Origin of the sequence: Pseudomonas sp. MF6751, from assembly GCF_016613265.1 — a bacterium.
GTDB lineage: Bacteria > Pseudomonadota > Gammaproteobacteria > Pseudomonadales > Pseudomonadaceae > Aquipseudomonas > Aquipseudomonas fluorescens_BV.
The window spans coordinates 57,167-114,837 of record NZ_JAENSV010000005.1 but is presented as its reverse complement, the minus strand read 5'-3'; the positions used below and the strand labels follow the sequence as shown (position 1 = coordinate 114,837).

46 protein-coding genes, 1 tRNA gene and 2 pseudogenes (2 of these 49 running past the window's edge) are annotated in these 57,671 nt (G+C 58.8%); 25 read left to right on the top strand and 24 right to left on the bottom strand.

The window, feature by feature from the left end:
• The 11 genes from JJD66_RS06580 to JJD66_RS06530 form a co-directional block, all read left to right on the top strand.
• Positions 1–155, top strand: the 3' portion of a protein-coding gene (locus JJD66_RS06580; RefSeq protein ID WP_003191319.1) for a DUF1883 domain-containing protein. It extends 148 nt beyond the left edge of the window; 155 of the gene's 303 nt are visible here — the last part of the coding sequence; its start codon lies off the left edge, out of view; its stop codon occupies positions 153–155.
• Positions 156–181: 26 nt separating this feature from the next.
• Positions 182–349 carry a hypothetical protein gene (locus JJD66_RS06575; RefSeq protein ID WP_087149541.1) on the top strand — a complete coding sequence of 56 codons (168 nt, stop codon included), beginning with the start codon at positions 182–184 and terminating at the stop codon, positions 347–349.
• A gap of 3 nt (positions 350–352) precedes the next feature.
• Positions 353–1,018 (top strand): DNA oxidative demethylase AlkB, encoded by a 666-nt coding sequence (gene alkB / locus JJD66_RS06570; protein WP_200647816.1) that lies wholly within the window; start codon positions 353–355, stop codon positions 1,016–1,018.
• A gap of 75 nt (positions 1,019–1,093) precedes the next feature.
• On the top strand, positions 1,094–2,167 hold the full coding sequence (gene ada / locus JJD66_RS06565) for a bifunctional DNA-binding transcriptional regulator/O6-methylguanine-DNA methyltransferase Ada (RefSeq protein WP_200647815.1): 1,074 nt from the start codon (positions 1,094–1,096) through the stop codon (positions 2,165–2,167).
• 71 nt (positions 2,168–2,238) lie between these two features.
• Entirely contained in the window at positions 2,239–3,303 is a 1,065-nt protein-coding gene (locus JJD66_RS06560; RefSeq protein ID WP_200647814.1) for an NAD(P)H-dependent flavin oxidoreductase, read from the top strand.
• Between the two features lie 112 nt (positions 3,304–3,415).
• The gene (modA, locus tag JJD66_RS06555) at positions 3,416–4,168 is read left to right on the top strand and encodes a molybdate ABC transporter substrate-binding protein (protein WP_197880545.1); all 753 of its coding nucleotides are present in this window, start codon (positions 3,416–3,418) and stop codon (positions 4,166–4,168) included.
• A complete protein-coding gene (modB, locus tag JJD66_RS06550) occupies positions 4,169–4,849 on the top strand; it encodes a molybdate ABC transporter permease subunit (RefSeq protein ID WP_200647813.1) in 681 nt (226 codons plus the stop codon).
• Positions 4,850–4,854: 5 nt separating this feature from the next.
• Complete coding sequence (gene modC, locus JJD66_RS06545; RefSeq protein WP_200647812.1) at positions 4,855–5,934, top strand: molybdenum ABC transporter ATP-binding protein; 1,080 nt, start codon at positions 4,855–4,857, stop codon at positions 5,932–5,934.
• A 74-nt stretch (positions 5,935–6,008) separates the two neighbouring features.
• Entirely contained in the window at positions 6,009–7,058 is a 1,050-nt protein-coding gene (locus tag JJD66_RS06540) for a DNA topoisomerase IB (protein WP_200647811.1), read from the top strand.
• A gap of 124 nt (positions 7,059–7,182) precedes the next feature.
• Entirely contained in the window at positions 7,183–8,817 is a 1,635-nt protein-coding gene (locus JJD66_RS06535; protein ID WP_200647810.1) for an ATP-binding cassette domain-containing protein, read from the top strand.
• A 69-nt stretch (positions 8,818–8,886) separates the two neighbouring features.
• Complete coding sequence (locus tag JJD66_RS06530) at positions 8,887–9,591, top strand: YoaK family protein (RefSeq protein ID WP_200647809.1); 705 nt, start codon at positions 8,887–8,889, stop codon at positions 9,589–9,591.
• Between the two features lie 148 nt (positions 9,592–9,739).
• On the opposite strand, the gene JJD66_RS06525 is transcribed toward JJD66_RS06530, so the two are convergent.
• The 4 genes from JJD66_RS06525 to JJD66_RS06510 all read right to left on the bottom strand — a co-directional run bounded on the left by JJD66_RS06525 (position 9,740) and on the right by JJD66_RS06510 (position 11,556).
• Positions 9,740–10,093: a hypothetical protein gene (locus tag JJD66_RS06525; RefSeq protein WP_200647808.1), complete on the bottom strand. Its 354-nt coding sequence runs from the start codon at positions 10,091–10,093 to the stop codon at positions 9,740–9,742.
• Between the two features lie 172 nt (positions 10,094–10,265).
• The gene (locus JJD66_RS06520; protein WP_014718527.1) at positions 10,266–10,577 is read right to left on the bottom strand and encodes an AzlD domain-containing protein; all 312 of its coding nucleotides are present in this window, start codon (positions 10,575–10,577) and stop codon (positions 10,266–10,268) included.
• Positions 10,574–11,269 carry an AzlC family ABC transporter permease gene (locus JJD66_RS06515; protein ID WP_200647807.1) on the bottom strand — a complete coding sequence of 232 codons (696 nt, stop codon included), beginning with the start codon at positions 11,267–11,269 and terminating at the stop codon, positions 10,574–10,576. The genes JJD66_RS06520 and JJD66_RS06515 overlap by 4 nt, the downstream gene beginning before the upstream one ends.
• Positions 11,270–11,340: 71 nt before the next feature.
• On the bottom strand, positions 11,341–11,556 hold the full coding sequence (locus tag JJD66_RS06510; protein ID WP_003191339.1) for a hypothetical protein: 216 nt from the start codon (positions 11,554–11,556) through the stop codon (positions 11,341–11,343).
• 175 nt (positions 11,557–11,731) lie between these two features.
• Between JJD66_RS06510 and JJD66_RS06505 the strand changes: the two genes are divergently transcribed.
• The 8 genes from JJD66_RS06505 (at position 11,732) to JJD66_RS06470 (ending at position 19,512) form a co-directional block, all read left to right on the top strand.
• Positions 11,732–12,088, top strand: coding sequence for a metalloregulator ArsR/SmtB family transcription factor (locus JJD66_RS06505; RefSeq protein WP_105226909.1), 357 nt, complete (start codon positions 11,732–11,734; stop codon positions 12,086–12,088).
• Between the two features lie 19 nt (positions 12,089–12,107).
• Positions 12,108–13,391, top strand: a complete 1,284-nt coding sequence (locus JJD66_RS06500) for an arsenic transporter (protein ID WP_200647806.1) — start codon at positions 12,108–12,110, stop codon at positions 13,389–13,391.
• 11 nt (positions 13,392–13,402) lie between these two features.
• The gene (locus tag JJD66_RS06495; RefSeq protein ID WP_200647805.1) at positions 13,403–13,885 is read left to right on the top strand and encodes an arsenate reductase ArsC; all 483 of its coding nucleotides are present in this window, start codon (positions 13,403–13,405) and stop codon (positions 13,883–13,885) included.
• A gap of 210 nt (positions 13,886–14,095) precedes the next feature.
• Positions 14,096–14,707, top strand: coding sequence for a LysE family transporter (locus JJD66_RS06490; protein ID WP_054919097.1), 612 nt, complete (start codon positions 14,096–14,098; stop codon positions 14,705–14,707).
• 318 nt (positions 14,708–15,025) lie between these two features.
• Positions 15,026–15,319 (top strand): hypothetical protein, encoded by a 294-nt coding sequence (locus JJD66_RS06485; protein WP_200647804.1) that lies wholly within the window; start codon positions 15,026–15,028, stop codon positions 15,317–15,319.
• Positions 15,320–15,554: 235 nt separating this feature from the next.
• Positions 15,555–18,269: a magnesium-translocating P-type ATPase gene (mgtA, locus tag JJD66_RS06480; protein ID WP_198716157.1), complete on the top strand. Its 2,715-nt coding sequence runs from the start codon at positions 15,555–15,557 to the stop codon at positions 18,267–18,269.
• 64 nt (positions 18,270–18,333) lie between these two features.
• Positions 18,334–18,681 (top strand): DUF2493 domain-containing protein, encoded by a 348-nt coding sequence (locus JJD66_RS06475; protein WP_003191350.1) that lies wholly within the window; start codon positions 18,334–18,336, stop codon positions 18,679–18,681.
• 18 nt (positions 18,682–18,699) lie between these two features.
• On the top strand, positions 18,700–19,512 hold the full coding sequence (locus JJD66_RS06470; RefSeq protein ID WP_200647803.1) for a hypothetical protein: 813 nt from the start codon (positions 18,700–18,702) through the stop codon (positions 19,510–19,512).
• On the opposite strand, the gene JJD66_RS06465 is transcribed toward JJD66_RS06470, so the two are convergent.
• On the bottom strand, positions 19,509–20,207 hold the full coding sequence (locus JJD66_RS06465) for a tellurite resistance TerB family protein (protein WP_200647802.1): 699 nt from the start codon (positions 20,205–20,207) through the stop codon (positions 19,509–19,511). The two genes, JJD66_RS06470 and JJD66_RS06465, sit on opposite strands and share 4 nt — an antisense overlap.
• A 125-nt stretch (positions 20,208–20,332) precedes the next feature.
• Here JJD66_RS06465 and JJD66_RS06460 point away from each other — a divergent pair, with 125 nt between their 5' ends.
• Positions 20,333–20,860, top strand: a complete 528-nt coding sequence (locus JJD66_RS06460) for a DinB family protein (protein WP_200647801.1) — start codon at positions 20,333–20,335, stop codon at positions 20,858–20,860.
• A gap of 130 nt (positions 20,861–20,990) precedes the next feature.
• On the opposite strand, the gene JJD66_RS06455 is transcribed toward JJD66_RS06460, so the two are convergent.
• Positions 20,991–21,467: a hypothetical protein gene (locus tag JJD66_RS06455; RefSeq protein ID WP_198861593.1), complete on the bottom strand. Its 477-nt coding sequence runs from the start codon at positions 21,465–21,467 to the stop codon at positions 20,991–20,993.
• A 223-nt stretch (positions 21,468–21,690) separates the two neighbouring features.
• Between JJD66_RS06455 and JJD66_RS06450 the strand changes: the two genes are divergently transcribed.
• From JJD66_RS06450 to JJD66_RS28425, 3 genes are all read left to right on the top strand, one after another.
• A tRNA-Leu gene (locus JJD66_RS06450) sits at positions 21,691–21,777 on the top strand.
• Between the two features lie 316 nt (positions 21,778–22,093).
• The gene (locus tag JJD66_RS06445) at positions 22,094–22,762 is read left to right on the top strand and encodes a hypothetical protein (RefSeq protein ID WP_200647800.1); all 669 of its coding nucleotides are present in this window, start codon (positions 22,094–22,096) and stop codon (positions 22,760–22,762) included.
• Between the two features lie 336 nt (positions 22,763–23,098).
• On the top strand, positions 23,099–23,296 hold the full coding sequence (locus JJD66_RS28425) for a carbon storage regulator (RefSeq protein WP_200647799.1): 198 nt from the start codon (positions 23,099–23,101) through the stop codon (positions 23,294–23,296).
• Between the two features lie 636 nt (positions 23,297–23,932).
• Here JJD66_RS28425 and JJD66_RS06435 read toward each other — a convergent pair.
• The 15 genes and pseudogenes from JJD66_RS06435 to JJD66_RS06365 form a co-directional block, all read right to left on the bottom strand.
• A complete protein-coding gene (locus tag JJD66_RS06435) occupies positions 23,933–24,205 on the bottom strand; it encodes a colicin immunity domain-containing protein (protein ID WP_200647798.1) in 273 nt (90 codons plus the stop codon).
• Complete coding sequence (locus JJD66_RS06430) at positions 24,202–24,591, bottom strand: colicin D domain-containing protein (RefSeq protein ID WP_325167092.1); 390 nt, start codon at positions 24,589–24,591, stop codon at positions 24,202–24,204. Before JJD66_RS06430 ends, JJD66_RS06435 begins: the two co-directional genes overlap by 4 nt.
• Positions 24,592–24,635: 44 nt before the next feature.
• Positions 24,636–25,082 (bottom strand): annotated as a pseudogene (locus tag JJD66_RS06425) (hemagglutinin repeat-containing protein); the annotation flags it as partial.
• A 71-nt stretch (positions 25,083–25,153) separates the two neighbouring features.
• Positions 25,154–25,483 (bottom strand): Imm40 family immunity protein, encoded by a 330-nt coding sequence (imm40, locus tag JJD66_RS06420; RefSeq protein ID WP_200647796.1) that lies wholly within the window; start codon positions 25,481–25,483, stop codon positions 25,154–25,156.
• Between the two features lie 11 nt (positions 25,484–25,494).
• On the bottom strand, positions 25,495–42,300 hold the full coding sequence (locus JJD66_RS06415) for a hemagglutinin repeat-containing protein (protein WP_234452169.1): 16,806 nt from the start codon (positions 42,298–42,300) through the stop codon (positions 25,495–25,497).
• Positions 42,301–42,333: 33 nt separating this feature from the next.
• Complete coding sequence (locus JJD66_RS06410) at positions 42,334–44,055, bottom strand: ShlB/FhaC/HecB family hemolysin secretion/activation protein (protein ID WP_200647795.1); 1,722 nt, start codon at positions 44,053–44,055, stop codon at positions 42,334–42,336.
• Positions 44,056–44,326: 271 nt separating this feature from the next.
• Entirely contained in the window at positions 44,327–46,186 is a 1,860-nt protein-coding gene (locus tag JJD66_RS06405; RefSeq protein WP_200647794.1) for a calcium-binding protein, read from the bottom strand.
• A gap of 369 nt (positions 46,187–46,555) precedes the next feature.
• The gene (locus JJD66_RS06400) at positions 46,556–47,173 is read right to left on the bottom strand and encodes a hypothetical protein (RefSeq protein ID WP_034127519.1); all 618 of its coding nucleotides are present in this window, start codon (positions 47,171–47,173) and stop codon (positions 46,556–46,558) included.
• Positions 47,173–47,871: a hypothetical protein gene (locus JJD66_RS06395; RefSeq protein WP_200647793.1), complete on the bottom strand. Its 699-nt coding sequence runs from the start codon at positions 47,869–47,871 to the stop codon at positions 47,173–47,175. Before JJD66_RS06395 ends, JJD66_RS06400 begins: the two co-directional genes overlap by 1 nt.
• 56 nt (positions 47,872–47,927) lie before the next feature.
• Positions 47,928–48,689 (bottom strand): phosphate ABC transporter ATP-binding protein PstB, encoded by a 762-nt coding sequence (gene pstB, locus JJD66_RS06390; protein ID WP_019817112.1) that lies wholly within the window; start codon positions 48,687–48,689, stop codon positions 47,928–47,930.
• 76 nt (positions 48,690–48,765) lie between these two features.
• Positions 48,766–49,659, bottom strand: coding sequence for a phosphate ABC transporter permease PstA (gene pstA / locus JJD66_RS06385; RefSeq protein ID WP_014718563.1), 894 nt, complete (start codon positions 49,657–49,659; stop codon positions 48,766–48,768).
• Positions 49,659–50,624 (bottom strand): phosphate ABC transporter permease subunit PstC, encoded by a 966-nt coding sequence (gene pstC, locus JJD66_RS06380; protein ID WP_116667460.1) that lies wholly within the window; start codon positions 50,622–50,624, stop codon positions 49,659–49,661. Before pstC ends, pstA begins: the two co-directional genes overlap by 1 nt.
• A gap of 74 nt (positions 50,625–50,698) precedes the next feature.
• The gene (gene pstS, locus JJD66_RS06375) at positions 50,699–51,730 is read right to left on the bottom strand and encodes a phosphate ABC transporter substrate-binding protein PstS (protein ID WP_054919120.1); all 1,032 of its coding nucleotides are present in this window, start codon (positions 51,728–51,730) and stop codon (positions 50,699–50,701) included.
• Between the two features lie 423 nt (positions 51,731–52,153).
• On the bottom strand, positions 52,154–52,780 hold the full coding sequence (gene ycaC / locus JJD66_RS06370; RefSeq protein ID WP_003191542.1) for an isochorismate family cysteine hydrolase YcaC: 627 nt from the start codon (positions 52,778–52,780) through the stop codon (positions 52,154–52,156).
• A gap of 63 nt (positions 52,781–52,843) precedes the next feature.
• On the bottom strand, positions 52,844–53,533 hold the full coding sequence (locus JJD66_RS06365) for an isochorismatase family protein (RefSeq protein ID WP_003191543.1): 690 nt from the start codon (positions 53,531–53,533) through the stop codon (positions 52,844–52,846).
• 224 nt (positions 53,534–53,757) lie between these two features.
• On the opposite strand from JJD66_RS06365, the pseudogene JJD66_RS27980 reads away from it, so the two are divergent.
• Positions 53,758–53,859, top strand: a pseudogene (locus tag JJD66_RS27980) (LysR family transcriptional regulator); the annotation flags it as partial.
• A gap of 66 nt (positions 53,860–53,925) precedes the next feature.
• Here JJD66_RS27980 and JJD66_RS06360 read toward each other — a convergent pair.
• Positions 53,926–54,384 (bottom strand): Hsp20 family protein, encoded by a 459-nt coding sequence (locus JJD66_RS06360; protein WP_003191546.1) that lies wholly within the window; start codon positions 54,382–54,384, stop codon positions 53,926–53,928.
• A 226-nt stretch (positions 54,385–54,610) separates the two neighbouring features.
• On the opposite strand from JJD66_RS06360, the gene JJD66_RS06355 reads away from it, so the two are divergent.
• Positions 54,611–55,039 carry a glycine zipper domain-containing protein gene (locus JJD66_RS06355; protein ID WP_186607559.1) on the top strand — a complete coding sequence of 143 codons (429 nt, stop codon included), beginning with the start codon at positions 54,611–54,613 and terminating at the stop codon, positions 55,037–55,039.
• Positions 55,040–55,202: 163 nt separating this feature from the next.
• Here JJD66_RS06355 and treS read toward each other — a convergent pair whose 3' ends face one another.
• Both treS and JJD66_RS06345 read right to left on the bottom strand, forming a co-directional pair.
• Positions 55,203–57,266, bottom strand: a complete 2,064-nt coding sequence (gene treS, locus JJD66_RS06350; RefSeq protein WP_200647792.1) for a maltose alpha-D-glucosyltransferase — start codon at positions 57,264–57,266, stop codon at positions 55,203–55,205.
• Between the two features lie 153 nt (positions 57,267–57,419).
• A protein-coding gene (locus JJD66_RS06345; protein ID WP_198715545.1) for an AraC family transcriptional regulator crosses the window boundary here: on the bottom strand, positions 57,420–57,671 show its final stretch. 558 nt of this gene lie beyond the right edge of the window; the window shows 252 of its 810 coding nt (coding positions 559–810); its start codon lies off the right edge, out of view — the gene reads right to left on this strand; it ends in the stop codon at positions 57,420–57,422.

Genomic DNA, 57,671 nt, shown 5'->3' with positions numbered 1-57,671 from the left:
TTGATAAATTCCCGGCCAAGATCACCGCGCCCAGCACCGGGTTCTGGAACATCACCCTGGATGTGGTGACCCGTCGCGCCATCAGCGTGACCCGCAAGCCTGCGTTGTCCCACAAGATTCGTATCGTTCGTCGTACCAGCAGCAAGCTGAGCTGACCCGAACACCTGACAGGAAAAAAGCTGTGACCACCACAACCAAATACGTCATCAAGTACAAGCTCAACGGCGAACGCCGCTTTGAATTTGCCCAGTTGCAAAACAACAGCATCGAAGAAGCCAAGCAAGCCTTGGCAAAAATTCATGATGCCAGCGACGAAATCACCGACATCAACGTGAGCAAGGCGCTGTAAGCCATGCCTGGCCCTACCGCCGATTTGTTTGCCGACGAGGCCCTGCAACAGCCTGCCGGGCGCGAGCAAATTGGCGAAGAATCCTACGTACTGAGGGGCTATGCCCTGCCCTGGATCGAGCGGTTATTGCCTGAACTGCGGCGTGTCCTGGTTCAATCACCGTTTCGGCAGATGGTCACCGCCGGCGGCTTTACCATGTCGGCGGCGCTGAGCAGTTGCGGCGAGCTGGGCTGGACCACTGACGCCCATGGCTATCGCTACAGCCCACTCGACCCGCGCAGCCAGCAACCTTGGCCCGTCATGCCCGACACATTGCGCCAACTGGCGGTGGCTGCGGCTACCGAGGCCGGCTTTGGCGGTTTTCAACCCGATGCCTGCTTGATCAACCGTTACGTACCGGGGGCGAAGATGTCCCTGCATCAGGATAAGAACGAGCGCAGCTACAGCGCGCCCGTGGTCTCGGTGTCCCTGGGGCTGCCGGGGATTTTCCTGTTCGGTGGCCATGCGCGCAGCGACAAAACCCAAAAGGTCTCGCTGTTTCATGGTGATGTGGTGGTGTGGGGCGGCGTTGATCGCCTGCGCTTTCATGGCGTGATGCCGATCAAGGACGGCGTGCATCCGGTCATGGGCCCGCAGCGCATCAACCTGACCTTTCGCACCGCCGGTTAATTTGACCGCAAGCTTCGGAGTGTCGATTGCGAGCGGCAGGCTTAATCTGCTCCTGAACCGTCAAGAGTGCAGGCCATGAACAACGAACACGATCCGCGCTGGGCTGCCATTATGGCCCGTGATGCCAAGGCCGACGCCTTGTTTGTCTACGGCGTGAAAACCACCGGCGTGTATTGCCGCCCCAGCAGCGCTTCGCGTTTGCCGCGCCCGGAGAATGTCGAGTTTTTCGACACGCCGGCGCAGGCCGAAGCCGCCGGTTATCGTCCCAGTAAACGCGCTGCCGGCGACCAGACCCAGTTGGCCGCTCACCATGGGCAATTGGTGGCCGAGGCCTGCCGGCAAATCGAACAGGCCGAAACCCCGCCTAACCTGGACATGCTCGCCCGATGCGCCGGGCTGAGTCCCTTTCACTTCCACCGCGTATTCAAAGCCAGCACCGGGTTGACCCCCAAGGGTTACGCCAGCGCCCTGCGTTCACGCAGAGTGCGCGACGGCCTCAAGGGCCAGCATTCGGTGACAGATACCCTGTACGACGCGGGCTTTAATTCCAATAGCCGCTTTTATGAAGCCGCCGACCAAGTGCTCGGCATGAAACCGCGAGATTACAAAAGCGGCGGCGCCAATAACACCATCCGCTTTGCCGTTGGCCAGTGCTCGCTGGGGGCGATTCTGGTGGCGCAAAGCCAACGTGGCGTGTGTGCGATTTTATTGGGTGATGATCCGGACAAACTGGTGCGCGACCTGCAAGACCAGTTTCCCAAGGCTGAGTTGATCGGCGCGGATCAGGGTTTCGAACAACTGGTGGCCCACGTCGTCGGCTTTGTCGAGGCCCCTGCCGTGGGCCTGGATTTGCCCTTGGACCTGCGCGGCACGGCCTTTCAGGAGCGGGTGTGGCAGGCGTTGCGTGAAATCCCTGCGGGCAGCACCGCCAGCTATGCGCAGATCGCCGAGCGTATCGGTGCCCCCTCCTCCTTTCGCGCCGTGGCCCAGGCTTGCGGTGCCAACCACTTGGCGGTGGCGATTCCCTGTCATCGCGTGGTGCGCAGCAATGGCGAGCTGTCGGGCTACCGCTGGGGCGTAGAGCGCAAGCGCCAGTTACTTGAGCGCGAAACCCAGCTCCACAAAACGCCGCTTCCGTCCAGTGAATAAAACAGACTGGCCGGGTGCTGATTGCCCTGCTAAAACAGCGAAAAGCCCTACTAACGCTGGAGAAGCACCCCATGAGCACCTGGCCAGACACCCGCATTCTTGACCTGTTGGGCATTGAGGTGCCGATTATCCAGGCGCCGATGGCTGGCGCGACGACCACCGCCATGGTCATCGCCGCTCAGCAAGCCGGTGCCCTGGGCTCCATGCCTGCGGCGGCGCTGAGCCTGGAGCAACTGCGCGAGGCCTTGGCCCTCATTCGCCAGGCCAATCATGCGCCGCTGAACGTCAACTTCTTCTGCCATCAACCGCCCGATGTCGATGACGCTCGGGACCAGGCTTGGAAGGCCTTGCTGCAACCTTACTACCATGAGCTGGGCGCCGACTTTGATGCGCCAACCCCGGTGTCCAACCGTGCGCCGTTCAATGACGCAGCCTGCCAGGTGGTGGAAGCGTTTCGGCCAGAAGTGGTGAGCTTTCATTTTGGCCTGCCAGAGAAGTCTTTGCTGGACCGGGTAAAAGCCACCGGTGCCAAGGTGCTGTCATCGGCAACCACCGTCGAGGAAGCCGTGTGGCTGGAACAGCACGGCTGCGACGCGATCATCGCCATGGGCATCGAAGCGGGTGGGCACCGTGGCCTGTTTCTCAGCGATGACCTCAACAGCCAGATCGGCTTGATGGCGCTGTTGCCACAGATTGTCGACGCGGTCGGCGTGCCGGTGATTGCTGCGGGCGGAATCGCCGATGCACGCGGCATCGTTGCGGCCTTTGCCCTCGGCGCTTCGGCCGTGCAGATCGGCACGGCGTACCTGTTCACTCCCGAAGCCACTGTAAGCGCCTCCCATCACCACGCGCTGCGCCATGCCCAGGCCAGCGAAACCGCGCTGACCAACCTGTTTACCGGCCGCCCGGCGCGGGGCATCGTCAACCGGGTGATGCGTGAACTCGGCGCAATCAACCCAGCGGCGCCGGCGTTCCCCAAAGCGGGAGGCGCATTAATGCCACTCAAGGCCAAGGATGAAGCCGGTTTCAGTAACCTGTGGGCAGGCCAGGCCCTGAGGCTGGGCAAAGACCTGTCCACCTATGACCTGACCCGCGAATTGGCCGAGCACGCGATAGCCAGATTCACCCGCGACTGACCTGCGCAGCAACTTGGTGCTGTACCGGCAACAGCCTACCGCTATATATTCCCATACATAGCGGTAAGCCTTTTTACCTACAACCTGCCGTACACCTTCAAGGAGTTGCTTCATGATGACCCGCGTTTCGCGTCTGGCCCCCCTGCTTGCCGCCTTTGCCTTGGGTACGGCCCATGCCGATGAAGTGCAGGTGGCTGTGGCCGCCAACTTCACCGCCCCGATCCAGAAGATTGCCGCCGACTTCGAGAAAGACACCGGCCATAAACTGGTCGCGGCTTACGGTGCCACCGGGCAGTTCTACACCCAGATCAAGAACGGCGCGCCATTTGAGGTGTTCCTCAGCGCCGATGACACCACCCCGCAAAAACTCGAAAGCGAAGGCGCTACCGTCAAGGGTTCACGCTTCACCTACGCGGTCGGCACCCTGGCGCTGTGGTCGGCCAAAGAGGGCTATGTGGACGCCAAGGGTGATGTGCTGAAGAAAAACCAATTCAAGCACTTGTCCATCGCCAACCCCAAAACAGCGCCCTACGGCCTGGCCGCCACCCAATTGCTGGCCAGGGAAGGCTTGAGCGACAAGGTCAAGGACAAGCTCGTCGAGGGCCAGAACATCACCCAGGCTTATCAGTTTGTGTCTACCGGCAACGCCGAGCTGGGTTTTGTCGCCTTGTCGCAGATCTACAAAGACGGCAAAGTCACCGGCGGTTCGGCGTGGATCGTTCCGGCGTCCCTGCATGACCCGATCAAACAGGACGCCGTAATCCTCAATAAGGGCAAGGACAGCGCCGCCGCCAAGGCCCTGGTGGACTACCTCAAAGGCCCGAAAGCGGCTGCCGTTATCAAATCCTACGGTTACGAGCTGTAAATGCCCCTGACGAGTGCTGATTTTTCTGCGATCTGGTTGACCCTCAAACTGGCCTCACTGACCACCCTGATCCTGTTGATCATCGGCACACCGATCGCCCTGTGGCTGTCGCGCACCCGTTCCAAGTGGCGCGGCCCCATCGGCGCAGTGGTCGCACTGCCGTTGGTGTTGCCGCCAACGGTCATCGGCTTTTACTTGCTGTTGGCCATGGGGCCCAACGGGTACGTCGGCCAGTTCACCCAGTGGCTGGGCCTGGGCACCCTCACCTTCAGTTTCGCCGGGCTGGTGATTGGCTCGGTGATCTACTCCATGCCCTTCGTGGTGCAGCCGTTGCAGAATGCGTTTTCTGCCATCGGCACGCGCCCGCTGGAAGTGGCCGCGACCTTGCGCGCCAACCCGTGGGATACGTTTTTCACGGTGATCCTGCCGCTGGCACGCCCTGGGTTTATCACCGCCTCGATCCTGGGCTTCGCCCATACCGTTGGTGAGTTCGGCGTGGTGCTGATGATCGGCGGCAATATCCCGGACCAGACCCGTGTCGTCTCGGTGCAAATTTACGACCACGTCGAAGCCATGGAATATGCCCAGGCCCATTGGCTGGCCGGGGCCATGGTGGTATTCGCCTTCCTCGTGTTGCTGGCGCTCTATTCCAGCCGTAAAACCAAGATGGGCTGGAGCTGATCGCGATGATGGATATACGCCTGCGCCTGAAGTATTGCGCCTTCACACTGGATGTTGACCTGCAATTACCCGGCCGTGGCGTGAGCGCGCTGTACGGGCATTCTGGCTCCGGCAAGACCACGTGCCTGCGCTGCATCGCCGGATTGGAACGCGCCGAACACGGTTTTGTACAGATCAACGACGAGGTCTGGCAAGACAGCCGCAAAGGGCTGTTTGTACCGCCGCATAAACGCGCCCTGGGCTATGTGTTCCAGGAGGCGAGCCTGTTTGCGCACCTGTCGGTGCGCGCCAATCTGGAGTTCGGCCTCAAACGTATCCCTCGTCTGCAACGGCGCGTGGACATGGCCCAGGCCACCGAACTGTTGGGCATCGGGCACTTGCTTGAGCGTCATCCGCAACACTTGTCCGGCGGCGAGCGCCAGCGCATCGGCATCGCCCGCGCCTTGCTCACCAGCCCCAAGTTGTTGTTGATGGATGAACCGCTGGCGGCCCTGGACAGCCAGCGCAAAAGCGAGATATTGCCTTACCTGGAACGCCTGCACGACGAGCTGGATATCCCGGTGCTGTACGTCAGCCATGCCCAGGACGAAGTGGCGCGACTGGCCGACCACATCGTCTTGCTCAGCGGCGGCAAGGCCCTGGCCAGCGGCCCGATCGGCGAGACCCTGGCGCGCCTCGACCTGCCCCTGGCGCTGGGCGACGATGCCGGCGTGGTGATCGCCGGCAGCGTCGTTGCCTACGACGCGCACTATCAGTTGCTCACTCTGCAGTTGCCCGATTGCCCGTTGCAGATGCGCGTGGCCCATGTCCCGCTGGCGGTGGGCAACCCGCTGCGGGTCAAGGTCCAGGCACGGGATGTAAGCCTGAGCCTGCAGGCCCAGGAACACAGCAGCATCCTCAACCGCTTGCCGGTGACCGTCACCCAGACTATTGGCGCGGACAACAGCGCCCACGTGCTGGTGCGCCTCGACGCCGGCGGCACGCCCTTGCTGGCACGCATCACGCGCTTCTCACACGACCAGTTGCAACTGCATCCGGGCCAGACACTGTGGGCGCAAATCAAGGCGGTGGCGGTGCTGGCTTAACCATTTGGCACGACCGCAGGGTGCTGCGGTCAATCAGACATACCGGCCTGATTTGTTGCCAAGGAACCCGCCCCATGCCTGACTCTTCGTTACCCGCCGACCTGCCCCGCGACCTGCATTATGTGGATGACACCCAGCCCGGCATCCGCCGTAAAAAAGTGCGAGGCGAGTTCCAGTATCTGAACGCCAAGGGCGAGCGCATTACCGACGCGAACGAAATCAAACGCCTGAACGCCTTGGCGGTGCCGCCCGCCTACACCGACGTGTGGATCTGCGCCGACCCTCGCGGCCACCTGCAAGCCACCGGCCGCGACGCCCGTGGCCGCAAGCAATATCGTTACCACCCACGCTGGCGCGAGGTGCGCGACAGCGACAAGTACTCGCGCTTGCAGGCTTTTGGCGCCGCGTTGCCCAAATTGCGCAAACAGCTCGAAGCTCAAATCGCCGAGCCGGGGTTTACCCGCGAAAAGGTGTTGGCCACGGTGGTGATGTTGCTGGACGCCACGCTGATCCGCGTCGGCAATACCCAATATGCCCGTGAAAACAAATCCTACGGGCTGACCACCTTGCGCAACCGCCATGTGGACATCAAGGGCAGCGAGATCCAGTTCCAGTTTCGTGGCAAGAGTGGGGTGGAGCACCAAGTCAGCGTCAAGGATCCGCGCCTGGCCCGGGTGGTCAAGCGTTGCATGGAATTGCCAGGGCAAAACCTGTTCCAGTACCTCGACGAAGACGGTGAGCGGCATACCGTCAGCTCCCAGGACGTCAACGACTACCTGCACAGCCTGACCGGCGAAGACTTTACCGCCAAGGACTACCGCACCTGGGCTGGTACAGCAATGGCGCTGGCAGTGTTGCGCGAGTTGGCGTGGCAGCCCGAATCCGACGCCAAGCGGCATGTGGTGGCGATGGTCAAGGATGTCTCCCGGCAGTTGGGCAATACGCCGGCGGTGTGCCGCAAGTGCTATATCCACCCGGCGGTGCTCGAGCATTTCAGCCTCGGCGAATTGTCCAAGTTGCCCAAGCCGCGGGTGCGCAAAGGCTTGAAAGCCGAAGAAGTCGCGCTGGCGATGTTCCTGGAAAAACTGGCCGAAGACTTGCCGCACAAAGTTAAGGTGGGTTAGGCTCCGCCTCCCTTCTGACTCACGGGATGACCGCCGACGTGAACATCTAAGCCTTCCAAAATGTATCTGCAACGAGCCGCCTGGCGCGCTTGTTGGCCTGTTCGACATTTTTTTGGAGGTGCTGATGACTGACGTCAAACGGCTGCCCGCACTTGTTTCCCTGCAACACCTGTCTTTCCAGTTCGCCAATGGCGAAACCTTGCTGGCCGACGTGAACCTGTCCATTGATCAAACGCCTACCGGTATCGTCGGGCGCAATGGACGGGGCAAAAGTATCCTGGCCAAGTTGATGGCCGGCGTGCTGCTGCCCTCCTCCGGCACGTTGAAAAAACCGGCCCATGTTGCCTATGTGCCCCAGGCCATCACGGCTCAACCAGGGCAAACCATCGCCGATATCACCGCAACTGCCGCAGCCTTGGCTGCCCTTGCACGTATGGCCCAGGGCGATGCACGCCTCGGTGACCTGGAACTGATCGACGATCGCTGGGACCTCGCCGAGCGCCTGCGCCAGGCACTGGATGCAGCGGGTTTGCAGACCCTCAGTGCCAGTACCCCGGCCGATCAACTCAGCGGTGGCCAACTCGCCAGGGTCGCGCTGATCGGGGCGTTGTTGGCTGCGCCGCCGTTGCTGATTCTGGATGAGCCCAGTAACCACCTTGATGCTGCCGGGCGCGATTGGCTGTTGCGTGTGTTGCGCGATTGGCGCGGTGGCCTGGTGGTGGTCAGCCATGATCGACAGTTGCTCAACGTCATGGGCCGCATCATAGAGCTTTCGCCCCTTGGCATTCAGGTCTACGGCGGCAACTACGACGCCTATCGCCAGCAACGCGATACTCACCAGCAGGCCGCGATTGCTGCGTGGGAACAGGCGCGTCTGGCCCGCAGCCGTGAGCGTCGGCGTCTGCAAAAAGACCACGACGACCTGCAGCGCCATGCCGCACGCGCACGTAAACAGGCCGAGACCGCCAACGTCGACCGTTTTACCAAGGCGCGCTGGAAAAGCGCAGCAAAGGAGATCGTCAGCAGCGTGCGCAGCGCCCATCATGCGTGCAAAAACCAACTCGACGCCCAGGTGCGCCAGGCTTACGAGCGCGTGGCGGATGAGACGCCCACACTGCTCGCATTATCAGGCTCGACCGTCCCCAATGGCCGCCAGGTACTGGTGCTGGAGCAGGCGCAATTGCCCTGGCTCGATCCCCTGGCGCCCGTCAGCTACCTGACGCTCAACCTGACAGGTCCGGCTCGCGTTGCCGTGCGTGGGCCGAACGGTTGCGGCAAATCGACCTTGCTCAAACTGCTGGCCGGCCACTGGCAGGTGGTCAGTGGCGAGTGCAGCGTAGCGGTGCCCAGTGCGTACATTGATCAGCACCTGGCGCTGCTGGACGACCGGCGCAGCCTTGTCGAGCAACTCAACCTGCTCGACACGCCGCTAGCCGAAGCCGAACTGCGCACACGTCTGGCGTTGTTGCAGTTGGACGCGCTGCGGGTTACGCAGCCGGCAGGGCAACTCAGCGGCGGCGAGCGCTTGAAAGCCGCGATGGCCGTAGCCTTGTGGCGTGATACACCGGCGCAATTGCTGTTGTTGGATGAACCCACCAATCACCTGGACCTGGAGTCAGTGCTTGCGTTTGAGCAGGCATTAAAGGGGTTTACCGGCGCACTGCTGGCCGTATCACACGACGAGGCATTCTTGCAGGCGATCGAGCCGACTCACCATCTGACGTGGCACGCCACCGGCTGGCAACTGGAGCGTGTCTGAGGTCATTGCGCGGACAGGCAAAGCGCCCTACGGTAGTGGCCGGATAATCTCACCGAGGAAACCAGCCCCATGCTGCCTTCGTCCCGCAAGCCTTACACCAATGCCACACTCGCCCGTCGTCAGCGCTGGCGCGGGCGCGTGGGCTTGATGCTGGTGGCCTGCCTGTCGGTGCTGGCGGGCATGACCGATGCGATCGGTTTCATGGCCAGCGGCGATTTCGTCTCGTTCATGAGTGGTAACACCACGCGCCTGGCGGTGGCCATCAGTGCGGGCGACCTGGGGCTCACCGGGCGGCTGGTATTGCTGGTCGCCACCTTCGTGGTCGGCAATGCCTTGGGCGTGCTGGTCAGCCGTTTCAGCAAGCGCCATGCGTTGCCCTTATTGCTGTGCATCGGCGCCTTGCTCTGCGCTGCGGCGTTGTGGCCATCGACCGACACCTTGCCCGCGTTGCTCGCGGCGATCATTGCCATGGGCATGCTCAACGCCGCCGTCGAGGAGGTGAACGGGCTGCCGGTGGGGCTGACCTACGTCACCGGGGCGCTGTCACGCTTTGGTCGCGGGCTGGGCCGTTGGCTATTGGGCGAGCGCCGCAATGGCTGGCGCGTGCAATTGATTCCGTGGGGCGGGATGTTCGTTGGCGCTGTGATCGGTGCACTGCTGGAACAGCAGATGGGCCTGCGCGCATTGTGGGTCAGTGGTGCGTTGGCTGCGGCCTTGGGGGTGGCGACACTGTTGATTCCGCGACGCTGGCACTTGGGTTTCATGCCCCGGTGAGGTTGGGGTGGAGGAGCTCGTTCGACGTTTAAGCCTCGACATCCGTGTACCGGTAAAGAGCCATCACGTCGAACGAGCACGTGAATCATAGGCCAATGCCCAGCGGCTGTCCTGCCAGGCGTTTCGGAATATGACTAAGGCAACCGACTTACAGACAAGTGGCCAGTGCTGCCAGGCGACGTTTGGCCGGCATATTGTCCTGTGCTGCATAGTAGTTGACCGTAGAACCCGCGCCGCTGCTGAGTACATCGACAAAGTAATCGCCACCGGTGGTATACACCGTAAAACCACCGGCCTCGGTCGCTTCCTTGAAGCCGCCAGCATCGACGCCGAACACGCTTTCATCCTGCCAGCCGAACTGGATGCACTGGGCAACGACCAGAGTGGCCTTGTCTGACGCCAGGGTTTTGTAGGGGCTGCCTGCGCGCGCTTCCTTCATCTTCGAACCGGCGCAACCGGTCAGTACCGCCAGTATCAATGCGCCCATTACCACTTTGTGCATGCCATTGCTTCCTTGGAAAAACCGTGACTCTACCACTGTGCGTCTGCCAACTGACGCGCCCATGAACTTTGTTTCACTGTGAAGGGCAAACACGCCGCCTATAGTGGCCAGGCTCATTTTTTAGAAGTCTCCCTTCTGCCCGCCACCCCGCGGGCTTTTTTTTGCCTGGGTATCAAAACCACCAACGGAACAGATAGAACAGCGCCATGCTCAATAGCACGGTGGTCAATACGCTGCGCGTCCAGTACATCAACGCCACGGCGCAGATGCCGGCCAGCAGATAAGGGTTGCTCGGGCTCAGGTTGAGCCGATGGTCAGCCAGGAAAATAATCGGCCCGCAGATCGCGGTGAGCATGCCCGGCACGGCGAAGCCCAGAAATTCACGCGCGCCGCGATTGAGCCGTACCGGCAAGCGTGGCTCGATAAACAGGTAACGGTTGAAGAACACCACCAGGCCCATGGCCACAATCATCAGGTAAATCATCGTTGCCCCACTCCCAGCCGTTTACAGGCAAACCCCGCGCTCATCCCCAGCACGCCCGAGACCACCACCGCAGATTCCCAGTGCAGATAACTCAACCAGACCGAACTCAGCAGTGCCGCGGCAACGCATACCACCGTGGGCACGTCGCGCACCACGGGGGTGATCAAGGCAATAAAGGTCGCGGCAATCGAGAACTCCAGCCCCAATTGATCAAGGCCGGGAATGCTTTTGCCCAGCACAATGCCGGCGAGGGTGAAGAGGTTCCAGATCAGGTAAAACGTCAGGCCGACGCCCAAGGCGTACCAGCGATTGAAGGTCTCGCGGTCGTAGTGGTTGACCAGGGCAAAGAATTCATCGGTCAACAAGAACCCCAGGCTCATGCGCCAACGGGTATTGAGCGAAGACAGCGTAGGACGCATGTGCATGCCATAGAGCAGATGCTGGGATGTGAGCAGCAAGGTGGTCAGCACGATGGAAATCAGGCTGGCACCGCTCTTGACCATGCCGATGGCCACCAGTTGTGCGGCACCGGCAAACACAATGGCAGACAAGCCTTGGGCTTGCAGCGGGGTAAATTGCGCGTCGATGGCCATGGAGCCGGCCAGCAACCCCCAGGGCGCACAAGCCAGGGATAAGGGAATGACGGCGATGGCGCCGCGGGTGAAGGCGTAATGAGGTAATGCAGTGGGCATGGAAGCGGCTCATCGACAGACAGTCGACAAGCATGCCAGCACGAACGGAAGGCTGTCTTGAACGATCTTGCTCAGGCGAGCTTTACCGAAACCTGCTCCACCGAATCTCGGGCTTCGCGCAATTCATACGCATCCTGGTTCAGCCGGTGGATGGTATTGAGCAGGCGCTGGCGCAGCACTTCATCGCCGAGTTTTTCCACGGCGCGCATCAGGTCAAAGGCCGCGGTTTCGTTATTTTCCGCGACGGAATCCAGGGTCTTGCGCAGGTTGCGGGTGGCTCGGGTCACGCGGGGTCTTCCTTCATCAGCAATGGGCAGGCACGTTAGGACATTTGTGTTTCATTTTAATTTCAAACAGTTGTGGCGCTTTTAAAGGGTTTTGATCCATATCAATTGAAACAAGATTTGACCTATATATGAAAATACGTATATTCGAATATATCTACTTGAAAAGCCCTTGACCATGTCAGACCTCTTCTCTCCTCCCACCCTGTTCAAGTGCCTGGCCGATGCCACCCGTGCACGGGTGACCTTACTGATCCTGCGCGAGGGCGAACTTTGCGTGTGTGAGTTGATCCATGCCTTGGACGACAGCCAGCCAAAAATCTCCCGCCATCTCGCGCAATTGCGCAGTTGCGGGCTACTGGTGGACCGACGTCAAGGGCAATGGATCTACTACCGCATCAATCCGGCACTGCCCGCCTGGGTCACCCAGGTGCTGGACACCACCCTACAAGCCAACCAGCCATGGTTGCAGGACGACGCAATGCGTCTGAATGCAATGGGCGACAGACCACAACGGGCCAGCACCTGCTGCTGAGCCATCGGAGCGTTTATTCATGCTTGTCGCAATTGCGCTTTTCCTCGTCACCATCGTGCTGGTCATCTGGCAACCCAAGGGCCTGGGCGTAGGCTGGAGTGCTACCCTGGGCGCGATCCTCGCGCTGGGCTGCGGGGTGATCAGCCTGGCGGACATCCCGGCGGTGTGGCACATCATCTGGAACGCCACCGGCACCTTCGTCGCGCTGATCATCATCAGCCTGTTGCTGGACGAAGCCGGCTTCTTCGCCTGGACGGCGCTGCATGTGGCGCGCTGGGGCCGTGGACGCGGCCGGCGGTTGTTTGCCTATATGGTGTTGCTGGGTGCGCTGGTATCTGCGCTGTTTGCCAACGACGGTGCGGCGTTGATCCTGACGCCTATCGTGATGTCGATGCTGCTGGCCTTGCGCTTTTCCCCGGCGGCGACCCTGGCCTTCGTCATGGGCGCAGGGTTTATCGCCGACACGGCAAGCCTGCCGCTGGTGGTGTCGAACCTGGTGAATATCGTCTCGGCGGACTATTTCAAGATTGGCTTCAACGAATACGCCGCGGTGATGGTGCCGGTGAACCTGGTCAGTGTCGCCGCCACGCTCGCGGTACTGCTGTGGTTTTTCCGCCGGGATATTCCGCAGACCTACAACCCGTCCGACCTGGAAGATCCCGCCAGTGCCATCCATGACCGTGCGACCTTTCGTGCCGGCTGGTGGGTACTCGGTATTTTGCTGGTCGGCTGTTTCGCCCTGGAACCGTTGGGCATTCCCATCAGTGCGATCTCGGCGTTCTGTGCGGTGCTGCTGCTGGTGATTGCTGCCAAAGGTCATCAGATTTCCACGCGCAAAGTCCTCAAGGAAGCCCCGTGGCAGATCGTGATTTTTTCCCTGGGCATGTACCTGGTGGTTTATGGCCTGCGTAACGCCGGCCTGACCGACTACCTGGCCACCTGGCTCGACACCTTCGCCACCTATGGTGTGTGGGGCGCTGCCATGGGCACCGGGGTGCTGACCGCGCTGCTCTCATCAGCCATGAATAACCTGCCAACCGTGCTGATTGGGGCGTTGTCCATCGAGTCCAGCCATGCCGTGGGCGTGGTCAAGGACGCGATGATCTACGCCAATGTGATCGGCAGCGACCTGGGCCCGAAAATCACCCCCATCGGCAGCCTGGCCACCTTGTTGTGGTTGCATATCCTGGCACGCAAAGGCATCACCATCACCTGGGGTTACTACTTCAAGGTCGGGATCGTGCTGACCCTGCCCGTGCTGCTGATCACCCTCGCCGCCCTCGCGTTGCGCCTGAGCATCTAAAGGAGACTGCAATGAAAGTGCTGTTCATGTGTACCGCCAACAGCTGTCGCAGCATCTTGTCCGAAGCGATGTTCAATCACCTGGCGCCGGAGGGATTCGAGGCGATCAGCTCGGGCAGTTTTCCCAAGGGCCAGGTGTTGCCCCGTAGCCTGAGCACGCTGGAGGCAGCGGGCATCAGCATCGAAGGTTTGTACAGCAAGGGCAATGACGCCTTTCAAGACAGTCCGCCTGATGTGGTCATCACCGTGTGCGATAAAGCAGCCGGTGAAGCGTGCCCCGTATATTTCGGCCCAGCGGTGAAGACGCATTGGGGCTTGGAGGACCCTTCCGAAGTGCAGGGTGACGAGGCGCAAGTAGAGGCAGCATTCAAGGCCACCCTCGACATTATCTCCGCACGCTGCGAGGCGTTTTTTGCGCTGCCCTTTGCACGTCTATCGCCGGATGAATTGAAGGCTGAACTCCAGCGCATTGCCTCAACGCCGCAGACTTTGTAGGAGCAAGCCCGCTCCCACAGGGACCTGTGCCGGGCGCTGATTCTGTGGCCAATACACGGCCAGTGTGGGAGCTGGCTTGCCTGCGATAGCGGTGATTCAGTTGAAGATTCAGTGGCTGATACGCAGCCATCGCGAGCGTTCCTGCAGAGGGCGTGGTATCCCTCTCTCGGACTGACGTATGCTCTGGCACTTTCTCGAAAGGAACTGAGCATGCTGTCGATCTTTGTCTATGCGCTGGTATTCGGTTTTGTATTTTGCCTTTCCCCCGGCGCCGTGCTGGCAGAGACTCTGCGCCGCGGCTTGCTCCATGGCTTCACGCCGGCGTTGCTGGTGCAGTTCGGCTCACTGGTGGGCGATGCCGTCTGGGCCGTGATTGGCCTCACCGGTATCGCACTGCTGATCCAGCATGATGCAGTGCGGGTTCCACTCACAATCGTCTGTGCGCTGTACCTGGCCTGGCTGGGCATTCGCAGCCTGATTGATGCCTGGCAGTTACCGGCAATGGACAATGCCCCTGCCAGCTCAGGCAAAAATGCGTTGGCGGTGGGCGCGGCGATTTCCTTGGCTAATCCGAAAAACATCGTCTACTGGGGCGCCTTGGGCAGCGCACTGTCGGGGATTGTCGGCACCACCCCCAGTCACGGACAGACCCTGATGTTTTTTGCCGGCTTCATGCTGGCGTCGGTACTCTCGTGTTTTCTTACCGCCGCCTTGGTGAACCTGCTACGCAAGAACGCATCACCGACTTGGCAGCGTGCGAGTTATGCGGCCTGCGGTTTAGTATTGATCTATCTGGCACTCCTCGCCGCGCAAGGTGTATGAAGTTATTCAACCCACAACTTACGCGCGCCTCTTGTCTGAACAAACTCTGAACACGGGCTAATTTAATTAATCATACGTTGACATTCACTGACGCCCTGAGTAGATTGCCCGTGCCCGCAACTGGGGCCTTTTTTAAACCTCACAAAAGAAGCCAATGGACACAGTATCTAGTCGCTGTCCGAGCACCGCCTTTGCGGGCATCGGGCGCCAAACCCAGAATATGACAGGACTCGCGTTCCAGGTCCGGTAAGCTGCGCTAGAGCTTGATGCTCCACCGTAACTGCCTCACCGGTCGCCCGTCCGGTCCCGAGGTGTGTTATGACCTTCCAACTCCTTGTTTTGCCTGATACGCGCACACTGGTTGCAGCCCTGCGCGCCAAGCTGTGCCGAGCGCCGGCGGGCTTTTCGCCAACCCGCTCGACCTTTGCCACACCCTCCCCTCAAGTGCGCACGGCCCCGCCGCTGGCGCACTGGCGTATCTGCCCTGAAAGCGGCCACCTGGTGCAGCACTGGGATCATGCCGACCCTCAAGACCCGCAGAGACCCCAGGTTTCCTGCCTGGCGCAAGCGCGCTTGATGCTCGGTCTCTACCTGAGCACTTGCGCCGCCTGACCTGGCTGGAAACAGCAACTTTCTTATTGATGTCCCTGGAGTTCTTTATGAACACGTCCAGTAGTAGCCTGCTGCACGCTAGTTAACTAACGTGCTGTTAGCAGGCCCTCATAAGTTATGTGAATACTTTATTTAAACCGATCGCGAAGTCCGCGGCTCGGCATGCTTTCGCTCGCCTGTCTGCAGGTAAGTAGAGGGTATGTTTTGTCGAGAATTGGCGACAGGAGTACAGACAATGAGCGCCGTAAAAAACACGCCTCTGCACAAGAAAAATGGCACCGCCCCCGACACCAGGCTGTCGATGCGTGCCGCCCGCGAAGCCCACAACGGCCTGGCGGCCACCCTCGCCAATGTACGCGCCACCCAGGACGGCCTGACCGAACTGGACGCCTCGGCGCGCCTGCAACGTGAAGGCTATAACGAAGTGGCCCATGACAAGCCGCCACACGCTATCGTCCAGTTCCTGCAGGCACTGAACAACCCATTCATCTACGTGCTGTTGACCCTGGGCGGTATCAGCTTTGTCACCGACTATTGGTTGCCACTTCAGGCAGGTGAAGAAGTCGACCTGACCAAAGTCATCATCATCATGACCATGGTGTTGCTCAGCAGCCTGTTGCGTTTCTGGCAGGAACATCGCTCGGCCAAATCCGCCGAGGCCCTCAAGGCCATGGTACGCACCACTGCCACCGTGCTGCGCCGCGAGCAAGTTGGCGCCCAGCCGGTCTTGCGCGAAGTGCCGATGCGCGACCTGGTGGCCGGCGACATCGTGCAGCTGTCAGCCGGCGACATGATCCCCGCCGATATCCGCCTGATCGAGTCCCGCGACCTGTTTATCAGCCAGGCCGTGCTGACCGGTGAAGCCTTGCCGGTGGAGAAGTACGACACCCTGGGCGATGTCACGCAAAAGTCCGCCTCTACGCTGGCCGCCGACCAGGGCAACCTGCTGGACTTGCCGAACATCTGCTTCATGGGCACCAACGTGGTCAGCGGCCGCGCCAAAGCGGTGGTGGTGGCAACGGGGCCGCGCACTTACTTTGGCTCCCTGGCCAAGGCGATTGTCGGCTCGCGGGTGCAAACCGCCTTCGACCGGGGCGTGAACAGTGTCAGCTGGCTGCTGATCCGCTTCATGCTGGTGATGGTACCCATCGTGTTTTTCCTCAATGGCTTCTCCAAGGGTGATTGGGGCGATGCCTTCCTGTTTGCCCTGGCGGTAGCCGTCGGCCTTACCCCGGAAATGCTGCCGATGATCGTCAGCGCCAACCTGGCCAAGGGCGCAACGGCCATGGCCAAGCGCAAAGTGGTGGTCAAGCGCCTCAATGCGATCCAGAACTTCGGCTCGATGGATGTGCTGTGCACCGACAAGACCGGCACCCTCACCCAGGACAAGATCATCCTCGAGCATCACGTCAATGCCTTTGGCCAGCGCGATGACGCCGTGCTGTCCCTGGCCTGGCTCAACAGCTTTCACCAGAGCGGCATGAAAAACCTGATGGACCAGGCGGTGGTGCAGTTCTCGGAACAGAACCCCAAGTTCCAAGTGCCGTTTGCCTACAGCAAGGTCGATGAATTGCCGTTCGACTTTGTCCGTCGTCGCCTGTCGATAGTGGTCAAGGATGCCGCCGGTGACCAGTTGCTGGTATGCAAGGGCGCGGTGGAAGAGATGCTGAGCATTTCTACCCATGTCATGGAAGCCGGCGAAGCCTTGCCCCTGGATGACCGCCGTCGTGAGGCGCTATTGGCGCTCGCCAATGATTACAACGAAGACGGTTTCCGCGTGCTGGTGGTAGCGACCCGCAATATCCCTAAAGCGCTGGCACGCCAGCAGTACACCACCAGCGACGAACGCAACCTGGTGATCCAGGGTTTCCTGACCTTCCTGGACCCACCGAAGGAAACCGCAGGCCCGGCCATTGCGGCGCTGCAACAGATTGGCGTGGCGATCAAGGTGTTGACCGGCGACAACGCCGTGGTCACCAGCAAGATCTGCCGCCAGGTTGGCCTGGAACCCGGCCAGCCGCTGCTGGGCGTGGAAATCGAAGCCATGGACGACGCCACCCTGCTGCGCCGCGTAGAAGAGCGCACCGTATTCGCCAAGCTCACGCCGCTGCAAAAATCCCGCGTGCTCAAGGCGCTGCAAGCTAACGGGCACACCGTCGGCTTCCTCGGTGACGGTATCAACGATGCACCGGCGCTGCGGGATGCCGATGTGGGTATTTCGGTGGACAGCGGCACCGACATCGCCAAGGAATCGGCCGACATCATCCTGCTGGAAAAGAGCCTGATGGTGCTGGAAGAAGGCGTGCTCAAGGGCCGCGAAACCTTCGGCAATATCATGAAGTACCTGAACATGACTGCCAGCTCCAACTTCGGCAACGTGTTCTCGGTGCTGGTGGCCAGTGCGTTCATCCCGTTCATGCCGATGCTGGCGATCCATCTGCTGCTGCAAAACCTGATGTACGACATCTCCCAACTGGCTCTGCCGTGGGACAAGATGGACAAGGAATACCTGGCCAAGCCACGCAAGTGGGATGCGAAAAACATCGGCCGCTTCATGATCTGGATCGGGCCGACCTCGTCGATCTTCGACATCACCACCTTTGCGCTGATGTGGTACGTGTTCTCGGCCAACAGTGTGGAAATGCAGACGCTGTTCCAGTCCGGCTGGTTTATCGAAGGGCTGCTCTCGCAAACCCTGGTGGTGCATATGCTGCGCACCCGCAAGATTCCGTTCTTCCAGAGCACGGCCGCCTGGCCGGTGTTGATGATGACCTGCATCGTGATCGCCCTGGGCATCTACGTACCGTTCTCGCCACTGGGCACCCTGGTGGGCCTGCAACCGCTGCCGATGGCGTACTTCCCTTGGCTGGTAGGCACCTTGCTGGCTTACTGCTGCGTCGCCCAACTGATGAAGACGATCTACATCCGCCGCTTCAAGCAGTGGTACTGACCCTCCCCGCCGTTCAAACGCTGGCGGCCGCTCGGTCGCCAGCGTGCAATACAAGGATTTGCTCATGCGCGTGTTGATCTGTGCTGGTCGTCATTACGCCGACACCAAAAAGTCCCGCCATGTGCTGGACGCTTACCACCGCCTGCGCCCGGTGCAGGTACTGATCCACGGCGGCAACCAGTTCCTGGGCAGTGAGATCGAGGAATGGGCCCGGGAAATCGGTATCGACGTGGTGCGTTATCCACCCAATTGGCAGCGCCATGGCAAACAGGCGGAACGCCAGCGCAATCACTTCATGCTGGCCGACAGCCGCCCCGATCTGATCATTGCCCTGCCGGGCGGTGACGATACCTCGGAGCTGGTTTGCCAGGCCAAAGCCAGCGGCATTTCGGTGCTGACCGTAGAAAGCTGAACTCAAGCGAGGTGCATCATGCACAAAAAACACACGCCGGCACGCCGCGACGGGTTTGCCAAATATCGCGCTCGCCACTCTCGCCACACCCTGCTGTTACTGCCGCCAGCAAAGCGCCGTGCATTGCAGCGCAATCTGATCTTTATCGGCGTGACCCTGGGCCTTGTCCTGGTGGCCGCGTTGATGTCAAAAGCGCAAGCCGCAGGCGGCGCTTATGTGGTTGACGACGGCACGATCAACGCGCCGGGTGAATGCAATGTCGACGCCTGGTACAGCGCCCAGCGGCACGCGGGCAGTACCCCTAACGGCACCTTGTCGCCCGCCTGCACGTTCAGCGCCATGCCAGCCGTGCAATGGGGCGCCGCGTTGTCACGGGCCGTGGATGCAGGCAAAGGCGAGACGCAGATCAGCCCGCAAGCCAAGGTGCAGGTGCTGTCACGGCAAGACTTGGGCTTGGAACTGGCGGTTGCTGTCGGGGCGCATGTCGCGCTGGACCGCCATCACGGGTTTGACGGCGCAGACCTGAACATCCCCCTGACCTGGCAACCTCTGGATCCCTTGCGCCTGAACCTGAACGCCGGCTGGAGCCACGCCTACAACGACGGTGATCAACAACATCGCCTGACCTGGGGCACGGGGTTCGAATATCAGTTGGCAGAGAAGCTCACGCTGATTGGCGAGCGTTATGGCCAGGAAGGCGGCGAACAGGCCTGGCAGGCCGGGCCGCGTTTGCACATTGGTGAATTTGTTGACGTGGACCTGCTGGTCGGGCGCAGCCTGATTGGCGATCGCGCCCAGTGGCTGACCACTGGGGCGACGCTGAGGTTCTAGGCTTTGGCCTGTTGCTCCAGATGCAGCTGCAACTGCGGATCGATTTGCAACTGACCGGCCAGGTCGTCGAGGTAATTGCGCTCGGCGTCCTGCTGATCATTGACCAGCATCACGCTCGCCAGGTAAATCTCCGCAGCGAGTGCGGGGTCATTGGCATACTCGGCAAAATCGGCGGCATCCAGGGGCTTGGCGACTTCGGCGTCGAGCCACTGCTGCAATTGTGGGTCGTCGGTATGACGGCCGATCTCGGCAGAAATCATCTGCTGCTCTTGCGCATCGATTTTGCCATCGGCCTTGGCCGCCGCGATCAACGCACGCAGTACGCCGTGGCTATGGGCTTCGGCTTCAGGCCCTTCAAGCTGGTCAACGGTCTGGATAGCTTGCTGCGGTGCCGAAGCCTGTTGGCGTTGCCAGGCTTGGTACGCCTGGAAAGCCGCCATTCCCAGGGACGCCAGCGCCGCGTAGTTCATCCCACCGCCGCTACGCGTCTGGGTAGTACCACCTGCCGGAGCACCGCCCAACAAGCCACCCAGGCCACCGAGTAAACCACCCAAACCGCCGCCAGCCGAAGATGCATTGCCGGTGCCGGCGCCCTTCAACAGCCCACCTAGCAACCCGCCCAGGCCGCCGCCCGACGCGCCGCCGCCTTGCTGCCCTGCACGCAACAGTTGTTCCAGTAGATCGCTGGTATTCATGGTGTCGCCCTCCCGGGGCGCAATAGTGGCTTTGATCAAACATAGTCCTCCCGCGATGGAACACCATGACCGTCGGGCGGGCAAGCTTTATGATGGCGCCATCACGCCAAGAAGGGAGAACCGCGGTGAACCGCATCGAGCACATTGCGCTGATGGCCACCTATAACCAATGGATGAACCGCAAGGTCTACGACGCCGCCGCCGCCCTGACGCACGCGCAGTTGACCCTGGACCGCCAAGCGTTTTTCGGTTCGATCTTCGGCACCTTGAACCACCTGATGCTGGGTGACACCGTCTGGCTCAAGCGCTTCGCCGAACACCCGGCCAACTTTGCGGCCTTGGCGCCGCTGAACAGAGTTGCCACGCCCAGCGACCTCAAGCAACTGGCATTCCCCAGCCTTGCAGAACTGGCGGCCCATCGCGCCTGGCTGGATCAACTCATCATCGAGTGGGCCCACAGCCTGCAAGAGCCCCACCTCGACCAACGCCTGCGCTATCACAACATGCGCGGCGTGGCCGCCGAGAAACCCTTCTTCGGTTTGCTGGTGCACTTTTTCAACCACCAGACTCACCACCGCGGCCAGGTGACGACACTGCTGAGCCAGGCGGGTGTGGACGTGGGGGTCACCGACTTGCTGGCACTGATTGACTGAAGGCCGACACGGTCAATGTGTGGCTTGCCTGCAATGGCGGTGTAACAGATTCAAATCTGTGACTGACACATCGCTATCGCAGCAAGCCAGCTCCCACAGTTGCCCTATATTGCCCACAGCATCAGTGCTGTCATTTCACCTTGCTGCTCAAGGTTTCCACACTGCGCTTCAAATCATCCAGGCTGCGCTTGAGACCGTCGATCTCGCTTTTCTGCCGCTCTATCGTGCTCTTCTGCTCATCCACCGTACGCTTGAGACTCGACAGCTGACTGTCACTGCTACTGGCACTCGAACCGTCCTTGCGCTTGAACTCATCAAACGCACGCTCTTGGCCCTCCACTTTGCTTTTCAAGCTTTGCAGTTCGCTTTGACTCTGTTTTTGCCCAGCCTGCAGCGCCTCGACATCACCCACGGAAACACCCGACGGCTTCAACACATAGGCACCGCCCACATCCATCGAGCCGGCCGTCAACTTGTCTGAGGACGACGCACTAAATTCGCCCCACTGCACCGCACTCCCCGCCTGCGCCGAGCTGAACGCGCCAGTGCCCAACAACCCCGCTACACCTGCGGCCATGATCCAAGCCTGCTTACGGATACTGAGCATCAAACGACTCCCTGCGAAATGCCGAAATGGCATATCGCTATGACTGTCATTTATGGGGCTTGTTCCTGGGTTGCAAGCGCTCATCAGGACTTGGCACAAAGGCCATGTAGATCACTGATCTGCCACGTTTTTTTCTGCGCATCTTTATGCGGGAAAACCGGCTGGGAGGTTGCGCTGAAGCGGCTGGATCTATATATTCCCAACCCTGTTACACCGCGCTACCGCCCGAATGGCGAAACTGGTAGACGCATGGGACTTAAAATCCCCCGCTCGTAAGGGCGTCCCGGTTCGATTCCGGGTTCGGGCACCATAGATATCAAGGGCTTGCCAGGGAAACCTGGGCAGGCCCTTATCTTTTCTGCTCCGCAATTTCTTCCCCGATGTCCTGCGGACCGCCCGCCCAAAAAACATCATACAGTTCGTTAGCTCAAGGCGCGTCACGTCCAAGTCTCGAGTACTGTGCGCACATACAATACCAAGGTGAGTCGGCGGAAGTGCTTGATTGGTTAAAGGGCGGCAACGCTGTGGGAAGCGTTAAAAATCAGGATTCTAAAATTACTACTCCGATTAGCTAACCTCACCGTATACTCTTGTACTTCTAACCCACCATTCAAATGGACTTGCATATGAACGACATCTACAAAATACTACTCGCAGCAGCCGTTGGCTTTCTACTTTCACCGCTTACTGAAATATTAAAAAGCAAGCTCTCAGCCCGACAACAAAAATCAAAACTGGAAACAAAACTCAAAACATTCGAAACCATCTTATGCAGAGCCATACCCTCAATAACCGAAACAATCAAAAACCGAGAAATTTTCATTAGGTCTCCTGAAAAATACGTAGGAACGTTATTTATAACTCCAAATTTTATTTTCCCGAAAATAGAGTCAAATATAGATAACGCATACGATATGTTATCGAGCTCCCAGCAGCGCGGACTTTTAGATCTTGAATCACAAGCAGCTCATATAAAAAACATGCTGAAAAAGCTGCGCTCGATTGAAGATGAATGCAAGTCAACAATATACAGTAAAGCAAATATAGAAAAAATAATAACCCAAGAATCCGAAATCCGAGATATTGAAAAAGAACACTACACCCGCGCTATAGCGTGTGAAAAAGCAATTTTATACACCGCTGCGTGCATGCTAGGAACATTGAGAAGGGTAATTAATAATGACCCAAGCCTCCCCAAAGACATTGATACCATAAAAAATGTAAGCGAAGAACTTGACATTAACATTGATCTCAATTGGTGGCACCAGTTTCGCGGCCAACAATCTGACGCATAACATAAAGCCCGACAAGTGTATTGACGTAGGACCGGCACGCCAGAATTCTTCGTCACCCTCACTACAACTGGATTAGGCCTCATCAATTCAAAGATGGGTTGGCGCCAGCGCGGACCAAGGAGGAACTTAACATCACGCCCAGGATTAGTTGACCACAACCATTAAAATCTACCCCCTTTTGCCCCTCTTTTATCCATGCGTTGTTGTGCTCCCGGCGAGGGAGCGAAGCATTCAATAAGATTTATCTGCAGAACAATCAGATAACTCTTATATATTTTTCGCAAAATTCATGCGATTAATCCAGAGGATAAAGGACCTAATGAAAAGGGATATCAATTGCTAGTCATTACGAGAACGCCTAATAAAAGCCTATACATCGGCGGCGAAATCCAATTAAAAGTAATCAAGGTCTTGGGCGAAAGCGTGTCTCTAGGAGTTAGCGCGCCCAAGAACATGCGAATTGTTCGTTCAGAGCAAGAGAGAAAATCCTCTGATAACGGTTCTATCACTTCTGGTACGGAGGTTTTGAAATAGGTCAACCCCCAACCGCACTGTAGCAACGCCGGATCGGCTAGCAGTTTAAAGAACACATGGGCATTGCTGTTTTTGGCATGCCGCTGAATGCGCTGCTGTTGATGGCTGACGATTTGACGTCTACGATTCAGGCGGGCTGTCCTTGTTCGAGTGGTGTGTGCTCGCAACTATCACCGTAGACCAAGGGCGGACTTTTTTCATTTTTTTGTAATCAGATCAGCCGGTTAGCTGTTAAGTAATCGCCATTCGGGACAGTTTCGTCCGCACAGGGACAGATTTATTTTTAAGGATTTTTGAAAACCCCGATTCTAATCATATAAATCTGTCACCTTTTTTCGAAAATCAAAGTCAATTGACGTGTGGTTATCCGGACTTTTCTTGTTACCGGGTTACCAAAGGCGTCTGTTTTTTGACCTGTCGCGCTTTTAAACTCAACATGTGGATCAGCACTTCCTGGTGCCCGCGAACTGCCTTTTTTGATTGTCACACGAGGAATGCCATTCGCGTCAAGATATTTGAGAGGGCCACCGTCAGTCTGAGCAGGCTTCCAACCTTGAGCTTCCGCATATTGCCTCAACTAACTAGCTTTTGGCGTTCGACCGGGTTCAAAAATCTTATTAAGGCCTTTTGCACCAACTAATCAGCGACTACTTTTTGCAGCAAACTTGCGACTTCAATTCTAAGTCTTTCATCGTCAAACTCATACTCTTCCCTTGATTCGTTTGGTTCGTACATATCCGCAGCACAAAAAATACTGGACAAGCACTCGCTCAACGAAGGCTCATCAAGCTGAAGGACATTGCTATCCCGCTCAATTTTCCAAAGCTCAATATACGCTTCAGAAAAAATTTCGGCTTTCAGCCTTCCCGCTACATACGATCTTGCAAATTCCAAGATAGTAAGACTCATCGCAGAACTCCATTTTTAATAAAACTTTCAAACTGCTGTGTTCCCGGCGAGAGCTTAAAGCCCGTCACAAAGTTTCCTGACGCATCGAGCACAACAGCGTTGTTGGTGGTCGAATTAAAGAACACTTTGGAGTCTTTTACAAATCCGTATGTGCCTTGCTGAGTCGTAGATGTGGACCCCATGTGAGTTTTGATTGCAGACTCATACTGAGCAAGAGTTTCAGGATTTTTCTTTGTAGTCACCACACCAAAATCAGAAGCATGCTTGAATTTTTTATCGAGCTGCTTCTGGGTAACGCTAGTTAATGACTCAGCAACGCTATTACCTTTTGCACCGCTACCCTCACTGTACATGTTTCCCGGATCAAGTCGATGCTCCGGCGTCACATACTTGCCATCATCCTGTCGCCCATCCAGCTGCGTCCCACCGGTATGATGTCCCCGCCGGCCTTCAACTGGCTGCCGATCACGGTGACGTCACGCCCGCCGTCGATGCTCATGCCGCCATCGGCGTTCTTGCTGGCGTTAACGGTCAGGTCTTTACCGGCTTCGACGACAGAGGCCACGTTGGTACTGTCGTAACTTTCCCGCTGTTGGCTTTTGCTGCGTCCGAACGAGCCCTTGCTCTTTTTCGAGTAGAACGAAGCGTCTTCGTCCAGTGCCGACAGGATGCTCACATCGCGTTGTGCATCAAGTGCCACGTTGCCGCCCCCGGCAATTCGGCTGGCGGTGAGTTCCAGGTCTTTACCTGCATTGAGCGATACGTCGCCGCCGGCCGTCAGTACGCTGGAAACCTGGCTGATGTGATCCTTGGACTGAGTGACCTTTTTGGACTTGCTGGATGAATGCTGTTCGTCGACGGACGACGAGATACTCAGGGTACAAAGTCAAGTCCAACTTTCCCGTGGTTGGGTCTCAACCCCGCCTGCTCGCAGTCATCTTTGTATCATCAGATCCCCGGGACAATTGCAAATAACGAATCACTATTTGGGTAGCTACAAATATAATTTCTCGCCCTAACTAAACTTCTCCTCAAGAAAACAGAGCCCGGCTCATCGGGCTCTTGGTCGCAATACCAATTATCATAAGTATGCTCAACTGTCCCGTCACCCAGCTGATATACATCCCCGCCTAGGATGGGGACATCTAAAGCTTCGAGTTCGTTAATGACACGTAGAGCGTCATCACGCCTTAAAGCCCAGTTCTGCACCCCCATAGATTCCAGAAGTAGTCCACAATTCAGGATCGCGTCAATCCGCTCAGACCAGATAAAATTCATGCCCATTGCTCCTAATTCGGTTTGAAAAGCCTATGATTTATTGATCCGTCCGGCTCTTTTATGAACTCGAAAACGCCTTGTTTTCCACGATACTCCCCTGGAATTTTCAGCATATCTCTTTCAACGCCATCCCCACCTGTAATTTTCGTTATTTCTCCAGCCCCCTGAAAAACTTTTACACTTTCAGGAAAAGCATGGAGATCACCTGTCTTGATCTGACCTAATACTTTATTCGTGTATTTGGTGCCTGCGAAGAAATCATCTGTAGCGGAATTTCCTTCTGTTCCAGAACCATGATTTTCACTAAACACATTCCCCGGATCAAGTCGATGCTCCGGCGTCACATACTTGCCATCATCCTGTCGCCCATCCAGCTGCGTCCCACCGGTATGAACGGTCGGAGCAACCACACTGCCATCACCAAACCCGCCACTGCTCGGATGCACGGCGATGTCAGTGAGGATCGGATTGACCAGACTGCGATTGCTAGGATCAAGCAGGTGGATCGGGAATGCCGTACCGACAATCACATCCCAGATCAATATGCTGCTTTTCATGCTTTGCGCAGCATTCTCTCCAGTTTTGGCTGTTGCCTCAACCAGGGAATTTGCCGCAATACGCAAGTTTTCCTGAGTGGTTGGGTTAGCTGCAACTAATGCGCCGCCTATGGCTGTGATGCCCGCCATAGCGAGAGGTATGGCCGGTAAGAAGTTACTTTCTCCCGGACTGCTGTTGTTCAAACTCTTCAGTAACGTCAACACCCGCAAGGCTTCTTTCGGATCATCCCCTGCTATCTGAGTGAGCTTATCTGCCAGTGCTTGAGTTTCAGGCGAGTGGGCGTTGTTCGTGATATTGCCAAGCGCCCGGTTGACGATGGCGGACCTTTCCTCTTGGTGACGACTGCCTAGCTGTCGCATGGCCGCCTGTCCTTTCATTTCGAGCCCGACGAAGTCAGGATTTACGCCTTGCGCAATCTCCGAACCAGCGCCGAGCAGGTCCACCATCTGGAAAATCGTCTCTTCGGTTTTGTCACCTAACTTGGCTGCGTCAGTTTTCCATTGTTCTAATGTTGCCTTTGGGGATGTCACCGCCTTCAACGAAGAGTCAGTCACATACAGATCGGTACGTTTTTCCTGGTCCTTGGTAACTTCGTAGGCCTTATCAACATCGCGATTGAGCCCCGTCACTGCAGATGTAACATCGCCCACATCCCGCACAACGATCTCACCCGCGCCCACCGTCGCGCGGACTGATTGCTCGCGTTCCTTATCGTACTTCCATCCCGTAACACTCCACCCCGTCTGCCCCGTCTTGCCTTTACCGACCTGGCTCGGGTCCTGGGTAGTGCTTTCACCGTTTTTATAGGTGCCACCGACGTTCAAGTAATACCCGTGCTCTTTATCTTCTCCAGAGATGTCTCTGAACCCCAGCGTGCCGGTATCCAGTTTCAAGTTGCCATTGTCTGAAGCGATTAAAGCGCCATCCAGTTGTGTGTGCTTCTCCGTACGGATATCCACTTTGTCGCTGGCGGTAATACGCGTCTGATCCTGGACCCAATTGGTTTTTCCAGTGGTCTGACCGTAACTAACCGAACCGCTGACACCGGCGCCCGGACCGATGGTGACGGTGACACTTACATCAAATTCTTTGCCTTTGACTTTGCCGGTGTCTGGGACAGAAGAAACATTCAGGTCACCGCCGACCCGGCCAATGACTTTATCTCCCCGCAAGTCAGCACCTGCAACCTGGGTATCGCGGCCGCTCTCGAAGCCCAAACGATCGGCAGCATAGAGATAAGCATCCTGTTGACGCCGCCCTTCCCGGTCCAGGTTCCCTTTGCCCATGCTGACGCTGGCATAAACGCCGACACCCTCATTGCCAAAGGTAAACCCGACTTCGCCACCACCACTGTTTCTATTACTGTCGCTTGAACTGTCGTTCTGCGCAGCACGAATGCTCAAGTCGTTCCCTGCCTTGAGATCGATGTCGCGACCAGCCTTGGCTTGCGTACCTACCAGGCTCAGGTCATTGCTCGCGTTCAGGTTAATATCGCGCCCGGCCTGCACTGTCGTGACGGTAGAAGTACCGTTACTACCCTTCTCACTAGCAACGCCATGGCTCCCACCTACGCCTAACTTTATGCCACCACTGGTACCGCCATGGATGCCACCCCAGCTCTGACTCTCACTGTCATTTTGGTTAATGCTGCCCTTCGCTACATCAAGCGAAACATCCCGACCTTTGATGTTGATATCACGGCCGGCATTCAACTGGCCGCCGCTGATGGCCACATCATTCCCGGCGACCAAGTTGAGATCTTTACCGGCCTTCAGGGTCGATGAGCGGTTGGTCTCTTCAATCAGCTGCGTGCTGGTGCTGTGCTTGCTATTGCCGAATTTTAGGTCCCCAGTAGGACCAGCAAGGAATTGGCCGACTGCATCAACACCTTTCAGCGTACTGGAGCCCTTGCTGATGTTGTCCTCTCCTTTACCAGCCCCGCTCACTGCATCTTTGGTGTTGCCATAGTTATGGTTGATAGCCACGCTCAACCCATTGCGCTCAGTCTCCCGCTGCTGCTCCATCAGCAAACGCTCACGCGCCGCATCGATGTTGATATCCCGACCGGCCGTCAGCTCAGCATCATTGGCAGCCGATAGGTCAGAGCCGCGCTGGTTGATATCTCGCTTGGCATTGATCGTCAGGTCCTGCCCAGCATTGATCTGGCTGGCGGCTGCTGTTTGCTGCTCAAGTCTATTTTTCTCTGCACTTTTATCAGCGCCCACAAACAAGGTCACACCATTGGCGTCACTCGATACGCCAATACCGGTCTGTTTGCTTTTTTGCCAATCGCGCTCACTGGTACTGCTTTGGGCCGCAAGTACATTGACATCGCGCCCCGCATTGAGACTGACATCACGCCCGGCGCTGACCCCACTGCCCACCAAGTTAATATCTCGTTCGGCGTGCAAGTTCGCATCACGATCCGCGGACACCTGGCTCCCCACGCTGGTGCTGCTTTGGGCTTCCTGACCAGCTTTTTTGGCCGAGGAGATCGCAATAAACCCACCGGAGATCGAGCCGGTTTTCTTCTCGTATTTTTCACTACGGCTATAGGCGGTGTCGTTAGCAGAGACCAGGTTGATATCGCCCGTTTCCTTGACCAGTCCAGACCTCAACTCGACATCATTTTCTGCACTGATCTCACTGGCCCGCACCCGCACGTCATTACCCGCCGCCGCCACAACATCATTGCCCGCCTCCAACTCACTGCCCACTTGGCTCGCAGTGGTCTTCAACTGGCTCTTGCCGCTTTTGGACAGCCCCAGGAACCCGGACTTGGTCTTCTTACTGTAAGAGCCATGCTCCTCGACACCCGACAGCACCGCGATGTCACCGGTGGCACCCAGCAACATGTCGCCACCCGCCTTCAACTGGCTGCCGATCACGGTGACGTCACGCCCGCCGTCGATGCTCATGCCGCCATCGGCGTTCTTGCTGGCGTTAACGGTCAGGTCTTTACCGGCTTCGACGACAGAGGCCACGTTGGTACTGTCGTAACTCTCCCGCTGTTGGCTTTTGCTGCGTCCGAACGAGCCCTTGCTCTTCTTAGAGTAGAACGAAGCGTCTTCGTCCAGTGCCGACAGGATGCTCACATCGCGCTGTGCATCGAGGGCCACGTTACCGCCCCCGGCAATCCGGCTGGCGGTGAGCTCCAGGTCTTTACCGGCATTGAGCGACACGTCGCCGCCGGCCGTCAGCACGCTGGAAACCTGGCTGATGTGGTCCTTGGACTGGGTGACTTTCTTGGATTTGCTCGATGAATGCTGCTCGTCGGCGGCCGACGAAATGCTCAGGTTTTCGGTGGTCGTAATGCTCAAGTCACGCTTGGCGTCGATGCGGCTGGCAATGGCGGTGAAGTCACGCCCTGCCGATACCTTGAGGTCACGACCAGTCTCCACACTGGCGCCGTTTTGCGTCACGGTTTCGGTGCGCAGACGGTTGCCCAGATCCAAACCATTGCGTTGCTCAACGGCTTCGATGCGCACATCGCGGCCAGCGAACAGTGTGGTGTCACGCCCGCTTTTCAGCACGCCACCGGTATTGGCAATGTCCCGACCAGCATTCATCGTCAGGTCATTGGCCGCCTCGATGCGCGACGCACTGTCCAGATAGTCGCGGCGCTCAGCAGTGCCGTTGCCGGTACGGGTTACTGCGCGGTCGTTGATCACATCACCCTTGATCGCGGTGAGCGTCACGTCGCGTCCGGCGATGATGCCACCGGACTTGTTGACGATGTTGTTACCCGCCAGCAGGTCCAGGCGGTTGCCGGCTTCGATCAAGCCGCTGTTGATCAAGTCGTTGCCTGCTTTGGCCGACAGGTTGTTGGTGGCGCGCAGGGTCCCGGCGTTCTCCAGGTTTTCACCGGCAATCAGGTTCAGGTCGTTACCGGCGATCAAGGCACCGTTGGGCGCGAGACGATTGTCGGCCTGGGCCATGTACAGCACAGGCACCAGCACTTTCTCACCGTTCACTTCGTGCTGTTCGAGCCAGACGATGTCGTGGGTCAGGGCCGCGACCTGTTGAAAGGTCAGGGTCACACCCACTGCCAGGTTCAGTTGCTGCTTGCTCTGGATCGCATTGTCCATCAAGTACTTGAACAGTTTTTCGTCGGTGTTCTGACCGTCGATAAACCGCTGCCCTGTGCGTGCCTGCACAGCCTGCTGGATCAACCGTTGTTCATACAGCCCGTCACCCAGGCGCTTGGCACTTTCGTCCGGGTTGTAACCCAGGCCCGCGAGCAAATAGTCGGAGCTCATGAACTGCTTGAGGTCGGTGAGCACCGGGTTGGTTTCGATCAGGTATTTATGCGGCTGCGACTTAGGCGTGGTGGGCGTAAAGCCCTGTACACGGTTGATGGTCTGGCTGGCGACTGTCGTGGTTTGCGCCGCGGCATTCAGCGGCTGGGCAATCACCGCAGCGATCTGGGTTGGGCTGGCGCCTGGACCTTGTGCAGCCGGTGTGCTCACAACTGGCTGCACACCTTGCATTATCGGCGTCACGCCAGGAATGTTCAGCGTCGGTCGAGCAGGCTCGTTCGGCGTAATAACCTCAATGCTTGTATCCCGCTCGATCAGCGCCAGCTCAGGCTGATCGCCCTGCCCGGTGACCATCGGCACTGGTGCAGTTGAGCCGGTAGACGGATTTTGGGCGTTGATGCCCTCGCCCCGCGCGATTTCACCTGTAGTGATCTGGCTGGGCGTCCAGCCACTACCGTTGGCCGCATCGTTGGCACCTGCAACGTTAAGCGTTCTGCTGGTGGAGGTGATGCCACTGACCTGACGTGCGGTCGGATCCAGCTGATGAGTAGACGCCTCCTGTTGAGCGACGCCCTTGAAGTCGAAGGTGCGTGTTTCAATCGCTGGCTGTGCGTCCTGGCGTTGAGCAAGGCCCAGGGTTGCACCGCCCATTGTCCAACTCTGCGGGCCGCTGGGGGCTTGGGTGGCTTGAGTGTCATCAACCGCTTGGCTACTGAGGCGGAACAGACCGTGGGTGCCGGAGGGCAAGGTGAAGCCGCGTAGCGTTAACGGATTGACCTGTTGTTGGGCCAGGTCTGGTGGCAATTGCGGAGCGAGCTGCACTACCACGGTTGTTGGACCGCTGGCGACCCCCGTGTCCTCATTGCGCGGCGCGTGCCCGGCCAAGGCTGTGTTGGACGCCTCAATGCTGTTGATCAAGGTCTTGCTGGCGGTGATGTTCACGGCACCAGTAGCTTGAATGATCGCTGGAGCCAATGAAGCGCCAGCGGTCGATACCAGGGTATCGCCAATCAGCCTGAACGCTGACAACGCACCGACCGGCAAGCTTTTGGGTCCTGACTGAGCGTTGTAGGGGTCCATCACACCCCGTTTGAAGCGCCAGTAAGTACCGTTAGTCGCTTCCAGCCGCCAGGTACGGGTACGCGTTCCGGAGCCAGATGCAGCGCCTTTGTTGGTCAGCGTATCCGCAGTAATGTTCATGTCGGCGCCAGAAGCGATAACACTATATTCATTGAGCAGCGAATTAGCGGCGATATCCATGCGCCCGCCAGACTGGATAGTCGAAGTAGCCGAAGCCTTGAGTAACTCAGTTTGATAGTTTTCCGTGCCGACAAAGTCGACAACAAAGTGATCGCCTCGGCAGTCCCAACAAATATTGGTGAGTGACCCGCCGCTACCGGCGGTGTCTTTGGTGGTGAACTCGTCCCGGCGGTTAGTCAGACTGGAAATCTTAAGGGACATGTCACGAATGGATTCGATGCTGCCGGATACGTTTTCGAGACTGGCTGCCTTGCTCACACCATCTCGACCGGTCACATCCAGTCGGCCCAGGCTATAGATGTCGCCGAACTGGTTGGTGATTGTGTCGCTACGCAAGGCCATGTCGTTGCCGCTGAACAACAAACCATGATCGTTCAACAAGGCTGCACTGGTTACGGTTACATTCTGTGCGCCACCCAATGTTCCGTAGTTGTTCAGCGTTCCTGCCGAGAGTTCGAGGTTGGTCGCAGAGGTCAAGCGTCCATAGTTGTTCAATTGCCCATCAATGTTGACCTGGGTATCGCCACCGCCAGTAATTTTGGCGCTAGTGCTCAGATCCAACCGACTCGCATGCAGGTTGAGACCACTCTGACTGGTGACTCGCCCATTACCGCTATAGGCGCCCGCGAGGTCGATATTTAAACTCCCATCACTGGCAATCAACCCATTATTGACCCAACTGCCACCCCTGCCTTCCAGGTGCGTCGAAGCCAGCAGTTGCCCGGTTTCCGTCTGGGTGAAGTGATTGACGTTGACGTTCAAACGCCCTGCCTGAATGACGCTGGTATTGGTCCAGGTATCCGCGTTCAGGGTCAGGCCACCGCGAGTGACAACGGTGCCGCCCGCGCCGGTAACGTTGGGCAACGAGATGTCGAACGTGCCCTCACCCACATGCAGCAACTGGCCGCCGTTGTTCTGGAAGCTGGCAGCCGCGAGGGTCAGGTCCTGGTTGGCGGTTTCCACGGCGCCGTTACGGTTGTCGAACACGCCTCCGATCTGGAACGCTGTTTTGCCCGAGCGCCCCAGGGCACGCAATTTGCCGCCCTGGTTATCGATGGCGCTGGCGGCCACGGTCAGGTTGTTGGTGCTTTCGATCAGGCCGTTGTGGTTGGTCAACTGGCCGTTGAGGCCGAGCGCGATCTGGTCACCGGCAATCTGGCCGGCGCTGTTTTCCAGGGCGCCGCCGTTGATACGCATCAGGCCCTTGGCATACAACGCGCCCTGCTGGTTATTGAGGGTTACCGCCGTCAGCAGCGCATCGCTGGTCTGTGCGCCCACATAGCCGCCCTGGTTATCGAGGTGACCGGCACTGAGTAACAGGCTCTGGCCCTGAATCAAGCCGCCCTTGGGGCTGGCGCTCAGGTCATGACCGTTGCGCAGCACACCCACCACACCGGCCTCGATGGCACCCTTGAGACTGGCGAGCACGCCGCTACGGTTGTCGAGGTTGCCGGCCTTGAGGTGCACGTCACCGGTCTGGCTGATGATATTGCCGCGCTGGTTATCGAGATCGCCATTGACCTCGACCCGCAGGCCGTTCTGCCCCTGTATCTTGCCCTGCGCGTTGGTCAGGCCAAAGGCGTTGATTTGCAGGTCGCCGTCTTGACTGTAAATCAGCCCGTCGCCGTTGTTTTGAACGATAGCGCTGGCATCAATGGCTAGCCGACCTTTGGACGCAACGGTGCCGCCTTCGCTGTTGTTCAGACCACCCAAGGCCAATGACAGAGCGCCCTGGCTAGCGAGTTGCCCACCACGGTTATCCACTTCAATAGCTTGCTTGAGCACCAGCGAATTGGTACCCGCGATCTTTCCGTTGACGTTGCCAAGGTGACCTTGCAGGTTCAGCACCAGATGGTCGTTACCCATCAGCGAGCCACCGGTGTTGAGCAAGTTGCCACCCAGGAAGTTCAGGTTGCGCAGGGCCGTGATAGTGCCGGCGCTGTTGTCGAGGTTGGCCGCGCTCAGATCCAGCGTCGAGCCGCTGTCGATCAACCCACCTTGGGTGTTGTTCAATGCGCCAATCACGCTCAAGGTCTGCTGCGCGCCGCTGGAGATAACACCTTTGTTGCTGTTATCCAGGCTGGCGGCGCTGACATTCAACCGCCCTTGGCTGGCCAGCGCACCTTCGCCACTGTTGCGCAAGCTGCCACTGAGGCGCACGTCAAGGTCGCCGTTGCGACTGGACAGCGTGCCTTTGTCACGGTTGTCCAACTGGGTGCCGATCAGGTTGAGCCCTTGCCAACCCGACAGCAAGCCGCCGCGATTGACGATGTCGCCTGCGTTCAGCGTCAGCAGTTGCTGGCTGATAAGCGTACCGGCGCTGTTGTCCAGGTTACGCAGCGTCATGTTCAGGGCGTTTTGGCTGGACAGTTCGCCGCCCTGGTTTTGCACGTCTTGCACACGCTTGAGGGTCAGCGGGCCTTTGGCGAAGATCAGGCCTTTACGGTTATCCAGATCCCCGTTGGCCAGGTCCAGGCTCAGGCGCTGCTCGCCGATCAGCCTGCCGCCACGCAAGGCCATGGACGTCAGCGTAAGGTCCATATCGCCCTTGGCCGACACTTCGCCGCCGTTGCTGGCATCCAGAGCCTGGGCATTTAGTTGCAGGCTGCCCTGGCTGTTGATCAGGCCTTTGGCGCTGTTATCCAAGGCCGAAGCATTGATCGTCAGGGCGCTGGTGCCAAGCAGGCTGCCGCCCTGGTTATTGAGGTTGCCCGCATTGACTGTCAGTGCTTGCGCGGCATTGATCAAGCCTTGTTGCCCGTTAGTCAGGAGCTCGGTGCTGGTCAATTCAAGCCCGCCGCGACTGGTCAGCGTACCGCCGCTGTTATCGACGACACCCGCCTGAGCACTCAGGCTCGCCGCCGCGACCAGACCCTTGATGTTGCTGAGCACCTGGTCGATACGCAGCGTCAGGCCCTGGTTGCTGAGCAGGCGACCACTGCTGTTATCCAGGTTGCGCGCCACGATATTGAAGGCCTGGCCACTGGAGATTTCACCGGCCTGGTTGTTCACACCATTGAGATGGTTGAGCACCAGCGGCCCAGTCGCGTTGATCAGGCCCTGCTGGTTGTTAAGCTGGCCGTTGTTCAGGTCCAGCGTCAGCGCGGCGTTGCTGAACAGCTTGCCGCCTGGCTGATCAAGCCCATCCACTCTGGCCGTCAGGGCCTGGGCGCTGCCGATGCTGCCGGCGCTGTTATTCAGTAGCCCAGCCTTCAGCTCCAAGGTGTCGCCACTGGTGAGACGGCCCCCAGTGTTATCCAGCGCGCCAGTGGTTACACTGACCGCCCCTTTGCCACTGAGCACGCCCTTCTGGTTCCCCAGGCTAGCGCTGCGCAGTTGCAGCGTGCTGTCAGTCACGAGCTCACCGCCCTCGTTGTCCAGAGCCCCCTGCGAACCCAGCACCAACGCGTCGGCGCTGGAAATCCGCCCCTGACGGTTGACTACGCTCGCCGCATCGACGCTCAGGCGCCCTTCACTGTTGAGCACGCCTTGAGTGTTATTCAGCTCCCCTTTCAGCTCAAGTTGCAGAAGCTGCTGTGCGAGCAGTTTGCCGTTGCTGTTGTCCAGGTCCTGAGCGCTCAGCATCAGCCGCTGAGTGTTGAGCTGGCCTTGGTTGCGATTAAGCAGCTTGGTGAGCGTAAGGTTCAAGGATTGCCCGGCCAGCACACGACCGGCATCGCTGTTATCCAGGGTGTGCCCTTTGACAGTCAGGTCGGCGTTGGTCGACAGTTCGCCGCCACGGTTGTCGATACTATCGACCAGCACCTTCAGCGCTTTATCGGCGCCAACCAGGCCTTTGCGGTTGTCCAGGGACGCACCACGCACATCCACGGCGGTGGTGCTGATGAGTTGACCGCCGCGGTTATCGACCTGATCGATATCAGCGGTCACCAATGCCTTGCCCGATACATCACCGTCACGGTTGTCGAGCCGAGCGGAAGACAGCCGCATGGCGCCGTCGGCAATCAGCGTTCCGCGCTGGTTATCAAGCGCATGGGTGGCCGAGACGTCCATGACGCCACGACTGTTGAGCAGACCATCAGTGTTGTCCAAGCGAGCACTATTGGCGTTAAGGGCGGCTGCGCTGATCGCACCTTTAACGTTGCCCAAGGCATCTTGAATCTGCAGTGTCAGGCCTTGGTTACTGATCAGCTTGCCGCCGCTGTTATCCAGGTTACGAGCCGTCAGGGCAAAGGCTTGCTGGCTGGAAATTTCGCCACGCTGGTTGTTCACATCGGCGAGGTTTTTCAACATCAGCAGCGGGCTATTGATAAGCCCGCCCACGTTGCTCAGTTGGCCGTGATTCAGGTCAAGATCAAGCTGGGTATTACTGAATAGTTCACCGCCCTGTTGATTCAGACCGGTGATCGCGGCAGTCAGGTTTTTGCTGCTGGCGATACGTCCGCTGTTGTCCACCTGGCTTGCCGACAGATCCAGGCGATCGGCGCTGGTGATACGGCCATTGTTGTTCAGCGTGCCGGTGGTCAGGATAAGGGCACCACGGCTGTTGAGCAGGCCTTTGGGACCGTTGTCCAGGCCCGCGCTGGTGAGCGTCAGGGCGGCATCGGTCTCCATGACGCCGCCCTGGTTGGTGATAGCACCGCTGGCAGCGAGTGTGAGCGCACCTGCCGAAGAGACGGCACCCGCGTCGTTGTTGAGCGTCGCGCTGGTCACCTGCAGGGTGCCTTCGCTGCTGATTTTGCCCAGTTGGTTATCCAGCCGGCCATCCAGTTCAGTGCCAGGAATGGCTACCAGCGACATGCTCAGCGATTGCTGGCCCGCGAAAGTGCCTTGGCCGTTATCCAGGCGCGCACCGTTGAAGCGGTTGTCCCGGGCGAAAATCATCCCTTGAGCCTGGTTGATCACATGGGCCACGGCCAGCTCCAATGCGGTACCGGCGATCAGTTTGCCCGCGCTGTTATCCAGGTGCTGCGCCTTGAAGTCGATGCTGCTCTGGCTTGAGATCTCGCCCGCACGGTTATCAACGGCGTCGACCGTCAGTTTCAGCGCTTTTGTGGCGCCTACCAGGCCGCCATCGCGATTGTCCAAGGAGGTCCCGCTCAGGCTCAGCTCGTTCTGGGCAACCAGCTCACCGCCCTGTTGGGCCAGTACGCCGATGGTTGCCTGCAGATCACTCTGACTCGCGATGCGGCCAGCCGCGTTTTGTACATTGTCGGCAGTCAGTCGCAGGGGCCCGACGGCACTCACCAGGCCCTTCTGGTTGCGCAACTGTTGCCCGGCGAAGCCCAAGGCCGCCTTGCTGCTGAGTGAGCCTTGCTGATTGTCCAGCTCACCCACATTGAGTTGAAGGTCCTTCTGGGAAAGGATCACACCGCTGCGGTTGTCGACATTCGCACTGTGCAACGTCAACAGGTCCTGCCCGGTCAGCCGCCCTTCGCGGTTATCCAGACGACCGGCACGCAGTTCCATCGCGCCTTTGGCCAACACCTGCCCTTTGGCCTGATTGTCAAGTAACCCATCAATCGTGGCCTTGAGTTGGCCGTCACTGCCCAATTTCCCGGCCTGGCGGTTATCCAGACTGGCGGCCTGCACGTTCAACGAGGTACCAGCACCGAGTGTGCCGGCGCGATTATTCAGTGCGCCCTTGACCTTTACGTCCAGGCTGACATCACCGAGCACCTGCCCGGCAGTGTTATCCAAACTGGCCGCCTTCAGCTGCGTGTGGCCTGCGCTGACGATTTCGCCCTGATGGTTAAGCAGGTCCTCATTGACCGCCAGGCGCGCATCCAGAGTGCTGCTGACCTTGCCTTCACGATTGTCCAGGCGCGAAGCACCCAGCTCGACACCGGCGGCTGAAATCAGCCCCTTAACGTTAAGCAGCGCCTGTTCGATTTTGAGGGTCAAGCCTTGGTCGCTGAGTAAGTTGCCGCCGCTGTTGTCCAGGGTGCCGGCACGCAATGCGAAGGCCTTGGCGCTGGAGATTTCACCGTTACGGTTGTCGACGCTTTTGAGGTTTTTGAGCAACAACTGCCCTGGCGCGTTGATAAAGCCATCGGCGTTATTCAAGTGCCCCTGGTTCATGTCCAGGGTCAGTTCGCTGTTGCTGTAAAACTCACCGGCTCCGCGCTGGTCGAGGCTGCTGAGGCTAGCGTTGAGCGACTGGCCACTGGCGATACGGCCCTCGAAGCGGTTGTCTACATCGGTCGCTGTCAGGGCGAGGCGATCAGCGCTGGTGACACGACCTTGATGCTGGTTAAGCAAGACGCCTGTGGTCAGTTGCAGCGCACCGTCAGCCACAATGCGCCCGTGGCTGTTGTCGACACTGCCCACATTCACCGTCGCCGTATCAGCGCTGAGCACCTCTCCGTTCTGATTGACGAGGGCATTGGCGGAGCTCAACAGTAACGCCCCGCCGCTGCTGATGAGCCCGCCGTTGTTGCCAAGGCTGGCGCTGCGCAGTTGCAAGGCGGCGTCGCTGCGTATCACGCCTTGGCTGTTGTCAGCCTGTTCGGCGAGGGTCATGTCGAGGTTGCGTTTGGCGTAGAGACTGCCTTGGGCGCTGTTGTCCAGGCTGATCGCTTTGAGATTGACGTCCTGTTGCGCAGAAATCAGGCCCTTGAGCTGGTTGTTCAGCCTGTCGAGCGTCAGCTGGAGCGTACTATTGGCCAGTACGCGACCGGCATTGCTGTTGTCCAGCTCACGGCCCGTCATCGTCAGTTCGGTAACGCTGGAAACTTCACCCCCGCGGTTGTCCACTTTGCCGATGGACAGGTTCATGGCCTTACCCGAGTTGAGCAACCCGGCCTGACGGTTGTCCAGCTCGTCCCCCTTGATCCGCAACTGCCCGACCGACGTGATGCTGCCACCTCGGTTATCCACGCTCCCCACCACAAGGTGCGCCTCACCCTTGCTGGTCAGGCGGCCCTTGGACTGGTTGCCCAGGCTGGCGGCATTGACCCTCAGCATCTGACCGGCAGCTAGCGTGCCTTTGTCATTGTTGACCGCGCCCTGGCTGGTCAAGGTCAAGCGGTTATCGCCCTGGATGCGCCCTTGACTGTTGTTCAGCGCAGCCACTTCGACTGTCGAGTGCTGACCCAGCAATTCACCGTTGCGGTTGTCCAGCACACCGTCTACGCCGAGGTTCAGGTCGGAAACGGCACTCAGCTTGCCGCCCTGGTTGCCCAGGCTGACGCTGTTTACCTGCAAAGCAGCGGCGGAAATCAAGCCACGGGTGTTGTCCAGTGCTTGGGCGATACGCAAGGTCAGGGCTTGCTGGCTGAGTATCTTGCCGCCCGTCGTATTCAAGGCCGTCGCCGCCAGCTCAAAGGCACGCGCACTGGAAATTTCACCGCCCTGGTTATCAACGCTGCCCAGTTGCTTGAGCAGTAATTGCCCTGGGGCATTGATCAGACCAGAACTATTGTTGAGATGGCCACCTTGCAGGTCCAGGCTTACATCGGCTTGGCTGGAGACCTGCCCCTTACGGCTGTTGTCCAGCGCGGTAACCGTCATCCCCAACTGGGTCGCGCTGCTAAGGCGCCCGCCCTGGTTGCTCAGCTTGCCGGTCGTGATCTTCAGGTCGCTGGCACTGGAGAGTGTTGCGTCATCATTGGTTAAACCGGAGGCATTGATGGTCAAACGATCATCGCTGCGCAGTGTGCCTTGGGCGTTGTTCAACTGGCCGCCGAGGGCTACACCCAATTGACCTTTGGCATACAGACTACCGCCTGCACTGTTATCCAATCCTTGCCCCGTGAGCTGTACCTGCTGAGCGGCAATGCGACCTTTGAGCGAGTTGTTCAGGTCGGTGGCGTTCAACTGCAAGTCTGTACCGGCACTCAAAAGCCCTGCTTGGTTGAGCAGGCTACCCGCAATACCGGCCGTCAGTGCACCGTCGCTGTTCAAGTTACCTTTGCGGTTATCCAGACTGGCGCTGTTGAGCGTCACGCTGTGCCCAGCGGCTAACGTGCCGGCCTGATTACTGACCGCGCCGCCCGCTTGGAGTAGCAACGTCGAATCACCCTGTACCACTCCCTGGTCGTTATTGAGCGTCCCAACGCCAAGCACAAGATGTTTGCCCAGAACCTTTGCACTGCGGTTATCGAGTTGGCCATCGACTTGCAAATTGATGCTATCCACCGCAGCGAGTCGACCGGACTGGTTAATCAGTGTCCCAGCCCGTACACCCAAGGCCTTTGCGGTCAACGCACCTTGGGTGTTGTCCAGGGCGCGGGCAATGCGCACACTCAAGGCTTGCTCGCTGAGCAACTTGCCGGCGCTGTTATTAAGTTGATCCGCATTCAGATCGAAGGCTTGGGCGCTGGAGATTTCGCCGCCCTGGTTATCGACGCTGTTCAGTTGAGTCAACAACAACTGGCCTGGGGAGTTGATCAAGCCGCCTTGGTTATTGAGGTGACCCCGATTGAGGTTCAGGCTCAAATCGCCTTGGCTGAAGAGTTGGCCGCCATTGCTGTTGTTCAGGCTACCCACGGTCAACTGTACGCCTGCGTCGGCACTGAAACGCCCGCTTTGATTGGCGAGCAAACCACCCACCCGGGCGTTAAGCCCATCACGGCTATGAACTCGACCGCGTTGGTCGTTGATCAAACTGGCAACGTCAATATCCAGGCCGCTGGCTGCAATTTGACCGGCACCATTGTTCAGCGCCTGGGCGATACGCAAGCCCAAGGCTTGATCACTGAGCAGCTTGCCAGCGCGGTTGTCGAGGCTGTTCGCCGCGACGCTAAACCCATGGGCACTGGAAATCTCGCCACTGCGGTTGTCGACGCTATTGAGATTATTCAGCGTCAGTTGGCCACTGGCATTGATCAAACCTGCATCGTGGTTGTCGAGGTGGCCGTTGCTCAGGTCCAGGGTTAGGTCGCTATTGCTGTAAATGCGCCCTTGGTCATGCTGGTCGAGGCTGGTGGCACGGGCATTGAGAGCCTTGGCACTGGAGATTGATCCACCTTGGCTGTTATTGACCGGGCCGGCCGCCAGTTCAAGGGTGCCACCACCGGCGAGCACGCCATGTTGGTTATTCAAGCTCCCGGCATTGACCTGTGCGGCGGCACCCGATTCGATGCGGCCCTGCTGCTGATTATCCAACGTGCCGGCAATATTCAGCCCCAGGTCGCCCTGGCTGGTGAGGATGCCTGACTGGCTATTGTCCAGTTGCACGGCGTTGACCTGCGCCATCTGCCCGGCTACCAGACGGCCGCTTTGATTGTTCACCGCCGCGCTGGCAGTCAAGCGCAGCGCCTGGCCCGCAGATATCAGGCCAGCGACGTTGTCCAGGCTGTCGACCTGCAAGGTGACTTCAGCAAGGCTTGACAGCTCGCCCTTGCGATTGACCAACTGCCCGATGCGGCCGCTGAGCCCCAGGTCGCCCACCACCAGGCCTGCGTCAGCATTGAGCAATCGTGCGGCATTCAACTCAATGCGTGCGGCGCTCAACACGCGGCCTTGCTGTTGGTTGTCCAGTTCTTTGGTCGTCACCTTCAGCTGGTTTTGCGCGCTGAGGGTGCCGCTGCGGTTGTCGACAGTGCCATCCACATTCACGGTCAGGTCACGACTGGCGATGACGGTCTTACCGTTGTTATTCAACTGGGCGGCAGTGACGTGGATATCGCCCTGAGCATTGCGCGTCCGATCAGCGTTGACACCCGCTTCGATGACACCGTTGTTGGTCAACACCCCACTGCTTTGCAGCGCCACGCGATCCCGCGCAGCCAGGCTTTTTTGATTAAGCAAGTCGCCTTGCGTCTTCATCTCAAGCACACTGCCCGCCGCGACCACGCCCTGGGCTTCCACGCTGCGGGCCTTCACGTCAATGGCGCCGGCTGCTGTTGTCTGGCCCATGACCACCTTGCCGCCAGCGTCGATTTGAATATCGCCGCCAGCGACCATATCCCCCGACAACTTCACGCCGACACCCGCCTCAGTGCCCATCAGCTTGACCGCGCCTACATACATGCCGCCCAGCGCCGACGAGTCAATCGCCAGATCCGGCGCCTGGCTGCCATCTGCGGCCCGCGCGGTGGCATTTAAGCTGCGTGCGTCCACATCATTACGACCGGCGACGATGGTGAGCTTTTTCGCCTGGATCTGGGCATTGATGGTGGTGGCGCGGGTGATGATTTCGAACTGATCGACGTTGCTGGCGTTCAGGCCCGCGCCTTCGATGGCGACACTGCCCTGATCCACCTGATAACGATTGATCTGGCCGTTTTCGATCACGGCTTTACCGGTGGTGAGCGTCGCTTGCGGGGTATTGATAAAGCCGCAACCTTTACAGCTGATGCCATACGGGTTGGCAACGATCACATGCGCCGATTGCCCGGCCACTTCGGTGTAGCCGCGCAGTTGGCTGGGGCTGCCGCCGTTGACTTCATTGAGGATGATGTTGGCAGCGGTGCCGTTGAGATTGGGGTTGCCGACAATGATGCCGCCCAGTTGTGTGGCCTGGGTGCGGTCGGTGGCGTTGTTGAGGATCACCCCATTGGCGCCGACGTTGTAGTCATGGAATTGGTTATGCGACAGCCCGCTGGTATTTGGCGTAGCGATGTTGACGATGGGCACGCCATTACCCGCTTGCCCGACCGTCGTACCTGGGGCATTCACCACAATGCCGCCCGCCTGAGCCAGTAACGGATGCCAGAAAATGGCGTTGGCCAGAATCAATGCCAATCCACGTTTAGGCAGCCCCACAAAATGGGAACGGCTTTTTACGGCAGCAGAAGGCTGGCGCGCGAGGAATGCGTACTGGCGAACGTCCATGTCATGTCTCGAAGCCCAAAGGCGGTCAAAAATTTAAAGGAAAAAATCCAGACGGAAATAGATCGGCGCTTCACGGTCCGTGATCGCGTCCGGTCGTTCCAAAGAGTGTGCAAAGGTCACGCTGGCCGCGACGTTCTTGCCGCGCGCAAACAACTCCACCGAGTTGCTGCTCATGCGCCCATGCTGCTCGGCGTTGTAGCGGCCATGCCTGATGACGCCCTGGTCGTAGCCCAGGCTGGTGCCGTATTCAGTGAACACCGGCTGCATCCAGGCCCAAGTCAACGGCCGACTCCAGCGCAGGTCGTTGCGCCAGTAGCCGCCGCTGTCGCCGGCAAGCATTTGGTCTTTGTAGCCCCGAATCGACGACTGCCCGCCCAGGCTCATGCGCTGCGGGCTGAACAACACGTCTTCGCTGTGCTGACCGGTCATCAAGCTGCTGAAACTGAGGGACTCACCCCAGAGTTTGAACGGGTACAGATAGCTCACCGTGGCGGTGTACTTGCGGTAGCGCGCATCCGGCTGCCCAGGCTTTGGATCGTGATTGGCCTGGGCATCGAATGCGCCGATGCCGTTTTGCATGCTAAGGTCAATGTTGAGGAATGAGCCACCGATACGCCGGCCATGGTTGATACCCACTTGCGCTTCACTGAGGCGGTTGCTGCTCAAGGCGAGCTTGCTGTCTTCGATAAAGTTGTTGGTACGAAGATAGGCGATGCCAGTGTTCAGGGAAGTCTTGCTCAAAGCGTCACGATGGATGACGCGCTCCAGGCGCAACTGGTGATTCTGGCTGTCGCCCGTCTGCTTGAATTTGAAGTTATTGGCCTCGGCCTGGGAGCGGTACTCACTTTCGATGTAGCTGTACGAGAGGTTCCACCAACCGAACGGCAGGCTATAACTGAGCATCGAGTTGCGCGAGGTTTTCTGGTGATCGCTGACAGCATCATGGCCGCCACGTAGCGAAAGTTGGTCGGCAAAGCCCAACGGATTGTCCCAATCCAGACTGGCGCCCCACTGCTGCTCACCGGTGCTGCGCTGGCCGCCGTTATGCCGCGACAGGCCGACACGCCAGGGCTTTTGCGGGGTGTTTTTGACCAGTACATCACTGCCCCCAACGGCCTTTCCCGGCGCCAACTCCATCTGCGCCTGGTTCGATGGCAAGCGGTTCAACTGATCGACCATCTGCTCGATTTCCCGCAGATTGAGCAGTTCACCCTGCTTGCCGGGGAAACTCATGGTCAATTGACGGTTAGTGATTCCGCTGCCTTCGGCAGCCTTGAGGCTCTCCAGCTTACCTTCGACCACTTGGATCTTGAGATTGCCGCTGGAAAGGTCCTGCTGCAGCAAATACGCACGACTGGTGACCAGGCCTTTGGCCAGATAACGGTCGGTGATCACCTTGAGCACTGCGTTGAGCTGCGGCACACCAAGACATTGGCCGACATAGGGCTTGATCAGATCAGCGCGCTCACCTTCGCTCAGCGCATCCGCACCGCCCAGCTCGATGGTTTTGATCGGGAAGCAGCGGGTGTCGGCAGGCGTTGCCGATGTTGTTGGCGCGGCGGCTTTACCCGGCAAGTCTTTGAGTTCTTCAAGGCGCCGTTGCTGCTCTTCGAGCAGGCGGTCCTGGCGGTCACGGATGAGGTCGGTGATGCCGGGGGCGTTCTGCGGCGTGGCCGCTTGCGCCCATCCGGAGGTGCCCAGGCAAAAAAAAGCGGACAGCAGGCTTAACCTGGTCCGACGCGGTAAACGCCACACTTTATAGATCCCTCTATATGGCCTTATGCCATCCTATGTGGCGATGATAAGATGTCATTTTGATGGCGTCAATTAACAGTGCAAATCCGTTCAGCCCTTCACGCAGAGCTGCTCAGGCTTGAAATGTAGAGTTTTTGCGGGTTCTAACCCTGCCGCTAAGCACTGATGCAGCGTGTGGTATCGAGCCGTTGTGTTAAGCAACAAGCCATAAAAAACCCCACAGCATCAAGGATCCTGTGAGGTTCTTACCTTCTGTTTCGCAGGTGCCGCATCAAGCCACGCTGATCATCTCTGCACTCAACTGCGCCGCATTGACCCCCACCAAGGTGACACTGCTGTCCCCCGCCAGAATCACGCTGTCACTGCCGTGCTGGGTAGTCGCACCGAGCACAGCATCGGCGCTGGCAAACAGCGACTTGGCGAACACCAGCAGGTCTTTCCCATTCTGATGAATGTTGAAGTCACTGATCACGTCGTGACCGAACCCGCGCTGGTCGAAAACAAACAGGTCGCTGCCCACGCCACCGCTGAGTTGGTCATTACCCTGCCCGCCGATCAAGACGTCATTGCCGTTGGCGCCATACAGCGCGTCGTTACCGGTGCCGCCCAGCAGTGTGTCGTTGCCCTCACCGCCGTGCAGCAGGTCATTGCCGGCGCCACCGTCGAGCCGGTCATTGCCGTTCTGGCCGAATATCAGGTCGCGAGCGGCGGTGCCTTTGAGGGTGTCGGCCAGCTGGCTGCCTTCGATGGATTTGGCATACGCCTTATCGGCGCCGAACAGGCCTTCGAAGTCGAGTTTGCCACTGGTCACCGTATAGGCCGGCGTGAGGACCTCGCCAATGCCACCGAAGAGCCCGCCGAACACGGGCACCTGGCCGAGGCTATTGGCCAGGCCGGTTTCGAACTCCACATGCTCTACGCCGTGCAATTCCTTGAGGCCGTATTGGCCGCTGCTGTCGTTCAGAAACAACGTGCCATCGCTGAGTTTCACCGCTTCGTAGGAAGATGCGGTGCCTTTGAGGAAGACTTTATCGTTGCCTTCACCGCCGGCGACGATATCGGTACCGGTACTCACCCGGAAACTGTCGTCACCCTTGAACCCGTCGAGGAAGTCATCGCTGCGGCCGTCCTGCAGCTTGTCCGAACTGTCGGTGCCCAGCAGGAAGGCCGGTGTGCCGTAGTGGTTGGAGGTGGCGGTCTGTTTGTCGCTGACCCAGGTAAAGCTGCGGCTGATGGCGTCGAGGTTACTGATGATGATGGTGCTGTCGCGCTCGATGTAATCGTAGAAGGTCGATTGGGCGATACGCTGGATAGGGTTGATGAAAATGCCTTCCAGGTGCGCGGCCCATCCTGACAGGTTGGCAATCGAGAACGGACCATTGGGCCAGGTTGGCAGCGCGTAGATTGTGTCGAACAGCACGATGTTGTCAGTCGTCGAGGTGTAACTGGCATCACTGCCTTGAAGCGCATCGATAATGGCGCTGCCCACGTTGGTCTCTTGACCCGTGAGGCGGTGGACCACATCGTTTTCAAAACCGAAGTTGAAGATGCCGTCGCTGTTGCTGGACTTGGGCGACTCCATGCCAAAGTAGTCCGAATCCTTGAAAAAACCGTCGGCCAAAGTGTCCTTGCCGATATGCATGCTGTTGGTAACGGAGCCACCTTGGCTATAGCCGGTGACCAGAACATCCTTGCCGCTCAGGTTATGGCCGGTGGCGTAATCCTTGATTGAGTTGAGCAGGTAGTCGTAGCCGTTGATATAAGAGTTATCGATCATCGCCGGCCAACCCAGCAGATCAATTGGCGAGTTAGTGCCGGCAATGGAAAAACCCATTTTGACTAATTGGCCGCTGTCATCGTATTGACCAAACACCCTGGCTTGAGAACCAAAGACGCCGTCGCCGGTAAAACTTCCAGTGATGTCGGTGTGGCTGCTATCAACCTGCAGTTCGCTCGCGCCGATCTCACGCCAGCCCTTGGGCAGCGCGAAGGTGTTGCCCTCGCCCAGCACAAGCCCCGGAATGTTGTAGAGCGCGCCGACGGTCGCTACACCACTGGTGTAAGTGGCGAGGGTCCAGGCATCTGAAATCAGGACGCGGGCGTCTTGCCCCTTGTAATCGAATATAGCCATGTCAGTACTCCTTGAGCCCAGCGATCAACACCGAAAGTCAACGGTAATACCTGATGCGTCGGGCTAAACAATATGCATTGAAGTTGTTGTTGTGCATTCTGTTCAGGCTGCTTCGTTGCTTAATATCGAGGTTGACCATTAAGGAAGCTCGTCAACACTAGCCTAGAAGTGCTGCGTTAAAGTGACCGACTATCGGATGACAAGGGTAAGTACTTGGGGAGATAGACGACAAAAGCGCCATAAGCGCTGTTTGTCGAACAAGAGGTGAAGTTCTGTGTTGTTCGTGACTGGCGAGTCAAAGAAAATCAAATCCTTATAGCAAGTTGTGAACTGCAATAAGGGCTCAAGAAGTTCAGGTTTCTCTGAAACTCAGGAAGAATAAACCTCAGCACCTTGGCATACAGGCTGCTTGAACCTGGGTAATTGCTGCCGGGCCAGTTGCGCCTGCACGCCCGCGACGGCTTCAAGCACTCGTTGCGCCCAGTGCTCATCCTGCGGATCGACCACCACCACGCGAAAGCCGTGGTCGTTACCTTCAAGGCGCACACCCTCGGAATCATCCACGTGCAAATCAATGTCGAAGGCCGGCGGAAATTTCGAGGGGGTGTTCGACAGCCCATGCACCGTGAGGGCGTGATTATGCCGCACGCTGTTGACTACGCCATCGACACGAATGCCGTACAGCATCAGCCAGCGCCTGATGTAGGAAGGCGCCCTGCCCGATGAGGTGTAGACCCAGATACTGCAACCCTGGCGCCGCAGCTCTCGCGTCAACGAACGGGTGCCAATACGCAGCGGTTCTCCCCACCAACGATGAGCGCAGGCCGGTAGCCAGCTGCTCTCGACGTCAGCGTGGTGGAGCTGGCAAGCCAATGTGTCGTCGATATCAAAGGAGATGCGTACACGCGGGCGCTTGGCGGCACGCGTGAGAAGCGCCTGCTGGATAGCTTGCACGGCTCGGCTGGCGAGTGTTGGATACCGGCGCATTAATGGCCTCCCTGATAAATAGGCTGTGGTGCGTCGCTCAAGAAAAACGCCTTGGGATCCGGGGCCTGTTCCTCCAGGAAGGCGGCGTACTTTTTCTTGATCTTGGGCAATTCATACAACGCCTTGACCCCATGTTTGGCCGAGTTGCGGATTACCGAGGAAGGATTGAAGTAGCCCTCGGCATTTTCCAGCGTCAGCACGAACGGTGGCAACCCGGCCCGCATCAGCAGATAACTGACGATCAGCGAGCCACTGCGGTTGTTGCCTTCGATGAACAACTGCGGCTTGCTGAGGATGCGCACATACACACCGGCCGCACGCTTCCACACCGATTCACTGCGATACGCGCAGTACCAATTGAACAAGTCCTTGATACCGCCTTCAACGTTGTTGAAGAAGTGCTCTTCGGTGGCGACCAGGTGCTGCGCGTATTCCACGCGGCGCGCCGGGTCGCTACCGCAGAGCACCGTGGCGTTGATCTCCAGCATCAGGTCCAGATGATGAAGGTCAAACAGGTCAACGCCCCGTGCGACATAGTCGTCAACCAGCGCATAGCCTTCAAGCACGTTGTGCAGCACTTCGTCGGTCAAGGGGTCGCGCGGCTCGGTAAATTGCGTGCTGAGCTGGGCAAAGCGGCTCTGCACTTTGCGGAGCGCGCGTTCAATCGCTGACAAATCAAGACGATGCGTTGCAGACATGGGCGTTCCTGGGCTGACGGTGGCGCATGTGTGGTTTCTATCGAACACGGAGTTACTCAGCTGAACTTGCCGCTGATGTAATCCTCGGTCATCTGTTCACGCGGGCTGCCAAAGATCTGCGCGGTCGGGCCCATTTCCACCAGGTAGCCGGTACGCGTGCCCTGGGAAATATCCACCGAGAAAAACGCCGTGGTGTCCGCCACGCGAATGGCCTGCTGCATGTTGTGGGTGACCAGGGCGATGGTGTAATCCTTCTTCAGTTCCACCATCAGTTCCTCTACCCGGCGAGTCGCAATCGGGTCGAGTGCCGAGCACGGCTCATCGAGCAACAGCACTTCCGGCTCGGTGGCAATCGCACGGGCAATACACAGCCGTTGCTGCTGGCCACCGGAAAGCGACAGGCCGCTGACCTTGAGCTTGTCCTTGACTTCATCCCACAGCGCAGCGCCTTGCAGGGCGTGCTTGACGCGGTCGCCCAGGTCGCCTTTGTAGCGGTTCAAGCGCAGGCCGAAGGCGACGTTGTCGAAGATGCTCATGGAAAACGGGTTCGGCTGCTGGAACACCATGCCGATGTAACGGCGCACTACCACCGGGTCTACACCCTTGCCGTACACGTCCTGCCCCAGGAAATGTACGTGGCCCTCGAAGCGAAAGCCTTTCACCAAGTCGTTCATGCGGTTGAGGCTACGCAGTACCGTACTTTTGCCGCAGCCGGACGGGCCGATAAAACCGGTGATCTTGTTTTTCTCGATCGGCACATGGCTGTCACGCACTGCCATGAAGTTGCCGTAGAAAATCCTGTCCAGCTTGCAGTCCATGACCACAGGCGATTGGGTAACAAACGGAGCGGCTATTTGCGCAGTTGAGACGTTCAAGATTCAGATGCTCCCGTTCTTAATACTTAGGCTTGCCGAAGATACGGCTCACAATATTCACGACCAGCACGATCATCACCAACACCAACGAGGCCGCCCAGGCGAGCTCCAGCTGGTTGTCGAAGGGCATGCCGGAAAAGTTGTAGATCAACACGGCAAGGGAGGCCGTGGGGTTCATCACCGCCAAGTCGCCGTCGTGGTAGATCCAGTAGTTGCTGAACAGCGCGGTGAACAACAACGGCGCGGTTTCGCCTGCGGCACGTGCCACAGCAAGCATTACGCCAGTGAGGATCGCTGGGAGGCCGGTCGGCAAGATGATCTTCCAGATCACCTGCGAGCGGGTGCAGCCCATGCCATAGGCGGCGTCCTTCATGATCTTGGGCACCATGCGCATCGACTCTTCAGCCGTCAGCACCACGATGGGCAGCATCAGTACCGCCAGGGCCACGCCGCCTGCCGGTGCCGAGTAGGTGCCGGTGGTCATCACCACCAAGGCATAGGCAAACACGCCGGCCAGGATCGAAGGTAAGCCGGTGAGCATCTTGGCGGCAAAGCGTGCAGCGTTGGCCAATTTGCTGTCCGGCCCCAGTTCGGCCAGGAAGATCGCGGCCATGATGCCGACCGGCACCGCAATCGCCGCAGCGATACCGACCATCACAAAGGTGCCGGCCATGGCGTTGCCGAAACCGCCGCCCGTCTCGAAGCCGGTGGGCGGCAGTTCGGTGAACACTTCCAGGCTCAGGCGTGCGCCGCCACGGGTGATCAGCATGTAGAGCACGGAAATCAGCGGCACACTGGCCAGCAGCGCGCCAAACCATACCAATGTGGTCAACACCAGGCTGCGCAAGGCGCGGCCTTCGAACTTGCGCTGCAGGCTCGGCACAGCGGTGATAGGGGATGTGAGATTAGTCATCATCGGTTACCCCGTTGGGCGTAGAGCATGATCATGGAACCGATGACATTCACCAGCAGCGTGATGAACATCAAGACGAGAGCGGCGTACATCAATACCTCCACCTCGTTGGGCCCGGCTTCGGGGAAGTTCAGCGCCAACAAGGCTGCCAAGGTATTGGCCGGCGCGAACAGCGACAGGGAAATGTTGTTGGCGTTGCCCACCAACATCGCCAGCGCCATGGTTTCGCCCAGCGCACGGCCGAGGCCAAGTACCAGGGAGCCAAAAATACCGGTGGCGGCGGATGGCACCATCACCTTGAGAATCGCCTCCCAATGGGTCGTGCCCATGCCGTAGGCGGCCTGCTTGGTCTTCATCGGCACGCTGGTGAGCGCGTCCTGGGATACGGCGGCAATCGTCGGCAGAATCATGATGGCCAACACCAGCGCCGCCGGCAGCAACCCCGGCCCGCTCAGGGACGTGCCGAAAAATGGTACCCAACCCAGTTCGCTGTTCAACCAGGTGGTCAGTGGCCGAATGGCCGGGATCACCACGTAGATGCCCCACAGGCCGTACACCACGCTGGGGATGGCAGCGAGCAGTTCAACGATGGTGCGAAACACAGCGGCCAGCTTGGCCGGCAGAAAATCCTGGGTGAGGAAAATCGCCATGCTGACACCGAAAAAGCCTGCAATCAGCAGCGCGATGAAAGCGCTGTAGAGCGTGCCCCAAATGGCCGGCAAGATCCCGTACTTGCCCTGATTAACGTCCCAGACGCTGCCAAAAAGCACATCGAACCCGTGCTTTTCCATGCCCGGCAAGGCCTTGCGTCCCACCTCGAATACCAAGGCTGCGACCAACGCCAGAATCAGTACCACCCCGATTCGCGCGAGCCCACGGAAGGTGCGATCGACCAGAAAGTCTTTGGCCGAGGGAGGTTGGCAGGCAGAATCCCGGTTAACCGGTACGACGAAAGGTTTGTTCATTGGCTAATTCCGGAACAGGGGGGAAACGCCCCCGGCGCGGCAAACAGCCCACACCGAGAGCGGCCTCACGGGTGTTACTGAATGTTGGCGGAGGCTTTGCGTACCTGCTCCACCACCGATGGCGGCAGCGGGATGTACCCCATCGAGTCGGCGATTTTCTGCCCCTCGGTCAGGCTGTACTCAACCATTTCGCGCATGGCCTTGGCCTTGGCAGGGTTGCCGTTGTCCTTGCGGAAGATCATCCAGGTGTAAGAGGTGATCGGGTAAGACTTGGCACCGTCCGGGTCCGGCAGCCAGGCCACCAGGCTTTCCGGCATCTTCACTGCGGCCAGGGCCTCGGCGCCGCTTTCGGCGTTCGGCACCACGTACTGGCCGGCCTTGTTCTGCAACTGGGCGAAGTCAACCTTGGCCAGTTTGGCGAAGCCGTACTCGATGTAGCCAATCGCGCCTGGGGTCTGGCGTACGGTGGCGGTCACACCATCGTTCTTGGGCGACTTGATGAATTTGTCGCTGGCCGGCCAGTTGACGGTGTTGCCCTCCCCCAGTGCCGTTTTGAATTCAGGGTTGATGGTGGCCAGGTGCTTGGTGAATACCGCCGTGGTGCCGCTGGAGTCTGCACGTACCACAACGGTGATCGGCGTGTCGGTGAGTTTCAGGTCCGGGTTGGCGGCGACGATCTGTGGGTCGTTCCACTTGGTGATCTTGCCCAGGAAGATGTTGGAGTAAACATCGCGTGGCAGCTTGAGGCCCTTGGGATTGCCCGGCAGGTTATAGGCCAGCACGATTTCACCTGCAGTCATTGGCAGCAACTGCACGCCTTCGGCAACCTTGGCGATGTCTTCGTCTTTCATGGCCGAGTCACTGGCGGCGAAGTCGACGGTTTTATTCAGGAAGTCCTGCACACCTGCGCCGCTGCCCTTGGACTGGTAATCCACGGTGACGCCAGCGGTCTTCTTGCTGAAATCCTTGAACCAGGTGAGGTAGATCGGTGCAGGGAAACTGGCGCCGGAGCCGGTGAGGCGCACGTTTTCGGCGGCGAAGGTCAAGGAGGAGGCACACAGGGATACCGTGACGGCGAGTGCTGCGGACTTCATCAAGCTTTTCATTAAAAGGAACTCGTTGTGGTGACGGGCTCCCGAACTGTGAAGCAGGGTTGTTACATTTTTATGAAAATTGAATGGCGAGAGGGTGTTTTGTCCCGCTTTGCCGCCACAGTGTTGTATTTTTAGGGCATTGGTTAGTAACAAATTACGACTAAAGTGCTGTCATCCCTCTAGCGGTACTGACCTTGCTTCCGCGACCGTCGACGCCGATCCAACTGTGGGAGCTGGCTTGCCTGCGATGACGGTCTGCCAGCAGACACCTACTTACCTGACACCCACAGTTGGATCGCGCGGTGTCAGATAAATAGGTGCCAGGCGCAATGACGCCATCGCAGGCAAGCCAGCTCCCACATTTGGACCTAGGGGTGTCAGTGAAATAGGCGCTCTACCGTCCCCCTCAGGGCTAGCGGCAGCCTCGCGTCAGGCTTACTTGCCTTCAGTCAACGCGTTGTAGCTGGTGAACAGGTTGCGGTAGTCCGGAATGTGGTTGGAGAACAACGTCCCCAAGCCCTCGATGTCGTTGCGCCAGTCGCGGTGCAGCTCACAGGCCAGGCCAAACCAGGTCATCAGTTGCGCGCCGTTGGCCGACATGCGGGCCCAGGCCGATTGCTGGGTCAGTTCGTTGAAGGTGCCAGAGGCGTCGGTGACCACAAACACTTCAAAGCCTTCGGCCAGGGCCGACAGCGCCGGGAACGCCACGCACACTTCGGTCACGACGCCGGCAATGATCAATTGCTTCTTGCCGGTGGCCTTGATGGCCTTGACGAAGTCTTCGTTGTCCCAGGCATTGATCTGGCCTGGGCGCGCAATGTACGGCGCATCCGGGAACAGTGCCTTGAGCTCGGGCACCAGCGGGCCATTGGGACCGGTTTCGAAACTGGTGGTGAGAATGGTCGGCAGCTTGAAGTACTTGGCCAGGTCAGCCAGGGCCAGCACGTTGTTTTTGAATTTGTCCGGGTCGATATCGCGGACCAATGACAGCAAGCCAGCCTGATGGTCGACCAACAGAACAGCGGCGTTGTCTTTGTCCAAGCGAACGTAAGGTGTAGACATCGTTGTACTCCTGATAAAGAAGGTGACGCCCCGAGGCGGCGCCCCGTAAAGAACCCAGCGTGTTTACTTGCGCTGTGAGTCTAGTACTTCGTGGTTGTTTGCCACTTCCTGAGCCTTGACGTAGCTCTCGATGAGAAGCTGGTAGTGCGGCATGGCCTGGGTGTAGACGTTGGCCCACTCCTGGGCATCCGGGCGGTTCCAGGAGCCTTGCAACTCCGACAGCGTGCCCATGATGTCGATCGGCACCACGCCGGCCTGAGCCAGGCGCGCGACGGTCAGGTCGGTGGCCAGCCTGGAGTGGTTGCCCGAGGCATCGACCACCGCGAACACCTTGTAGCCTTCATGTACCGCCGCAATGGACGGGAACGCCAGGCATACGCTGGTCAGGGTGCCGGCGATCACCAGCGTCTTCTTGCCGGTGGCTTTGACGGCGGCATGGAACTCGGGGTTGTCCCACGCGTTGATTTCGCCGCGGCGGGCCACGTACTGGGCGTGCGGCGCGGCTTCGTGGATTTCGGGGATCAACGGGCCGTTGGGACCTTGCGGCACCGAGGCGGTGGTGATGACCGGTATTTTCAGGAGGGTCGCGGCCTTGGCCAGCGCGATGGCATTGGCGCGCAATTGAGGAACATCAATGTCCTTGACGATCTGGAACAGACCACTCTGGTGGTCGATCAGCAACATGGCGGTGTCAGCGGGGTCAATCGTCGGCTTTTGACCATTGAAGTTTGCAGCGTTACCTGATGCAGTCATTTGCATTTCCTCTTGCTTGGCGATACCTCCCTGGCGTGTGCGCCGGAAACTGCGCCCGGCCGTGCCTGCACTTCCTGTACAGACACGCTTGGGCAACGACCTGGACGTGTGTCAGCAGGCCCACCCAAAAAAAACAGTGGAGCCACCTTAATCATCGCGTTCAGGGTTAGGTAGTGGCTGAAACGGGCCGCTCCATCTCAAAAATGGAACAATGCAACCGCACGCCCCTGGGCATGGTGATGCGCAAGACCGAACCGCGCTCGGTCATTGCAGAGAAGTGTTTTGCCGAGGCCAGGCAGTTGTTTGCACCCAATACCCAGGCTTAGCCGGCCTGCGCTTACAACGCGCACAAAAAAGGCGCTCCGCAGAGCGCCTTTTTACCGCCGATTGTTTTACTGCAAGCTGACCTGACGCAGCTCGGGTTTGGCCTCACCACCAATCATGATGCGTTTTGGCTTGGCCTCTTCAGGCACTTCACGCAGCAGGTCGATGTTGAGCAAACCGTTGGTCAGGGATGCGCCACGTACTTCGATATGGTCCGCCAAGCGGAACGACAACCGGAACGCACGTTGGGCAATGCCCTGGTGCAGGTAAGCGACCTTATCGTCGGTTTCGCGTTTTCCGCCGGAAACCGTCAATACACCCCTCTCGACCTGGATATCCAGATCCTCCTCGGTCAGGCCAGCGACGGCGATCACGATGCGGTACGCGTCGTCACCGTGCTTTTCCACGTTGTGAGGTGGATAGGAGTTCGGAGCCTCGCTGCGCAGCGCCGACTCGAACAGGTCATTGAAGCGATCAAAGCCCACCGATTGACGGAACAGTGGGGCCAACGACAGGGTAGTAGCCATTTTAAAATCTCCTGAGTTTCTCCAAGTGATTTAGTACGCGACCCGGATTCGGCATCGCGTGATCAAAAATTTATGGACGCGCAAAAGGAATTCAAGGGGGCCGAAAAAAATTTTCTTGTGCAAGGGGCGATCACCCAAGCCCAAGTGTTATGGCGTGTGCTCTAATCAAAATGCCAGGCGTGCTTTACCCCGTGAGCGCCTGAGACAGCCCTTGAGGTACAAAAAAATGAAAATGACATTCCCGGCCCTGGCATTGGGCATCCTGATCTCCCAGGGGGCCCTGGCCGCTGGAGATGGTACGGCCGCGTTGGGAGGCGGTGTCGGCGGCGCGTTGGGCAATGTGGTGGGCCAGCAGCTCGGTGGCTCGACCGGTGCGGCCATCGGCGCCGGCGTGGGGGGCGCAGCCGGGAGTGCAGTGGGTGCGCAGAAGGGCAACAAGACCGAAGCGGCGATTGGCGGCGGTTTGGGCTCGGCAGGCGGTTCGCTGATTGGCAATCGCCTGGGCGGCACCACCGGTTCGACCATCGGCGCCGGCGTGGGTGGCGCAGCCGGTGGCGCGCTGGGCAATAACCTGGCGGATGACGAGAGCGGTCATCGTTCGGGTGGCGGCAAGCACAAAGGCAACAAGCATAAGCACAAGAACAAGCACCACTGATCGCGTGGCACGGCGCTGTTAGCCAACAAACACTAACCTGTGGCGAGGGAGCTTGCTCCCGTTGGGGCGCGAAGCCGCCCCGCTCTTTTGTTCAAAGAGGCTGGGACTGCTACGCAGTCCAACGGGGGCAAGCTCCCTCGCCACAGTTACCGTTTCGTCGCCTTTACATCGGCGTGCTGCTCACCACCCGCAACGCCAGCCCTTCATAGGCGTCCAGCGTGATCGTGAACGCGCCCTCCTCGGTCAAATCGCCTTCCACCCGCTCATTGATGATATCCACCACCGGCCCCGGTGCGATGTTGGGCAGGTGCAGGGTTTCGGTGATCGGCGTGGCCCCAAAGTTCAGCGCGGTGATTTGCGTGCCCTTACCCGCCGGTAGTTCGTGCACCATGATCAGCAAGCCGGGATGCTCGACATCCGGCACCAAGATCTGGCGGCTGGCGGCGATGTCGTAGGCGCGGCGCACGGAGAGGATTTTTTGCAGTTGGGAGGCAAAAGACTCCGGGTCCTGCAGCTGGCTGTTCAGGCTGCCATACAGGCTTTTGGAACGCGGCATCTGCCCGGCCGACAGCTCGGCCTCGGGGTTCAGGTCTACCAGATCATAGGCGCCACGGTGGATCCAGCGAGTGTCGCCATCGGCCATCAGGTGCGCCACTTCTTCGGCCGCCAACGGCAGCGCGCCCACCAGGTCCCAGCCGGACAAGGCAAACACCCCAGGTTGCATGGCGTTGTACATCACCAGCAGCAAGTGGATCTGGCGAATCTGCTGGATATCCGCAGCGGTAATCGCCTCCAGGTCACGAATGCCCAGGGCTGCGGTGATGATGCTGGCGGTGGTGCAGGACACGCCGTTGGTGACGAACTTGAGGTTATAGGGCGCATGTTCGCCGGTCAGGCGTTCGTACATCTGCTCGCGGATATGCTCGCGCAGGATGTTGCCTGGGAAGGTCTGGCCCTGGAACAGGAAGCTGTCATGGGCGTGCAGCGTCCAGAAGTGCACCAGCTCCAGGGTCAGTTCATCGTGGTTCTGTAGCGCGTGAATCAGCGAGCCGGGGTCGATGCCGAGGCTGTGCATCTGACGCAGCATCAGACGCAGGAACTCGGTGTCGCCCATCAGCAATGCATGCTGGTAGGCCGGCCGGGTGATGAAGTCATAAGACAGGTCAGCGCCGCCGTGGGACATCGACGCGATGTCGTCCACGGTGAGGTTGAGCTCCTGGAAACTGAAACCGCCCGCCTTGCGAATGGCGCCGCCGAGCAACTGATTGCCGGTGATCGACAGCGGATGGCTTTCGGACCAGGCCGTGCCATCGAGCTTGCGCTCCACGCCGAGAAAGCCGTTGGCGTCCAGGCGCAGGATTTTCGCGCCCATCACATCAATGGCGTGCAGCGCATCACCGATGATCATCTGCTGCGCAGCAAACGAAGGGTCGAGCCAGTTGAGCGAGGGCTGGCCTTCCTTGAAGTAATGCAGGTACACCCAGCGCCGCGGCTTGCCATCCACGCCGAGCACCACCGGGGTGGCGCTCCAGTCGGTTTCTTTGACGCCGGGCTCGAAGAAAATCACCCGCTGCAATTGGCCGACGATGTAGTGCTTGTCGCGCAGTGCGTCTACCTGGGAGGGGCTAAGGTTGTGTGCATCGCGTCCGGTAGTCACGTCGGGCAGCAACGGCCAGTCTTCCTCGCGTATTTCGACCATGTGGTACAGGCCGGGATAGTCCTCATAGGCCATTTCAGCCAGGCGAAAGTCCGCGCCCTTGCCGGTGTGCGACGGGATCACATCGTCGATGATCACCGCATTGTGCGCGGCAGCCATGCGCGTCAAGGCCTGCAATTGTGCCTCGGTGCCCAGTTGCGGGTCGATGTCGAAGCTGATGCGGTCGAAATTGCCGTCGATGGTCGGGGTGTGCTCGGTGCCAGACAAGCCACCGGACTTCTTCAACGGCCCATTGTGAATGCCCTGGATGCCGATCTTGGACAGGGTATGCCACAGGGTTTCGTCCCCCAGCGCCTCCAGCACGGTGCCGCCTTCGCGGGTGACAATCGACGCGGGGTAGGCAGTGAACCACACCGACGACAAGGCTGAAGCGTCACGCGGCCGGGTCTGTGCATAGGGCTGCTGCCACAGGCGGCCTTGCCCCGAATAGAGCTTGGCCCGCTGCCGCGCTGCGTGGAGCATGGAATGTTGCACCAGCCAGTTCACATGATCGTTGTTCGCCGCGGTCATAAGCTCGGTACCTGTCGTGGTGAAAAGGGTCGGTGTAAGCATATGAGGGGCGTGGGCGGCATTCGTTGCATCGACTTGGCTTCATCCAAATGTGGGAGGGGGCTTGCCCCCGATGGCGGTGGATCAGATAAAAATATCCTGACTGACACACTGCTATCGGGGGCAAGCCCCCTCCCACATTAGATTTTCATCTGGCCTGCCGCCTTGCGTCGCTTGCCGGTACTGCCTAGGGGTGAACCCGGTTGAAGATTTGAACTGCCGGGTAAACGCGCTGTGATCGGTGTACCCGCATTGCAGCGCCACCTCGGTAATCGGCAGCTCGGTATGCAACAACCGCCGGGCATGTTCCAGCCGGACTTTCTGGATCATTTGCCGAGGCGTGAGGTGAAACACGCGCTTGCAGTA

Excerpts from the sequence above, each read along its gene's own strand:
- treS (WP_200647792.1), bottom strand. The coding sequence starts at position 57,266 with ATGACCGCGGCGAACAACGATCATGTGAACTGGCTGGTGCAACATTCC.
- ycaC (WP_003191542.1), bottom strand. The coding sequence starts at position 52,780 with ATGTCTACACCTTACGTTCGCTTGGACAAAGACAACGCCGCTGTTCTG.
- modB (WP_200647813.1), top strand. The coding sequence starts at position 4,169 with ATGCCCCTGACGAGTGCTGATTTTTCTGCGATCTGGTTGACCCTCAAA.
- JJD66_RS06500 (WP_200647806.1), top strand. The coding sequence starts at position 12,108 with ATGCTTGTCGCAATTGCGCTTTTCCTCGTCACCATCGTGCTGGTCATC.
- JJD66_RS06400 (WP_034127519.1), bottom strand. The coding sequence starts at position 47,173 with ATGCGCCGGTATCCAACACTCGCCAGCCGAGCCGTGCAAGCTATCCAG.
- pstB (WP_019817112.1), bottom strand. The coding sequence starts at position 48,689 with ATGGACTGCAAGCTGGACAGGATTTTCTACGGCAACTTCATGGCAGTG.
- JJD66_RS06455 (WP_198861593.1), bottom strand. The coding sequence starts at position 21,467 with ATGCTCAGTATCCGTAAGCAGGCTTGGATCATGGCCGCAGGTGTAGCG.
- JJD66_RS06445 (WP_200647800.1), top strand. The coding sequence starts at position 22,094 with ATGAACGACATCTACAAAATACTACTCGCAGCAGCCGTTGGCTTTCTA.
- JJD66_RS06470 (WP_200647803.1), top strand. The coding sequence starts at position 18,700 with ATGCACAAAAAACACACGCCGGCACGCCGCGACGGGTTTGCCAAATAT.
- mgtA (WP_198716157.1), top strand. The coding sequence starts at position 15,555 with ATGAGCGCCGTAAAAAACACGCCTCTGCACAAGAAAAATGGCACCGCC.
- JJD66_RS06540 (WP_200647811.1), top strand. The coding sequence starts at position 6,009 with ATGCCTGACTCTTCGTTACCCGCCGACCTGCCCCGCGACCTGCATTAT.
- JJD66_RS06515 (WP_200647807.1), bottom strand. The coding sequence starts at position 11,269 with ATGCCCACTGCATTACCTCATTACGCCTTCACCCGCGGCGCCATCGCC.
- pstA (WP_014718563.1), bottom strand. The coding sequence starts at position 49,659 with ATGACTAATCTCACATCCCCTATCACCGCTGTGCCGAGCCTGCAGCGC.
- JJD66_RS06405 (WP_200647794.1), bottom strand. The coding sequence starts at position 46,186 with ATGGCTATATTCGATTACAAGGGGCAAGACGCCCGCGTCCTGATTTCA.
- JJD66_RS06485 (WP_200647804.1), top strand. The coding sequence starts at position 15,026 with ATGACCTTCCAACTCCTTGTTTTGCCTGATACGCGCACACTGGTTGCA.
- JJD66_RS06415 (WP_234452169.1), bottom strand. The coding sequence starts at position 42,300 with ATGGACGTTCGCCAGTACGCATTCCTCGCGCGCCAGCCTTCTGCTGCC.
- JJD66_RS06435 (WP_200647798.1), bottom strand. The coding sequence starts at position 24,205 with ATGAGTCTTACTATCTTGGAATTTGCAAGATCGTATGTAGCGGGAAGG.
- JJD66_RS06475 (WP_003191350.1), top strand. The coding sequence starts at position 18,334 with ATGCGCGTGTTGATCTGTGCTGGTCGTCATTACGCCGACACCAAAAAG.
- JJD66_RS06520 (WP_014718527.1), bottom strand. The coding sequence starts at position 10,577 with ATGATTTACCTGATGATTGTGGCCATGGGCCTGGTGGTGTTCTTCAAC.
- JJD66_RS06465 (WP_200647802.1), bottom strand. The coding sequence starts at position 20,207 with ATGAATACCAGCGATCTACTGGAACAACTGTTGCGTGCAGGGCAGCAA.
- alkB (WP_200647816.1), top strand. The coding sequence starts at position 353 with ATGCCTGGCCCTACCGCCGATTTGTTTGCCGACGAGGCCCTGCAACAG.
- JJD66_RS06535 (WP_200647810.1), top strand. The coding sequence starts at position 7,183 with ATGACTGACGTCAAACGGCTGCCCGCACTTGTTTCCCTGCAACACCTG.
- JJD66_RS06530 (WP_200647809.1), top strand. The coding sequence starts at position 8,887 with ATGCTGCCTTCGTCCCGCAAGCCTTACACCAATGCCACACTCGCCCGT.
- modC (WP_200647812.1), top strand. The coding sequence starts at position 4,855 with ATGATGGATATACGCCTGCGCCTGAAGTATTGCGCCTTCACACTGGAT.
- JJD66_RS06355 (WP_186607559.1), top strand. The coding sequence starts at position 54,611 with ATGAAAATGACATTCCCGGCCCTGGCATTGGGCATCCTGATCTCCCAG.
- pstC (WP_116667460.1), bottom strand. The coding sequence starts at position 50,624 with ATGAACAAACCTTTCGTCGTACCGGTTAACCGGGATTCTGCCTGCCAA.
- JJD66_RS06560 (WP_200647814.1), top strand. The coding sequence starts at position 2,239 with ATGAGCACCTGGCCAGACACCCGCATTCTTGACCTGTTGGGCATTGAG.
- JJD66_RS06495 (WP_200647805.1), top strand. The coding sequence starts at position 13,403 with ATGAAAGTGCTGTTCATGTGTACCGCCAACAGCTGTCGCAGCATCTTG.
- ada (WP_200647815.1), top strand. The coding sequence starts at position 1,094 with ATGAACAACGAACACGATCCGCGCTGGGCTGCCATTATGGCCCGTGAT.
- JJD66_RS06395 (WP_200647793.1), bottom strand. The coding sequence starts at position 47,871 with ATGTCTGCAACGCATCGTCTTGATTTGTCAGCGATTGAACGCGCGCTC.
- JJD66_RS06360 (WP_003191546.1), bottom strand. The coding sequence starts at position 54,384 with ATGGCTACTACCCTGTCGTTGGCCCCACTGTTCCGTCAATCGGTGGGC.
- pstS (WP_054919120.1), bottom strand. The coding sequence starts at position 51,730 with ATGAAAAGCTTGATGAAGTCCGCAGCACTCGCCGTCACGGTATCCCTG.
- imm40 (WP_200647796.1), bottom strand. The coding sequence starts at position 25,483 with ATGAATTTTATCTGGTCTGAGCGGATTGACGCGATCCTGAATTGTGGA.
- JJD66_RS06490 (WP_054919097.1), top strand. The coding sequence starts at position 14,096 with ATGCTGTCGATCTTTGTCTATGCGCTGGTATTCGGTTTTGTATTTTGC.
- JJD66_RS06525 (WP_200647808.1), bottom strand. The coding sequence starts at position 10,093 with ATGCACAAAGTGGTAATGGGCGCATTGATACTGGCGGTACTGACCGGT.
- JJD66_RS06505 (WP_105226909.1), top strand. The coding sequence starts at position 11,732 with ATGTCAGACCTCTTCTCTCCTCCCACCCTGTTCAAGTGCCTGGCCGAT.
- modA (WP_197880545.1), top strand. The coding sequence starts at position 3,416 with ATGATGACCCGCGTTTCGCGTCTGGCCCCCCTGCTTGCCGCCTTTGCC.
- JJD66_RS06365 (WP_003191543.1), bottom strand. The coding sequence starts at position 53,533 with ATGACTGCATCAGGTAACGCTGCAAACTTCAATGGTCAAAAGCCGACG.